At 64.1% G+C, this 57,671-nt stretch carries 48 protein-coding genes; 16 read left to right on the forward strand and 32 right to left on the reverse strand.

Annotated elements, in window-relative coordinates; all coding sequences use genetic code 11:
* Positions 1 to 313 precede the first annotated feature (313 nt).
* Positions 314 to 1,801 (forward strand): lipopolysaccharide biosynthesis protein, encoded by a 1,488-nt coding sequence (locus V2I08_RS11480; protein WP_349635226.1) that lies wholly within the window; start codon positions 314 to 316, stop codon positions 1,799 to 1,801.
* A 22-nt stretch (positions 1,802 to 1,823) separates the two neighbouring features.
* Here V2I08_RS11480 and V2I08_RS11485 read toward each other — a convergent pair whose 3' ends face one another.
* Positions 1,824 to 2,252, reverse strand: a complete 429-nt coding sequence (locus V2I08_RS11485; protein ID WP_037479586.1) for a CBS domain-containing protein — start codon at positions 2,250 to 2,252, stop codon at positions 1,824 to 1,826.
* Positions 2,253 to 2,325: 73 nt separating this feature from the next.
* Between V2I08_RS11485 and V2I08_RS11490 the strand changes: the two genes are divergently transcribed.
* Both V2I08_RS11490 and V2I08_RS11495 read left to right on the forward strand, forming a co-directional pair.
* Positions 2,326 to 2,625, forward strand: coding sequence for a hypothetical protein (locus V2I08_RS11490; RefSeq protein WP_037479592.1), 300 nt, complete (start codon positions 2,326 to 2,328; stop codon positions 2,623 to 2,625).
* On the forward strand, positions 2,618 to 2,995 hold the full coding sequence (locus tag V2I08_RS11495; protein WP_349635227.1) for an acyl-CoA thioesterase: 378 nt from the start codon (positions 2,618 to 2,620) through the stop codon (positions 2,993 to 2,995). Before V2I08_RS11490 ends, V2I08_RS11495 begins: the two co-directional genes overlap by 8 nt.
* Before the next feature lie 3 nt (positions 2,996 to 2,998).
* Here the strand turns inward: V2I08_RS11495 and V2I08_RS11500 are convergent, their stop codons facing one another.
* From V2I08_RS11500 to hisS, 6 genes are all read right to left on the reverse strand, one after another.
* A complete protein-coding gene (locus V2I08_RS11500) occupies positions 2,999 to 4,525 on the reverse strand; it encodes a hypothetical protein (protein WP_349635228.1) in 1,527 nt (508 codons plus the stop codon).
* A 10-nt stretch (positions 4,526 to 4,535) separates the two neighbouring features.
* Positions 4,536 to 5,939, reverse strand: a complete 1,404-nt coding sequence (locus tag V2I08_RS11505) for a DUF4139 domain-containing protein (protein ID WP_349635229.1) — start codon at positions 5,937 to 5,939, stop codon at positions 4,536 to 4,538.
* Between the two features lie 118 nt (positions 5,940 to 6,057).
* Positions 6,058 to 7,008: a DUF4167 domain-containing protein gene (locus tag V2I08_RS11510; RefSeq protein WP_349635230.1), complete on the reverse strand. Its 951-nt coding sequence runs from the start codon at positions 7,006 to 7,008 to the stop codon at positions 6,058 to 6,060.
* Between the two features lie 299 nt (positions 7,009 to 7,307).
* Positions 7,308 to 8,123, reverse strand: a complete 816-nt coding sequence (prmC, locus tag V2I08_RS11515) for a peptide chain release factor N(5)-glutamine methyltransferase (RefSeq protein WP_349635231.1) — start codon at positions 8,121 to 8,123, stop codon at positions 7,308 to 7,310.
* The gene (gene prfA / locus V2I08_RS11520; protein WP_349635232.1) at positions 8,120 to 9,211 is read right to left on the reverse strand and encodes a peptide chain release factor 1; all 1,092 of its coding nucleotides are present in this window, start codon (positions 9,209 to 9,211) and stop codon (positions 8,120 to 8,122) included. Before prfA ends, prmC begins: the two co-directional genes overlap by 4 nt.
* A gap of 133 nt (positions 9,212 to 9,344) precedes the next feature.
* Complete coding sequence (hisS, locus tag V2I08_RS11525; RefSeq protein ID WP_349635233.1) at positions 9,345 to 10,652, reverse strand: histidine--tRNA ligase; 1,308 nt, start codon at positions 10,650 to 10,652, stop codon at positions 9,345 to 9,347.
* A 143-nt stretch (positions 10,653 to 10,795) separates the two neighbouring features.
* Here hisS and V2I08_RS11530 point away from each other — a divergent pair, with 143 nt between their 5' ends.
* Both V2I08_RS11530 and ppa read left to right on the forward strand, forming a co-directional pair.
* Complete coding sequence (locus tag V2I08_RS11530) at positions 10,796 to 12,727, forward strand: peptidase M61 (RefSeq protein ID WP_349635234.1); 1,932 nt, start codon at positions 10,796 to 10,798, stop codon at positions 12,725 to 12,727.
* Between the two features lie 37 nt (positions 12,728 to 12,764).
* On the forward strand, positions 12,765 to 13,304 hold the full coding sequence (gene ppa, locus V2I08_RS11535) for an inorganic diphosphatase (protein ID WP_349635235.1): 540 nt from the start codon (positions 12,765 to 12,767) through the stop codon (positions 13,302 to 13,304).
* Positions 13,305 to 13,385: 81 nt separating this feature from the next.
* On the opposite strand, the gene V2I08_RS11540 is transcribed toward ppa, so the two are convergent.
* Positions 13,386 to 14,849: a PLP-dependent aminotransferase family protein gene (locus tag V2I08_RS11540; protein WP_349635236.1), complete on the reverse strand. Its 1,464-nt coding sequence runs from the start codon at positions 14,847 to 14,849 to the stop codon at positions 13,386 to 13,388.
* A gap of 155 nt (positions 14,850 to 15,004) precedes the next feature.
* Here V2I08_RS11540 and V2I08_RS11545 point away from each other — a divergent pair, with 155 nt between their 5' ends.
* On the forward strand, positions 15,005 to 16,189 hold the full coding sequence (locus V2I08_RS11545; protein ID WP_349635237.1) for a hypothetical protein: 1,185 nt from the start codon (positions 15,005 to 15,007) through the stop codon (positions 16,187 to 16,189).
* 155 nt (positions 16,190 to 16,344) lie between these two features.
* On the opposite strand, the gene V2I08_RS11550 is transcribed toward V2I08_RS11545, so the two are convergent.
* On the reverse strand, positions 16,345 to 16,824 hold the full coding sequence (locus tag V2I08_RS11550) for a hypothetical protein (RefSeq protein ID WP_349635238.1): 480 nt from the start codon (positions 16,822 to 16,824) through the stop codon (positions 16,345 to 16,347).
* A gap of 87 nt (positions 16,825 to 16,911) precedes the next feature.
* On the opposite strand from V2I08_RS11550, the gene gyrB reads away from it, so the two are divergent.
* On the forward strand, positions 16,912 to 19,398 hold the full coding sequence (gene gyrB / locus V2I08_RS11555) for a DNA topoisomerase (ATP-hydrolyzing) subunit B (RefSeq protein ID WP_349635239.1): 2,487 nt from the start codon (positions 16,912 to 16,914) through the stop codon (positions 19,396 to 19,398).
* Positions 19,399 to 19,696: 298 nt separating this feature from the next.
* Here gyrB and V2I08_RS11560 read toward each other — a convergent pair whose 3' ends face one another.
* From V2I08_RS11560 to V2I08_RS11570, 3 genes are all read right to left on the reverse strand, one after another.
* Positions 19,697 to 20,245, reverse strand: coding sequence for an ankyrin repeat domain-containing protein (locus V2I08_RS11560; RefSeq protein ID WP_349635240.1), 549 nt, complete (start codon positions 20,243 to 20,245; stop codon positions 19,697 to 19,699).
* Positions 20,246 to 20,362: 117 nt separating this feature from the next.
* Positions 20,363 to 22,030 carry a catalase gene (locus V2I08_RS11565; protein ID WP_349635241.1) on the reverse strand — a complete coding sequence of 556 codons (1,668 nt, stop codon included), beginning with the start codon at positions 22,028 to 22,030 and terminating at the stop codon, positions 20,363 to 20,365.
* 145 nt (positions 22,031 to 22,175) lie between these two features.
* Positions 22,176 to 24,584 carry a ligase-associated DNA damage response DEXH box helicase gene (locus tag V2I08_RS11570; RefSeq protein ID WP_349635242.1) on the reverse strand — a complete coding sequence of 803 codons (2,409 nt, stop codon included), beginning with the start codon at positions 24,582 to 24,584 and terminating at the stop codon, positions 22,176 to 22,178.
* 282 nt (positions 24,585 to 24,866) lie between these two features.
* On the opposite strand from V2I08_RS11570, the gene V2I08_RS11575 reads away from it, so the two are divergent.
* Entirely contained in the window at positions 24,867 to 26,186 is a 1,320-nt protein-coding gene (locus V2I08_RS11575) for a cystathionine gamma-synthase family protein (RefSeq protein ID WP_349635243.1), read from the forward strand.
* A gap of 159 nt (positions 26,187 to 26,345) precedes the next feature.
* Positions 26,346 to 28,199 carry an AsmA-like C-terminal region-containing protein gene (locus V2I08_RS11580; RefSeq protein WP_349635244.1) on the forward strand — a complete coding sequence of 618 codons (1,854 nt, stop codon included), beginning with the start codon at positions 26,346 to 26,348 and terminating at the stop codon, positions 28,197 to 28,199.
* Positions 28,200 to 28,263: 64 nt separating this feature from the next.
* Here V2I08_RS11580 and V2I08_RS11585 read toward each other — a convergent pair whose 3' ends face one another.
* On the reverse strand, positions 28,264 to 28,938 hold the full coding sequence (locus tag V2I08_RS11585; RefSeq protein ID WP_349635245.1) for an HAD-IB family hydrolase: 675 nt from the start codon (positions 28,936 to 28,938) through the stop codon (positions 28,264 to 28,266).
* A gap of 98 nt (positions 28,939 to 29,036) precedes the next feature.
* Here V2I08_RS11585 and V2I08_RS11590 point away from each other — a divergent pair, with 98 nt between their 5' ends.
* From V2I08_RS11590 to V2I08_RS11605, 4 genes are read left to right on the forward strand one after another with little or no spacing between them, the layout of a single operon-like run.
* Positions 29,037 to 30,146 (forward strand): MlaE family lipid ABC transporter permease subunit, encoded by a 1,110-nt coding sequence (locus V2I08_RS11590; RefSeq protein ID WP_349635246.1) that lies wholly within the window; start codon positions 29,037 to 29,039, stop codon positions 30,144 to 30,146.
* Positions 30,146 to 31,018, forward strand: coding sequence for an ABC transporter ATP-binding protein (locus V2I08_RS11595; protein WP_349635247.1), 873 nt, complete (start codon positions 30,146 to 30,148; stop codon positions 31,016 to 31,018). The genes V2I08_RS11590 and V2I08_RS11595 overlap by 1 nt, the downstream gene beginning before the upstream one ends.
* A 3-nt stretch (positions 31,019 to 31,021) precedes the next feature.
* On the forward strand, positions 31,022 to 31,984 hold the full coding sequence (locus V2I08_RS11600) for an MlaD family protein (protein ID WP_310225588.1): 963 nt from the start codon (positions 31,022 to 31,024) through the stop codon (positions 31,982 to 31,984).
* Entirely contained in the window at positions 31,981 to 32,613 is a 633-nt protein-coding gene (locus V2I08_RS11605; protein ID WP_405053644.1) for an ABC-type transport auxiliary lipoprotein family protein, read from the forward strand. Before V2I08_RS11600 ends, V2I08_RS11605 begins: the two co-directional genes overlap by 4 nt.
* 40 nt (positions 32,614 to 32,653) lie before the next feature.
* Here the strand turns inward: V2I08_RS11605 and pepN are convergent, their stop codons facing one another.
* The 7 genes from pepN to V2I08_RS11640 all read right to left on the reverse strand — a co-directional run bounded on the left by pepN (position 32,654) and on the right by V2I08_RS11640 (position 41,112).
* The gene (gene pepN, locus V2I08_RS11610; protein WP_349635248.1) at positions 32,654 to 35,251 is read right to left on the reverse strand and encodes an aminopeptidase N; all 2,598 of its coding nucleotides are present in this window, start codon (positions 35,249 to 35,251) and stop codon (positions 32,654 to 32,656) included.
* A gap of 67 nt (positions 35,252 to 35,318) precedes the next feature.
* The gene (locus V2I08_RS11615; protein ID WP_349635249.1) at positions 35,319 to 36,239 is read right to left on the reverse strand and encodes a ParB/RepB/Spo0J family partition protein; all 921 of its coding nucleotides are present in this window, start codon (positions 36,237 to 36,239) and stop codon (positions 35,319 to 35,321) included.
* Complete coding sequence (locus V2I08_RS11620; protein WP_349635250.1) at positions 36,236 to 37,018, reverse strand: ParA family protein; 783 nt, start codon at positions 37,016 to 37,018, stop codon at positions 36,236 to 36,238. Before V2I08_RS11620 ends, V2I08_RS11615 begins: the two co-directional genes overlap by 4 nt.
* Positions 37,015 to 37,659, reverse strand: coding sequence for a 16S rRNA (guanine(527)-N(7))-methyltransferase RsmG (rsmG, locus tag V2I08_RS11625; protein WP_349635251.1), 645 nt, complete (start codon positions 37,657 to 37,659; stop codon positions 37,015 to 37,017). Before rsmG ends, V2I08_RS11620 begins: the two co-directional genes overlap by 4 nt.
* Positions 37,656 to 39,506: a tRNA uridine-5-carboxymethylaminomethyl(34) synthesis enzyme MnmG gene (mnmG, locus tag V2I08_RS11630; protein ID WP_349635252.1), complete on the reverse strand. Its 1,851-nt coding sequence runs from the start codon at positions 39,504 to 39,506 to the stop codon at positions 37,656 to 37,658. Before mnmG ends, rsmG begins: the two co-directional genes overlap by 4 nt.
* Before the next feature lie 60 nt (positions 39,507 to 39,566).
* On the reverse strand, positions 39,567 to 40,844 hold the full coding sequence (mnmE, locus tag V2I08_RS11635; RefSeq protein ID WP_349635253.1) for a tRNA uridine-5-carboxymethylaminomethyl(34) synthesis GTPase MnmE: 1,278 nt from the start codon (positions 40,842 to 40,844) through the stop codon (positions 39,567 to 39,569).
* A 16-nt stretch (positions 40,845 to 40,860) separates the two neighbouring features.
* Complete coding sequence (locus tag V2I08_RS11640; protein WP_043151877.1) at positions 40,861 to 41,112, reverse strand: DUF6489 family protein; 252 nt, start codon at positions 41,110 to 41,112, stop codon at positions 40,861 to 40,863.
* A 162-nt stretch (positions 41,113 to 41,274) separates the two neighbouring features.
* Between V2I08_RS11640 and V2I08_RS11645 the strand changes: the two genes are divergently transcribed.
* Both V2I08_RS11645 and V2I08_RS11650 read left to right on the forward strand, forming a co-directional pair.
* The gene (locus V2I08_RS11645; RefSeq protein WP_349635254.1) at positions 41,275 to 41,976 is read left to right on the forward strand and encodes a dienelactone hydrolase family protein; all 702 of its coding nucleotides are present in this window, start codon (positions 41,275 to 41,277) and stop codon (positions 41,974 to 41,976) included.
* Complete coding sequence (locus tag V2I08_RS11650) at positions 41,976 to 42,944, forward strand: quinone oxidoreductase (RefSeq protein ID WP_349635255.1); 969 nt, start codon at positions 41,976 to 41,978, stop codon at positions 42,942 to 42,944. The genes V2I08_RS11645 and V2I08_RS11650 overlap by 1 nt, the downstream gene beginning before the upstream one ends.
* 71 nt (positions 42,945 to 43,015) lie before the next feature.
* On the opposite strand, the gene V2I08_RS11655 is transcribed toward V2I08_RS11650, so the two are convergent.
* The 3 genes from V2I08_RS11655 to rho form a co-directional block, all read right to left on the reverse strand.
* The gene (locus V2I08_RS11655; protein WP_349635256.1) at positions 43,016 to 43,852 is read right to left on the reverse strand and encodes a methyltransferase domain-containing protein; all 837 of its coding nucleotides are present in this window, start codon (positions 43,850 to 43,852) and stop codon (positions 43,016 to 43,018) included.
* Between the two features lie 117 nt (positions 43,853 to 43,969).
* Positions 43,970 to 44,692, reverse strand: coding sequence for a YjbE family putative metal transport protein (locus V2I08_RS11660; RefSeq protein WP_349635257.1), 723 nt, complete (start codon positions 44,690 to 44,692; stop codon positions 43,970 to 43,972).
* Between the two features lie 16 nt (positions 44,693 to 44,708).
* Positions 44,709 to 45,965, reverse strand: a complete 1,257-nt coding sequence (gene rho / locus V2I08_RS11665) for a transcription termination factor Rho (protein WP_037478949.1) — start codon at positions 45,963 to 45,965, stop codon at positions 44,709 to 44,711.
* Positions 45,966 to 46,233: 268 nt separating this feature from the next.
* Here rho and V2I08_RS11670 point away from each other — a divergent pair, with 268 nt between their 5' ends.
* Positions 46,234 to 47,223 (forward strand): retroviral-like aspartic protease family protein, encoded by a 990-nt coding sequence (locus tag V2I08_RS11670; RefSeq protein WP_349635258.1) that lies wholly within the window; start codon positions 46,234 to 46,236, stop codon positions 47,221 to 47,223.
* 3 nt (positions 47,224 to 47,226) lie between these two features.
* Here the strand turns inward: V2I08_RS11670 and V2I08_RS11675 are convergent, their stop codons facing one another.
* The 9 genes from V2I08_RS11675 to V2I08_RS11715 form a co-directional block, all read right to left on the reverse strand.
* Complete coding sequence (locus tag V2I08_RS11675; protein ID WP_349635259.1) at positions 47,227 to 49,314, reverse strand: PBP1A family penicillin-binding protein; 2,088 nt, start codon at positions 49,312 to 49,314, stop codon at positions 47,227 to 47,229.
* A gap of 117 nt (positions 49,315 to 49,431) precedes the next feature.
* Positions 49,432 to 49,833 (reverse strand): peptide-methionine (R)-S-oxide reductase MsrB, encoded by a 402-nt coding sequence (gene msrB, locus V2I08_RS11680; RefSeq protein WP_313924763.1) that lies wholly within the window; start codon positions 49,831 to 49,833, stop codon positions 49,432 to 49,434.
* Between the two features lie 31 nt (positions 49,834 to 49,864).
* Entirely contained in the window at positions 49,865 to 50,941 is a 1,077-nt protein-coding gene (locus tag V2I08_RS11685) for an FAD-dependent oxidoreductase (RefSeq protein WP_349635260.1), read from the reverse strand.
* Positions 50,938 to 51,612 (reverse strand): methyltransferase domain-containing protein, encoded by a 675-nt coding sequence (locus V2I08_RS11690; RefSeq protein ID WP_349635261.1) that lies wholly within the window; start codon positions 51,610 to 51,612, stop codon positions 50,938 to 50,940. The genes V2I08_RS11685 and V2I08_RS11690 overlap by 4 nt, the downstream gene beginning before the upstream one ends.
* Positions 51,609 to 52,661, reverse strand: a complete 1,053-nt coding sequence (locus tag V2I08_RS11695) for a type III polyketide synthase (RefSeq protein ID WP_349635271.1) — start codon at positions 52,659 to 52,661, stop codon at positions 51,609 to 51,611. Before V2I08_RS11695 ends, V2I08_RS11690 begins: the two co-directional genes overlap by 4 nt.
* Before the next feature lie 105 nt (positions 52,662 to 52,766).
* Positions 52,767 to 53,792 (reverse strand): DNA polymerase III subunit delta, encoded by a 1,026-nt coding sequence (holA, locus tag V2I08_RS11700; protein ID WP_349635262.1) that lies wholly within the window; start codon positions 53,790 to 53,792, stop codon positions 52,767 to 52,769.
* A complete protein-coding gene (lptE, locus tag V2I08_RS11705; RefSeq protein WP_349635263.1) occupies positions 53,789 to 54,289 on the reverse strand; it encodes an LPS assembly lipoprotein LptE in 501 nt (166 codons plus the stop codon). Before lptE ends, holA begins: the two co-directional genes overlap by 4 nt.
* Positions 54,290 to 54,386: 97 nt before the next feature.
* The gene (leuS, locus tag V2I08_RS11710; RefSeq protein WP_349635272.1) at positions 54,387 to 56,915 is read right to left on the reverse strand and encodes a leucine--tRNA ligase; all 2,529 of its coding nucleotides are present in this window, start codon (positions 56,913 to 56,915) and stop codon (positions 54,387 to 54,389) included.
* 104 nt (positions 56,916 to 57,019) lie between these two features.
* Complete coding sequence (locus V2I08_RS11715; protein ID WP_310225623.1) at positions 57,020 to 57,469, reverse strand: DUF3576 domain-containing protein; 450 nt, start codon at positions 57,467 to 57,469, stop codon at positions 57,020 to 57,022.
* Positions 57,470 to 57,671: the final 202 nt, after the last annotated feature.

The following is a 57,671-nucleotide window of genomic DNA, read 5'->3' on the forward strand; positions in this document are numbered from 1 at the left end:
TGAAAGCCGCCACAGACCGGAGCCGCCGCCCACATGTCCCTTCATCTAAACCAACAATGTCAAAGAACCTAAACCAAACTAAAAACCGGACAGCCAACCCCACCTGATCCTTACGGTCCAGGTGAACCAGCGTCCCGCCATAGTGGCAACCTTCCAGAGCGCTTCCATACAGCAGCGCCCCGTCCGGTGAACTCGCCTCTAAGGGGGGAGGCCTGACCCGTCAAATGCTTTTTGCATTTTTGTTTCAGAAATTTTTGCAGGTTACAGGCTAGACCCGGTTCGACGGCGGCCATGGTCAAGGGTGACAGAGAGAATGAGTTTGCAGGATGCCGACGCGAATGACGCGGGGTTCGGCGCGCGCATAAGAAGCGCGATCTTCTGGCGCTCCGGCAGCCAGATCGTCTCGCAGATGATGAGCTGGGTCGTGACCCTGGCAGTCATACGCCTGCTCGATCCGGCGGACTATGGCCTGTTCGCCATGACGCAGGTGATCCTGAACTTCGCGACCTTCTTGAATGGCTATGGGCTGGTGAGTGCGCTGGTCCAGTCCGATTCGGTGACGCCGCATCGGCTGCGGCAGGCATTTGGCATCATGCTGTTGCTCAATGGCGCACTGGCCGCGTTGCAACTGGCGATCGCGCCGATCGCGGCGGACTATTATGACCAGCCGATGGTCGCGGACCTGCTGCGGGTGCAGGCGCTGCTCTATCTCTCGACGCCCTTCATCTCGATTCCCGAAGCGATCATGGGACGGGCGCTGGATTTCAAGCGGCCTGCCTTGGTCAACCTGATCGCGGCCTTCGCCTCGGCGGCCGTTGCGCTCTATGGGGCGCTGTCCGATTGGGGCGTGTGGACGCTGGTGTTCGCGCCGATCGCGGGATTCTGGATCAAGGGGCTGGGCTATATAGTGGCGACGGGTTTCCGGCCGATTCCCAGTTTCGATTTTCGCGGGACCGGGGCGATGGTGACTTATGGCGCGTCATTGCTGGGTGGCCAGCTTTTCTGGATCGCGCAGAGTCAGGCGGATATCTTCATTGGCGGGCGGGTGCTGGAGCCGCATCAGCTTGGGCTCTATGCCGAAGCCCTGTTCCTGACGCAGATATTCGTCAGCAAATTCATCCCGCCACTCAACGATGTCGCCTTCCCTGCTTACGCGCGTATGCAGAAAGACCCGTCGCGCGTCGCCTGGTCCTTCTGCAAGGCAGTGCGGTTGCTGTTGCTGATTTCCTGCCCGGTCTATCTGGGGATGGCGGTGACGGCCGAGCCGTTGGTCGAGACACTGTTCGGCGCGAAATGGCTGGAGATGGCGCCCTTCGTGGCGATTCTCGCGCTCGCCATGCCGTTCATGACGGTGCAGGTGATGTTCGCGCCGGTGAGCAATGCGCTGGGCCGACCCGGCACCACGGCGCGAGTCGCGGCGGTCGGTGCGGTGCTGATGCCGGTGTCTTTTCTGATCGGCATCAAATTCGGCGCGATTGGCCTCGCCTGGGCGTGGCTGGGTGCCTTTCCGATTCTGACCGCGATCACCGCGCGGTTGGCGGGCGCGCCGATGGGGTTGCGCCTCACCGATCTGGTCCGCGCGGCGGCACCGGCGCTGGGCTGTTCGGTGTTGATGGCGGGTGTCGTGATGGCGGTTGATTTTCTGCTGCCGGCGCTGGCCGCACCGATCCGGCTCGCGATATTGGTGCCGACGGGCGGCGTCGCCTTCCTCGCGGCATTGATGCTGTGTTCGCGCGCCACGGTGATGGAACTGGTCGCGCTGGTGGTGCGGCGCGCACCCCCGGCCCAGGCACCGGCCTGAACCAAGGGCGCGAGCCGCCTGTTTACGCGGTCTGGATATAGTCGCGGAGCGCGCTGGCTTCCGATTCGATGCTGTCGATGCGGAATTTCACCAGATCGCCGATCGAAATCAGGCCGACCAACTGGCCATCGACCACGACCGGCAGATGGCGGATGCGCCGCTTGGTCATCAGCGAGAGGCCATGGATGACCGGCATCTTGTCATCCACGGTGATGGCGGGCGAGGTCATCAGGTCGCCCACCGGGTGGTCGAGCGCCGCCGCGCCATCGGTCGCCACGCGATAGACGAGGTCGCGTTCGGAAAAGATGCCGACCACTTCGCCATCATCGACCACGGGGACGCAGCCGATTCGCCGATCGGCGAGCAATTGGACAGCGGACAACACCGTATCGGTGGACCGCACCTGGACGACATCGCCCCCCTTGCCCCGCAAAATCGCTGCAATCGTCATGGCTGCTCTCCTTCTGCCCTATAATTTGGTTCAGGCGCTTGATGATCCCACTTTCGCGGGCCAAAGAAAAGGGATGACACGCAAGCAAGCGCTCGATGATCCGCAGATCGCCGCCGTGGCCTGGACACGGTTTCGCCGCATCATGGCGTGGATGGCGCTGGGGGGAGCCGCCTGCACCGCGCTGGCGCTGCTCTTTCTCTATTATCGGTCGGAAACTATGCCGATCCATATGATCATTGCGACCATATTAGGGGTGTGGCTGACCTTCATGCTGGGGACGGGGCTGATGGCGCTCGCCTTTCTTTCGCATGGCACCGGCCATGACGAGCAGGTGATGGACCGGCTGAAGGACGAGGTGCCGCTGGATGACTGAGAAGCGCGACGATGTGGTGTTGCGTGTGATGCCGCGCATCGCCGATATCAATGCCAATGGGCATATTTTCGGCGGCTGGGTGCTGAGCCAGATGGATATAGCAGGCGGCATCGTCGCGCATCGAATCGCGCAGGGGGCTGTGGCCACGGTCGCGATCGAGGGCATGAAGTTCATCACGCCGATTCTGCTGGGTGATGTCGTGTCGGTCTATGCCCATGAGGAGCGGCGCGGGCGGACGTCGCTCGCTATCCGCATTGATGTGGTGGCGACGCGCGGGGCGGAGCAGGAGCAGGTCGATCTGACCAACGGGCTGTTCACCTTCGTCGCGCTGGACGAGAATCACCGGCCGCGCCCTTTGCCCGCGATCTGATCGTCAGCGGGGCGTCCGCAGACGATAGTCGAGATGGGCCGTTCCCTGCGCGGGCACGGTAACCGTCCAGAGCCAAGCCCCGTCGCGACGGACGAGACGCGGGCGCGATCCGACGAGTCGGTTGGCTTCGTCATCCTGCATGATGATTTCCGCGAACAGTGGTTCGGTGCCGCTATTGATCAGCCGAAGACCATAGCGCTGCGTTTTGTCATCGAAGGACCGTTCGTAGCGCAAGTGCGGGTTTTGCCCGGCCGCGATCTCCACCTTGTCGCCGATCGCCTGATCGCGCATCCGCGCTTGCGCCAGCAACAGCGATTCATCCCCGCGCATCGCGAACAGCGAAAGTCCGCCGGACGGCAGCGGCACCCCTGCCCCGCTTTCGCGCCGATTGGTGAAGCGCAGCGTGCGGGTGAGCGGGCCGCCCTCACTGGCCTCGCCCTGCGCCGATAGCCGCGCGGTGTAGAGGGTGGTGAAGGCGATGGCGCGCTGATGCAGGAGGGCCACCTGCTTTTGGCCGTTGGGGTTGAGATCGACCGTCATGGGGACGCGATAGAGTTTGAGGTCGCCCAGTTCCTCCTGCGTCGCGACGCGGCGACCCGTCACCATGATTTCCTGGGCCGCCATCATCGGCGGGGGTGGCGGAGGGGGCGGCGGTGGCGGGGGAGCCAAGCCATATGCCATCTCGTCATCTTCGCCCTCATAACTCGGTTCGGGCCAGCAGCTCAGGTAAAGCGGGGGCGCGTCCGGCGCGCGTCCGAGCGCGTCATAATCCGACGTGCGGTTGAGTCGTCCCGCAATCGCCAGCAACCGCGCGTCGGGAAAGGCGACGCTGTTGCCGTTGGCGACCGTCAGCCAGGCGAACAGGTCGAGCGTTTGCCCGTCCGGCGCGATTCGGGCGACATAGTCGGCGGCCCAATCGAATCCGGTGGTGAGATAGGTGAGCGTCACATCGGCCCGCGTCGCCCGATCGCTCTGCGTGTCGATCGACAAGGTGGGGGTGACGGACAGGTCGGACGGCACGCTGTCATGGATCAGCGTTTCGGGCAGGCCCGAACAGCGCAACGCCTCCACCCCATCCGCGCTTTCGATGACGAGCGCCTGGTCGGGCGTGGAGCGGATGATGGCGTCCTGCTCCACCACCTTGCCGGTCGCGGGGTCGGTACGGCGCAGACGCACCGGCTTGCCCAGCGCGCCGAGCGTCAGGCTGGCGGGCGACAGCAGCCGGGCGTCGCGATTTTTCTGGATGACGCCGCCGGGCAGGCCGGTCACCGCCGCGCTGACGGCGATCATGCCATCGGCCACGCCCTCGAAGCGGATGGTCGCATCGCCGGGTGGAAGGGTGATGCGACGCTGTTCGGTGACGAGCGCGAAGCCGGTGGGGAAGCGGGCATTGATGCTCCCCTCGCCGCGTTGGGGATCACGATAGACAGTGACCGAGCGGGATTGCGCGCCGGGCGAGACGATCAGCGTCTGCGCAGACGCGGGCGCGCCCGTCATCGCGAGCAGCAGCAGGATCAGCCAACGGCGCATGCGCGGGCCGTCAGTAGCGGGTTTCGAAAATGGCGGTGAGGCTGGTGGTGCCATTGGCGGGCACGGTCACCTGCCAGCGCGCGCTATTGCTGTCGATCCGCTGGGACGGCAGGCTTTCGCTGACGATGCGGGTATCGTCAAAGGCGAAGTCGAGGCCCGATTGGGTCAGTTCGACGGTGACCGGCTGATCCTTCGCATTGCTGAGGTCGTAGCGCATATGGCTGCGCCATTTGCTGTTCGAAACACGCTCGCGCTGTTCCACGACAGGCTTGACCTTCACGTCGAAGGCATCGCCGGTGGCGAGCGCCAGGTCGCTGCCCATCGGCGTATGATCGACCTGGTTCTCGCCGATGAATTGCGGCGCGCCGCCTGCGTCCTTCATATAGAAGCGCACCGTGCCGGCGGGCAGCGCGTCGCCAAGGCCGCCTGACCGCGCGGTCGAGAAATGCACGACGCTGCGGACGCTTTGCGGCTCTTCGCTGCTGGCGAGCCAGCCGTTGCGATAGGCATAGCCCGCGCGGGCGGGCACGGCCTGCACGTCGAGAAAGCTCACTTGCTTGGTCTGGCGGTCGGCGATGCGGGTGCGGGCGGCGATGGGGTAGAGGTAGAAATCGCCCAGTTGCTCGCGCGGGGCGGTTTCCGTTCCGGCGCGGCGAATGGCGGTCGAGCGTTGCGGGCGATAGCCGCCTTGGCTTTGGCCGACACTGCCCGCGACCAGCAGGGTGCGGGCATTGTCATAGCTGGTGCCGCTATTGTTGGTGAGCGTGACCCAGCCCTGCACGTCGATCCGCCCGGCCTTGGCATCGAACAGCGCAACATAATCCGCCGCCCAGCCAAGACCCGGCGTCAGATAGCGCAGCGAGGCCGCGCGCGTGCCCGCGCGGGCGCTGTCCACTGTGACCGACAGGGTCGGACGGGCACGCAGATTGGCGGGCACCTTGTCGAAGATGACGCGCACCGGCAGGCCATCATCGCGCAAAATTTCGATCCGCTGGCCGATCTGCAGCACGACGCCGCCCTGGACGCTCAGCACCTTGGCCTGTTCGCGCTGTTCCGCGCCGGTGGCGGGATTGGTGCGGACGATGGTGACGGTGCGGCCGATCGCCTTTTCCATCAGCTTGGCGGGGGACAGAAGATCGAAGTCGAAATTCTGTTCGACGATCGACGCGCCGTCGGCGGCAAAGGACAGGGTTTCGGGACGGATCTGCGCCGAGACATCGGGAAATTCGATGCGGCTGACCCCGGCGGGGATGGCAAGCTGGCGCACATCCTGCACCAGTGCGAGATTATTATTGTAGATGGTGACGGCCACATCGCCTTGCGCCGAGGCAGCGGTCGGGTCTGTCGCGTCCTGCGCCAGTACGGCGGCGGGCAGGAGAGCGAGCAGGGGCGCAAGCAGGAACAAGCGGGGCATGGCGGCATCTCTCCGGTCGGAACGCCGGGCTCTTGTGCCGGATCGCAGCGGGCTTGGAAAGCGGGCATGAAAAAGGGGATGGCGCATGGGCTGCGCCATCCCCTTTTTCTGTGCGGCTTTATTCGGCCGCTTCCGTCGCGGGACGGGTGCGGCGCGTGCGCTTCTTGGGCGCTTCGGCTTCACCGTCATTGTCGGCGCGACCGATGGCGGGCGGCAGCACGGCCAGGTCGAGGCTTTCGTTTGCCTGTTCGGCTTCGGGCACGACCTTGCGCGGGCGACCACGGCGGGGACGCGGCGCTTCGGCTTCGGGCTGCGGCGCGGGGGCCTGTTCAACGACGGGCTGCGGCGCGGGGGCGGCCTGCTCTACCGGGGCCTGCGATTCGGCAGCGACGGGGCGATCGCGCCGTGGACGGTCGCGACGGGCATTGCGGTCCTCGCGCGGTTCGTCCTGGCGGCGATGCTGGTCGCGCGGGGCGCGGTCGCCAAACTCGCGGGGGGCGCGGTCGGCCTGATCGCGTTGCGGACGGTCGCCCTGGTCGCGTTGTCCCCGATCGGCATAATCGCGCTGGGGCCGATCGCCCTGCTCACGCGGGGCACGGTCATTGCGGTCATTGCGATCGTTACGGTCATTCTGTTCGCGCGGGGCGCGATCATAGCCGGGCTGTTCGCGCGGCGTGCGGTCGTAGGACGAATTGTCGGTGCGGAATTCGTCGACGCCGTCGGCGACGCCCTCGAAATCATCGCCATCCTCGTCGAAATTCTGGTCAGGGTGACGCTGGCGCTGGGGTTGGCCCTGCTGCTGCTCTTCCTGCCGGGCGCGGTTGTCGGCCAGGACACGGAAATAATGATCAGCGAACTGGAGATAATATTCGGCGTTGACCCGATCACCCGACATCTGGGCATCGCGCGCCATATTCTTGTATTTTTCAAGAAGCTGGGTCGCATTGCCACGGGCGCGATTGTCGATGCGGTTGCCGCTGTCACCACCCCCGCCCCGATTGTTGGTGTTGGGACGTCCGTTATTATTCCGGCCGCGATTGCGGCGACCGGCCTGCCGGTTGTTGATCAAGATATGATCCTTGTGTTCGCTGTCATAACCTTGGCTGAAAACACTGTTCCGTCGCCATCCCTTAGCGCGACCCGCTCATCGGGCCGGATATAGCTCCGCAGGACATAGGCCATTATCTGGCCTATGCCGTCCAATGCCAGAGGTGCCGCGCAGCAGCGCCATCATGACTTTAAGGAGCTAGAAAACAGCTTTTCCATCAATGACCTAATAAGATCATGTCGCCGGAGCCTGCTGTTCCTGACCCCGATGTAATGGCTTTCATAAGATAAACCAAGCAAATTCGGCTTTATCGTCATCAATCATCGCGTAGCGACCAGGCAGCGGTCCAGCCCGGCCAGATCGCGCAAGGGCCGTACGGCGAGGCCGACCCCCTCCAGCAACGCGGTGACGGCGACGCGCTGATCGTGGCCGATCTCGATCGCGGCCATGCCGCCCGGCGCGATCAGGCGCGGCAGGTCGGGGATGATGCGGCGATAATCGTCCAGGCCTTCGGTGCCCGCAAACAACGCGCTGCCCGGTTCGCGCAGCACATCGCCCGCCAGCGCCGCATCGCGGGCGATATAGGGCGGGTTGATGAGGAGGAGGTCGAACGGGCCGTCCACCCCCTGCCCCCAATCGCCCAGGCGAAATTGCGCGCGCGTCGCCAGGCCCAGCCGCGCGGCATTGCCCTGCGCGACGGCGAGCGCGCCGGGCGAGGCGTCGATCCCCACCCCTTGCGCGGTCGGCCATTCGCGCAGGGTTGCGAGGAGGAGGGCCCCGGAGCCAGTGCCAAGGTCGAGGACGGACGCAGGGGTATGTCGCGCGAAATGCGCGACTGCCGCTTCGATCAGCGTTTCGCTGTCCGGGCGCGGGATCAGCACGTCGGGCGTGACGGTCAGGCTGATCGTCCAGAAATCGCGCGTACCGCTGATATAGGCGATCGGTTCGCCGTTCAGGCGGCGGTCGAGCAATGCGGCGAAAGTGGCGGGGACCGCCAGGTCGCGCTGGCGCAGCAGCATGTCGGCGCGCGAGAGGCCGAGCGCATGGGCCATCAGCAATTCGGCGTCGAGCCGCGCTGTGTCGCTGGTCGCGCGCAAACGGGCCGTAGCCTCGCGCAGCGCAGGGGCGATGCTCACCCCACCCCGTCCAGTTGGGCGATGCGGGCGGCTTCGTCTTCGGCGATCAGCGCGTCGATGACTTCGGCGAGGCCCGGCCCTTCGAGGATTTCGGGCAGGCGGTGCAGCGTCAGGTTGATGCGGTGATCGGTGACGCGGCCTTGGGGGAAATTATAGGTGCGGATGCGTTCGGAACGGTCGCCCGACCCGACCATCGCCTTGCGCGCGCCGGCCTGTTCGCTCTGGGTGCGTTGGCGTTCGGCTTCGTAGAGGCGCGCGCGCAACACCTGCATCGCCTTGGCCTTATTCTTGTGCTGCGAGCGCTCATCCTGCTGGATCACCACAAGACCGCTGGGCAAATGGGTGATGCGGACGGCGGAGTCAGTGGTGTTGACGTGCTGGCCGCCTGCTCCGCTGGCGCGGTAAATGTCGATCTTGAGGTCGCCATCGGCGATCTGGACGTCGACTTCCTCCGGTTCGGGGAGGACGGCGACGGTCGCCGCGCTGGTGTGGATGCGCCCGCCGCTTTCGGTGACGGGGACGCGCTGGACGCGGTGGACGCCGCTTTCGAACTTGAGCTTGGCGAAGACGCCAGTGCCGGTGATGGAGGCGACGATTTCCTTGAAACCGCCCGCTTCCGACGCATTGGCCGTCATCTGCTCCATCTTCCAGCCCTGCGTATCGGCATAGCGCTGATACATGCGGAAGAGGTCGCCTGCGAACAGCGCGGCTTCGTCGCCGCCGGTTCCGGCGCGGATTTCCAGCATGGCGGGGCGCGCGTCGGCGGAGTCGCGCGGCAGGAGTTGCAGCGCCAGCGCGCGTTCGGCCTGCGGCAGCTGGCTTTTGAGGAGCTGCATTTCCTCCTGCGCCATTTCGCGCATCAACGGGTCGGCATCGGCATCGACCCCGCCCGCCATATAGTCGAGCGCGGCCAGTTCCTGCCGCAGGCGGCGCACTTCATGCGCGGCGCGAGCGACCGGCTCGATCTCGGCATATTCCTTCGACAGGCGCACGAACGCATCGGGCGCGAGGTCGGCGCGCGTCATCGACGCCTGCACCTCATCCCGGCGCGCCTCGATCTGCGCGATGCGTTCAGGCGAGATGTGCATTAGGCCCCCACCTCAAACCCGTTCGGGCTGAGCTTGTCGAAGCCCCGTCCTTTCTTGCAGGCAGAAGAAGAATGGCCCTTCGACAAGCTCAGAGCGAACGGGGGTGGGGGTGCGCGTTCAGGCGAGATGTGCATTAGCGGGACCAGCCCTGCGTACCCACCTGCCAACCAAACTCTGGGCCGAGAACCTCCAGCGCATCTCTAACGAAAGAGTCTTGCTCCTGATTATTCAGAGTCGTGTTATAAAAGCTGAATTCGAGCGGTGAACCAACACCGTCCGGCTCGCCAATGAACAGCTTGGCTACAGCGCCTGCCTTGTTCGCTAGTTCTCCCCTTCGCTTCAGGTTACCTTTGAAGGCTAAGGAGCAAGCGTAACCTGCTGAACGCAGTAGTGCTGTTGCTCGGATGGCCCGGCCTTCCAAGCTTTCTGATCTTGGAATAATCGCGATCGACGGCCGTTCAACCTCCGGCGCATCTACCAGCATCGCCAGCCGCTCGATCCCCGCTGCCCAGCCGACCGCAGGCGTCGCGGGACCACCCAGATTTTCGATCAGCCCATCATAGCGCCCGCCGCCCAGCACCGTGCCTTGCGCACCTAGCCGATCGGTGACGAATTCGAACGCGGTGTGGCGGTAATAATCCAGGCCGCGCACGAGGCGCGCGTTGCGTTCCCAGGCCACGCCAGCGGCATCCAGGCCGCTGGTCACCTTGTCGAAGAAGCTGCGGGCTTCGTCGGTCAGATAGGCGTCGATGTCGGGCGCGCTGTCGGCGACCGGGCGGTCGCGCGGGTCTTTGCTGTCGAGGATGCGGAGCGGGTTGCGCTGCAGGCGATCGACGCTGTCTTCCGACAACTCCCCGCGATGCGCCTCGAAATGCGCGATCAGCGCGGCGCGCCAGGCGTCGCGGCTGGCGGCATCGCCCAGCGTGTTGAGCGTCAGCGTCACGCCGTCATCAATGCCCAATTCCTTGAGCAACTGGTCGGCCATGACCAGCAATTCCACGTCCGCGCCCGGCTCGGCCGCGCTAATGATTTCGGCGTCGAGCTGGTGAAACTGGCGGAAGCGACCCTTTTGCGGGCGCTCGTAGCGGAACAGGGGGCCGTGGGTCGCCACTTTCAGCGGCGCATATTGCTGCCAGCCCTCGGTGATATAGGCGCGGCTGATCCCGGCGGTAAATTCGGGGCGCAGGGTGATGCTGTCCCCGCCGCGATCCTCGAACGTGTACATTTCCTTGGACACGACGTCGGTGCTTTCGCCGAGCGACCGGGCGAAGACGGCAGTGGATTCGAACACCGGCACTTCGACACGTTGAAAGCCGTAGAGTTTGCGCACCCGGTCGAAGGTCGCGACCACATGCGCGAAGCGTTCCTGGAACGCTTCCGTGGTGCCGCCCAGCATGTCCTGCGTGCCGCGTACCGGACGCGGCGTTTCGATTTTAGCCATGGGGATGGGCCTTTAACCGCAATTGGCCCCCAAGGAAACGCGCTTTTTATGCGTCTGCATCAAGGGGTGGACGCGCCCGCGTAGCGACGCCATTGTGCGGGCATGAGGGCCGTCCGGCCCAAACTGCATTTTCGGAGATGTTCATGATCCGCAGCCTTGCTGCCGCCCTTTTCCTGACAACGGGCCTTTCGACCGCGATTGCCAGCCCCCTTTTCGCGCAGGAGGCGATCCGGTCCAAGCCGACCGCCTTGCCCGTCAATGACGCGACCCCTGCCCCCAAGGACGTGCCCTATCCCGGTGGCACCATCAAGTTGGAGGTCGATGCCAGCGACACGACCCAGCGTATATTCCGCGTGAAGGAAACGATTCCCGTGGCGACCAGTGGGCCGATGACGCTGCTGATGCCTGCCTGGCTGCCGGGTAATCACGCGCCGCGCGGGCAGATCGAGAAGCTGACGGGGCTGACCATCACCGCCAATGGCCAGCCGGTGGCGTGGACGCGCGATCCGCTCAACGTCTTCGGCTTCGTCATCGACGTGCCGCAGGGCGCGCGCGAAGTCGTGGCACAATTCCAGTTCCTGTCGGCGACCCAGCCCAATCAGGGCCGCGTCGTCATCACGCCCAAGATGCTGAACATCCAATGGGAAAGCGTCTCGCTCTATCCGGCGGGCTATTATACGCGGCAGATTCCGGTGCAGGCGACCGTCACCTATCCGGCGGGCTGGCAGGCGGCGACCGCGTTGCGTGGCACCAAGAGCGGCGACAGCATCGCCTATGAGACGATCGATTATGAAGCGTTGCAGGATTCGCCAGTCTTTGCGGGCCGCTATTTCAAGGCGGTGGACCTGGGCAAGAATGTGACGCTCAACATCGTCGCCGACGATGCCGACGAGCTGGAATACAAACCCGAACAGATGGCCAAGCATAAGAAGCTGGTCGATGAGGCGGGCGCGCTGTTCGGCAGCTATCATTTCGACCATTATGATTTCCTGCTGGCGCTGACCGACGAGATGGGCGGCATTGGCCTAGAGCATCATCGCTCCTCGGAAAATCAGGTCGAGCCGGGCTATTTCAAGAAATGGGAGTCGGGCGAGGCGCTGCTGGACCGCAACCTGTTGCCGCATGAATTCACCCATAGCTGGGACGGCAAGTTCCGCCGCCCGGACCTATTGTGGACCCCCGATTTCCGCACGCCGATGCAGGATAATCTGCTGTGGGTCTATGAAGGGCAGACGCAGTTCTGGGGCTATGTGCTGGGTGCCCGGTCGGGGATGTTCACCAAGCAGGAAACGCTCGACGCCTATGCGCAGATCGCGGCCAAGCTGGACACTGCCGTCGGTCGGCAATGGCGGCCGATGGAAGACACCACCCATGACCCGATCATCTCCGCGCGGCGGCCCAAGGGCTGGGCCAGCTGGCAGCGGTCGGAGGATTATTACAACGAAGGCCTGATGATCTGGCTGGAGGCCGATGCGATCATTTCGAAGGCGACGCGCGGCACCAAGGGGCTGGACGATTTCGCCAAGGCTTTCTTCGGCGTGAAGCCGGGCGACTGGGGCCAGCTCGTCTATAATCGCCAGGAGGTGATCGACACGCTCAACGGCATCGCGCCCTATGACTGGGCGGGTTTCTTCCGCACCTATGTCGACAGCCCGACCAAGGAAACGCCCAAGGGCGGCTTCATCCTGGGCGGTTATAATCTGGTCTATGGGGATGAGCCGAACGCCATCACCAAGGCGGCCGAGGGCGCGAACAAGATGGTCGACCAGAGCTTTGGCCTGGGCGCGATCGTCAAGAATGACGGCGAGATCAGCGCCGTCATCTGGGACAGCGCGGCGTTCAAGGCGGGGCTGGTGATCGGTGCCAAGATCCTGGCGGTCAATGGCGACGAATTTTCCGGCGACGTGTGGAAGGCGGCAATCAAGGCCAAGCAGCCGATCCAGATCATCCTACGCCAAGATAAATATTACCGCACATTGTCACTCGATTATTCGGGCGGGCTGCGCTATCCGCGCCTCGAAAAGACAGGAGAGGGTGAAGGCAGTCTCGACCGACTGCTCAAGCCGAGAACATAATCACCCGTAGCGCATCATCGTAGCAAAAGGCGTTTCCATGAATATCGAACTGATCCCGGTGGGCGACGATCCGCCAAACAGCCTGAACGTCATCATCGAAGTGCCGGTCGGCGGCGAGCCGGTGAAATATGAATTCGACAAGGCGTCGGGCGCGCTGTTCGTGGACCGCATTTTGCATACGCCGATGCGCTACCCCGCCAATTATGGCTTCGTGCCGCACACGCTCTCGCCCGATGGCGATCCGCTCGACGCGCTCGTCATCGCACGCTCGCCCTTCGTCCCCGGTGCGGTCGTGCGTGCGCGCCCGATTGCGGTGTTGAACCTGGAAGACGAAGCTGGCGGCGACGAAAAGCTGGTGTGCGTCCCCGACAACAAGACCTTCCCTTATTATGCCGACATCAGCGAGAAGGACGACCTGCCCGGCATCGTGATGGAGCAGATCGAGCATTTCTTTACCCACTATAAGGACTTGGAAAAGACCAAGTGGGTCCGCATCGGCACCTGGGGCGGGGCGGAAGACGCCAAGCAGATCACCCTGGAAGCGATCGCCCGCTATCAGGCGGCGAAGACAGCGTAAGGCTGTAAGGTTTGAGCGAATTAGGAGGCCGCGCGGGGTGACCTGCGCGGCCTTTTTTGTGGGTGAGCGCGGCTGGCCCCCTCAGATCAATCGGTCCGCTTCCAAGGCGAGGGCCAGCGAATCGCGGCTTCTGGGCAGGCGGGCGTGGAGGCGGGCGTCGGCTTCGGCGAGGCGTTCGACGCCGGTCGCGAGTTGCTCTTCGGACAGAGTGAAGGGCAGCCGCAGGAAGCGTTCGAACGCGCCGCTGACGCCGAAGCGCGGTCCCGGCGCGACGCGCACGCCCAGATTTTCGGCCAGCGCCGCGAGCGCAGTGGCTTCGGCGCGGGGGAGTTGCGCCCAGAGCGACAGGCCGCCAGCGGGGGCTTCGACCCGCCAATGGGGCAGATGCCGGTCGATAAGGCCGAGCAGATGGTCACGCCGGTCGCGCAGCATGGCGGCGCGGGTGCCAAGCCCCTCGCCCGCTTCGAGCAGATGCGCGACAGCGAGCTGTTCCAGCACCGGGCTGGCCATATCGGTCGTCGTGCGCAGGCGGGCGAGCGCGGCGATCGTCTGCGGGTCGGCGCGAATCCAGCCGGTGCGCAGGCCGCCCCAATAGATTTTGCTGGCCGAACCCATGGTGATGACCTGCCGCCCCAACGGGTCGTGCAGCGCGACCGGCGGCGGGGCGGTGAAATCGAGGCCCATCGCCGCCATCGTCTCGTCGATCACCAGCGGCGTGTGACTGCGCGCGGCGACGGCGACCAGCGCGCGGCGGGTGGCCGGGTCCATGCTGCGTCCGGTGGGGTTGTGGAAATCGGCGATGATATAGGCAAAGCGCGGGGCGGTCTGACGGAAGGCCGCATCCATCGCGTCGATATCCCAGCCCTGGGTGGGGAGGCCCACGGGCACCGGCACGACATGGGCGCGCTGCAACGCCTGGATCGCATTATGATAGGTCGGATGATCGATGACGACGCGGTCGCCCGGCCCGGCGAGCCAGTGGAGCAGCAAGGAAAAACCCTGCTGCGCGCCGTTGGTGACGATGATCTGGTCCGGGCTGGTCGGGCAACCGCGCCGTTCATAATCGGCGGCGATCGCGCGGCGCAGCACGGGAAGGCCGAGCGGATCATAGCCAAGGTCGCCCAGATGCGCAGGCAGCGCGTCGAGCGCGGCGGCATAGGCGCGCGCCACGCCGGGCGCAGCGGGGAGCGCGGCATGGGTCCAGTTCAGGAGGTTGCCGCCGCTGGCGATGTCATCGTGGCCTGGCTGTGCGGGCGCGTCGCCGGGCGGCAGGCGGGTGACGCTGCCTGACCCCTGGCGGCTTTCGAGATAGCCTTCGTCACGCAGCCGATCGAAAGCGGCGGCGATGGTCGTGCGGCTGAGGCCCAGCGCGGCGGCCAGTTCGCGCTCGCCGGGCAGGCGGACGTTGAGGCCGATCCGGCCGTCCAGCACCAGCATCCGCAAAGCCTGCGCGAGCTGGCGATAGGCGGGCTGGGCGCTATCGAGCGCGCGCCATGCGCCGAGCAGGCGCAGCAGCGAGGGCGGGCGAAGATGCGAAGTGGACATGGCGTAGCGTTCCATTTGGGGGGCAATGCGATGCCATTTACCGCGCAATGGCCCTGATGGGAAAGGCCAGTTGCAGCGAACCTGCCTGCGCCGTTGACCTGCCGGATCAGATGGGCATGATCCCGCCAACCCGTTGATCCCAGGAGCCTGCCCCCATGCGCCCCGTCCTTGCCTGCGCCCTTCTTTTGATGCTGGGTGCCGCCGCCCCCTCGCCGCCCGCGCTGTCGCCGCTGGCGTTCGAGCAGATTGCGCCGACTGGCACGAAAATGCCGCGTTTCAAGGTGGATGCCGCCTGGCCGACGATGCCGGACGACCTGTTGCTGGGGCAGGTGAGCGGCGTCGCGGTGGGGCCGGACGATTCGGTTTGGGTGGTGCATCGACCCCATTCGCTGACCGGCACCGACACGGGCCTCGCGCAGACGCCGCCGATCGCGGTCTGCTGCAAGCCTGCGCCGCCGGTGGTGCGGTTCGGCAAGGATGGCACGTATATGGGCGGCTGGGGCGGCGCGGCGAGCGCGCCAACGGTCGATGGCGTCAACCAATGGCCCGCCAGCCTGCATGGCATATTCGTCGATCAGGCCAATACGGTCTGGTTCGGCGGCAATGGCAAGGACGATCATGTCGTGCTGAACTACAGCGCGGACGGCAATTTCCTGCGCGCCTTTGGCAAGCGGGGCGAGACCAAGGGTAATGATGCGACCGACCGGCTGGGCAATCCGTCCGACGTGCATCAGGTCGATGGCATGGTGCTGGTGTCGGACGGCTATGTGAACCGCCGGGTGATTGGCTTCGACGCGCGGACCAATGGCTATAAGGGGCGCTGGGGCGCCTATGGCAAGCCGCCGATCGCGCCGACCCGTCAAGGCACGTTCGACCAGAGCCATGCGGTCGACCCCAGCAAGGCGGCCAATCCCAAGGCCGATATCTTTGGCGACATCGTGCATTGCGTGGTGCCGACGAAGGATGGGCATGTCTATGTGTGCGACCGCAACAACAACCGGGCGCAATTGTTCAAGCGCGGCCAGGACGGGGCGCTGACCTTCATGCGCGATCTGGTGATTGCCCCGGAAACCGGGGGCACGCATACGGTGACCGACATCGCCTTCTCGCCCGACCCGGAGCAGACCTATCTCTATGTCGCCGACATGATGAACGGGCGGGTGTGGATTTTGCTGCGCAAGACGCATGCGGTGCTGGGCGCGATTGGGCGTGTGGGGCGGCAGGCGGGGCAGTTCACCTGGCTGCACAGCATCGACACGGATAGCGAAGGCAATATCTATACGACCGAGGTCAATACCGGGCGGCGGGTGCAGAAGCTGGTGTTTACAGGGATCGAGTGAATGGGTTCACGCGGAGGCGCGGGGACGCGGAGGGATATTGGGACGAGCCAGACCTGTCGTCTGCTGCCTTTTGCAGCTTGGCCCGGTAGAAAGATGGATGTGCGGCTTTACGGCCCATCCTCTCCGCGTCTCCGCGCCTCCGCGTGAACCCAATCCTACCCGCCGATCAGCCGCATATAAGGGCTGGCGAGCCAGCCGCTGACGCAGGGGCCGTCATAGGGTTGTTTGCGGTCCACGGGCGACGACACGCCGCAATCGCCCGCCGGTTCGCCCTCTTGCGCAGGTGTCGGCTGCACGACGACGCCCAGCCATTTCTGGTCGAGGCTGCGGGTGCAGATATAGGCGCGCTGGCCTTCTGGCAGTTGTGCGATCACCTTGGCATCGGCGAACGGTGCGGCGAGCAAAGGCAGCCCCCCTGCCCCGCTGCGGCTCACTTGCCCAAGTCCCCCGCAGGCATCCAGTCTAGGACCGTCTTCGCCGATCGTCACCGGCCGCGCGGCGGGCGTGTCCATGCGGCTTTCGGAGACTTCAGCGCGTGGCGCATCGGCCAGCGTGCTGTTGGGCAATTCGTTCAGCACTTCGCGCCGGTCGGAACAGGCGGCGAGCATCAGGAGGAGAGCAAGTGTACGGACCATGGATAGCGGGATAGACCGGCAGACAGGCGGGGGGAAGGGGCCATGTTTCGCTTTAGTTTCAGCCCGCCTTTCCCTATAGGCTGGGCTATGAGCGAAGAACCCGTAAACTCCCCGAACAGCAACGAATATGGCGCCGACAGCATCAAGGTGCTGAAAGGTCTGGACGCGGTCCGCAAGCGGCCGGGCATGTATATCGGCGATACCGACGATGGCAGCGGCCTGCACCATATGGTGTTCGAGGTTAGCGACAATGCGATCGACGAGGCGCTGGCCGGGCATTGCGACCGGATCGACATCACCTTGAATCCCGATGGATCGGTCAGCGTGATGGACAATGGCCGCGGCATCCCGACGGGCATCCATACAGAGGAAGGCGTGTCGGCAGCCGAGGTCATCATGACCCAGCTCCACGCCGGCGGTAAGTTCGAGAATACGTCGGACGACAATGCTTATAAGGTGTCGGGCGGCCTGCATGGCGTGGGCGTTTCCGTGGTGAACGCGCTGTCCGATTGGCTGGAGCTGAACATCTGGCGCGACGGGCAGGAGCATTGGATGCGGTTCCGCCATGGCGATGCCGAAGCGCCGCTCAAGGTGCTGGGTCCGGCCGCGCCGGGACAGAAGGGCACGAAGGTCACCTTCATGTTCTCGACCGACACGTTCAAGAATGTCACCGACTATGATTTCGACAAGCTGGAGCATCGCTATCGCGAGCTGGCTTTCCTCAACAGCGGTGTGCGCCTGTTCCTGACGGATGCGCGACATGAGGAAAGCAAGACAGTCGAACTCTATTATGAGGGCGGCATCGCGGCCTTCGTCAGCTATCTCGATCGCAATAAATCGGCGATGATGCCGGAGCCGATCGCCATTTCGGGCACGCGCGACAATGTGACCATCGAAGTCGCGCTGGAGTGGAACGACAGCTATTATGAAAATGTGCTGTGCTTCACCAATAATATCCCGCAGCGCGACGGCGGCACCCATCTGGCGGCGTTCCGCGCCGCGCTGACCCGCACCCTCAACAATTATGCCGAAAAGTCGGGCATGTTGAAGAAGGAGAAGGTCAGCCTGACCGGCGAAGATATGCGCGAAGGTCTGACCGCGATCGTCTCGGTCAAGCTGCCCGATCCCAAATTCTCGTCGCAGACCAAGGACAAGCTGGTCTCCTCAGAAGTGCGCCAGCCATTGGAAAGCCTGATGGCCGACAAGATGGCCGAGTGGCTGGAGGAGAATCCGGCGCATGGCAAGATGATCATCCAGAAGGTGATCGACGCCGCCGCCGCGCGCGAAGCCGCCAAGAAGGCGCGCGAACTGACCCGGCGCAAAGGCGTGCTGGATATTGCCAGCCTGCCCGGCAAGCTGGCCGACTGCCAGGAGCGCGACCCGGCCAAGTCCGAACTGTTCCTAGTCGAGGGTGATTCGGCCGGTGGTTCGGCGAAGCAAGGCCGCAACCGGCATAATCAGGCGATCCTGCCGCTGAAGGGCAAGATTTTGAACGTCGAGCGCGCGCGCTTCGACAAGATGATTTCGTCCAAGGAAGTCGGCACGCTGATCCAGGCGATGGGCACCGGCATTCGCGACGACTTCAACCTGGAAAAGCTACGCTACCACAAGATCGTCATCATGACCGACGCCGATGTCGACGGCGCGCATATTCGCACGCTGCTTTTGACCTTCTTCTATCGGCAGATGCCCCAGATCATCGAAGGCGGGCATCTCTTCATCGCCCAGCCGCCGCTCTACAAGGCAACGCGCGGCCGCAGCGAAGTCTATCTTAAGAACGAGGCGGCGCTCGAACGCTATCTGGTCGATAATGGCGTAGACACGATGGCGCTGGAAAATGGCGGCACATTGCGCTCCGGTCCCGACCTGCGCAGCCTGATCGAACATGCCATCCGCATGCGATCGGTCATGACCTATGTGCCGCGCCGCTACAACCCGGCGATCATCGAGGCGCTCAGCCTGAATGGTGCCCTCGACCCGGAACTGAGCCACGCAGCCCAGGCCGAACGGCTGAATGCGACCGTGGCGTGGATGGGTGCACAGGATGCCGAAGGCCGCTGGACCGGCAGCGTCGCGGAAGAAGGCGGCTTCCATTTCCAGCGGTTGTGGCGCGGTGTAACCGATCATCATATGATCGAGGCTGGCTTCATCGGCTCTGCCGAGGCGCGCAAGCTGCACAGCATCGCCGCCGAGGATGCGGGCAGCTATCTGACGCCGGCTCGCCTCATTACGATCAAGGCCGCGCAGGCCGCCGAAGCGACGGGCGACGACGACCTGCCTGCGGTGCCCACCAAAGGCACGCTGGTCACGCGCCCCAGTGAACTGCTGGAAGCGATTCTGGCATCCGGGCGCAAGGGCTTGGCCATCCAGCGCTATAAGGGGCTGGGCGAGATGAATGCGGAACAGCTATGGGAAACTACGCTGGACCCCGACAACCGCTCTATGCTGCGCGTCACGGTGGACGATATCAGTGATGCTAACGACATCTTCGATAGGCTGATGGGTGAAGTCGTCGAACCGCGGCGCGAGTTCATTCAGGATAATGCGCTGAACGTCGCCAATCTGGACGTGTAGAGCCGGACGACTTGAGGCTCACCCCTTTTCGTCATTGCGAGCGCAGCGCAGCAATCCATTATGGTGCCGATGGATTGCTTCGCTGCGCTCGCAATGACGATTCGATTTCACGTCATCCGGCTGTAAAGCGGACAGCGAAGCGGACATTGGTTTGCGAAAATGACGCTGGATGGGGGTGGTTCGTCGCCCCGTTCAACGTCGCCCTATGTCCGCTTTGACTGGTCGGAAGATGCTGAAATAGCGCCATCTTCTGTTTCACGTGGAACAGGTTTTGTACGCTATGTCCGCCCCGGAGCGGTTATGGCGTGGCGTCGAGCTGTTTGACCATCGCGTCATTGCCCTGACCCTGGGCGACGGCTTTGGCGGTGCGGCCGGAGGCGTCGGCCAGCGCGGGGTCGGCACCGGCCTTGACCAGCATCGCGACCTGGGCGCTGCGGCCGAAGAGCGCGGCCATCATCAGCGCGGTTTGCCCGGCCTTGTTGCGGGCGTTGACGTCGCAGCCTGCGGTCAGAAGCCGCGCGGCGATCGCGTCATGGCCCTTGAAGGCGACGCCCATTTGCGCGGTGTTGCCCTGCGATTCGTCGGGCTTGCAGGGGTCGGCACCGGCAGAGATCAGCGCGTCGAGCGTGTCCGCCTGACCATTATAGGCCGCGAGGATGAGCGGGGTGAAGCCGCGTGCATCGGTGGCGTTGAGGTCGACGCCTGCCTTGACGAGGGGTTCGATCATGTCGGTGCGGCCGAGCCGGGCGGCGTCGAACAGGAGTTGCTGGCGGCGTTCGGGGGTGGGGAGCGCGTCGGGCGCGGGCGAGGCAGTGGCCAGCGCTGTGGCGAGGAGGAGGGAGAGCATCGCTAGTCAGCCTTATTGTGTAAAAGATCCGTTCGGGCTGAGCCTGTCGAAGCCCTTCCCTTCTTCGCATAGGGAAAGAAGGAAAGGCCCTTCGACAGGCTCAGGGCGAACGGTGTTTTAACGCACGGTCAGGCGTTGTTGCGGATAGGCGGCTTCATATTCGGAGACCGCCTTGGTCACTTCCGCCATGGGCACGTTGACTGCCTTGGCGATGCGCGTGCCGTAATCCTTGTCGGCCTGGTAGAAATAGCTGACCATCATGGTGCGGGTGCGGTCGGAGGTGACCTGGCCGAGATCGCCCGCGAGGTTGGCGATCAGGTCGGCCTTGTCCTTGGCCGAGAGCGCGCGGTAGAAAATGCCTGCCTGTGCGAAATTATTGGTCTTCTCGATCGGCTTGGTGTCGACCGTCGCGTTGATGGTGTAGGTCGACTGGCCAAATTCGGCAGCCGCCTGCTTCTGTACCATCGCCGGGAAATAATTGACGTTCGAGGTCGAGCCGGTCGCGTCCATCACGCCGTCCTGCGAATTATTGACCACCGGGGCCAACGGCTTGTTGACCGGCAGTTGCAGGACATTCGCGCCGACGCGATAGCGCTGCGTATCGGCATAGCTGAACAGGCGACCCTGGAGCATACGGTCGGGCGAGGCTTCGATGCCGGGCACCATGTTGGATGGCGCGAAGGCCGACTGTTCGGTGAACTCGAAATAATTGGCGGGCATCTTGTTGAGCGTCATCTCGCCGATCTTGCGGAAGGGGACGTCGAGCCATTCCTTGGTATCGTCGAACGGATTATAGTCGAGACCCGCAAACTGATCGGGCGACATGGTCTGGACCATCAGATCCCAGGTCGGGAAATTGCCCTTGCCGACTTCGCGATAGAGGTCATCGGTCAGGAAGTTGAACTGGGCCGCGCCTGCATCCTTGCCGGTCAGATTCTTGACGCCCTGGCGGCTGATCCAGCGGAACTTGGCGAAGGTCACCTTGCCCTGCGCATTCACCAGCTTGAAGGCGTGGACGCCATTGCCGTCCATGGTGCGGTAGGAGGAGGGCGTGCCCAGGTTCGAATAAAGCTGGGTCAGCATGTTGGTGGATTCAGGCGTGTTCGAGAAGAAGTCGAAATAGCGGTTGGGGTCTTGCTTGTTGGTGACCGGCGAGGGCTTGAGGCTATGCACCATGTCCGGGAACTGCATGGCGTCGCGGATGAAGAAGATCGGCAGGTTGTTGCCGACCAGATCCCAATTGCCCTGATCAGTGTAGAATTTGGTGGCAAATCCGCGCGGATCGCGCAGGCCTTCGGGGCTGCCCGATGGGTGGATGACGCTGGAGAAGCGCACGAAGACCGGGGTTTCCTTGCCCGATGTGAAGAGCGAGGCGCGGGTCAGGTCGCTGATGTCGGCGGTAGCGCGGAATACGCCATGCGCGCCGGTGCCGCGGGCGTGGACGACGCGCTCCGGAATGCGTTCGCGGTCGAAGCGGGCGAGCTTTTCAATCAGCGTGGTGTCTTCGAGCAATACCGGGCCAAGGTCGCCTGCAGTCTTGCTGTTGCGGTTGGCCCCGATCGGGGCACCATTGTCGCGTGTCAGGTTGGGGACGGTCGCGGGCGCGGCTTCGGCCGGGACGGTCATGGTCTGCCCGGCGTCGGCGGGCAAGGTGACGGTGGCCATGCGCGGGGCGACCTGCGTGCTGGTCTGGGCTGAGGCCTGTGCGCCGACAAGCGCGGACAGGCTGACGGCAGCCAGGGTCAGGCCGCGCAAGGGCGCGGCCGAAATCGGTGAATTCGACATGATCAGGTTCCTCTGTTGTTTTGTCGATCGTGGCGATCGACACCCCTCGGACTGGGAAACGATGGATGGACCCGTAAGGTCCGCAAGAGAAACGGCTTATCTAGCTTTCAGATAGTGGGATTTTCGATCATTGCCGCAGCAATAGTCAGTCCGGGCGCATGGCTTGCGCCACCAGGGCTTCGGCTTCGATCAGCAAGGCATCCTCGGCCGCGCTTTGCGCGACCTGCTCGCGGCCGATCAGGATGAGGACGGGCACGGCGAGCGGGCTGACCCGGTCGAGCGTGATATGCAGCATGGTCGTGGCGGCCCGGTCGATCAGGTCGCCCAGCCGCCCGACATCGGTCATGCGCGCGCGGGCATCGGCCCAGGCGGCCTTGATCAGCAGATGGTCGGGCTGATATTTGCGCAGCACGTCGTAGATGAGGTCGGTGGAGAAAGCGACCTGCCGCCCGGTCTTGCGCTTGCCGGGATGCTGGCGCTCGATGAGGCCGGAGATGACCGCGACGTCGCGGAAGGCACGCTTGAGCAGGCTCGATTGTTCGACCCAATCGACAAATTCATGGTCGAGTATGTCGGCGGAGAAAAGGCTGTGCGGGTCAGTGACGGGCTTGAGGCCGTAGACGGCCAGCGCATAGTCGTTGGCAACGAAACCCAAGGGCATGAGACCCTGGCTCTCCATCCGGCGGGTGAGCAGCATGCCGAGCGACTGGTGCGCGTTCGAGCCTTCGAAACTGTAGCAGACGAGATAATGGCGACCTTCGTGCGGGAAGGTTTCGATCAACAGTTGGCCCGGTTGCGGCAGGACCGAGCGGAGTTTCTGCATGTCCAGCCATTCGCGCACGTCGGACGGGAAGCGATGCCATTGGTCGGGGCTGGCGAGGAAGGCGCGGACCCGGTCGGCAAGGCGCGTCGACATGGCCATGCGGCTGCCGCCCCAACTGGGGATGCGCGCCTGTTTGGCGGTGGCGCGGACGACCAGATCGGTCGTGTCCATCTTGACCACTTCCAGCGCCATGCCGGAGAAGAAGAAGCTGTCGCCGGGTGTAAGCTGCGCGGCAAAGCCCTCCTCCACCGTGCCGAGCTTGCGGCCATTGGCGAATCGGACGGCGAGCGCGGGTTGATCGACGATGATCCCGGCGTTGAGGCGATGCTGCTGAATGAAGCGGGGATGGGCAACGCGCCAGGTGCCGTCCGCATCCTGCGCCAGCCGTTTGAACCGATCATAGGCGCGCAGGGCGTAGCCGCCGCCTTCGATGAAATGCAGAACACTGGCGAAAGCGTCGGGCGTCAGCGCGCTATAGGGAGTGGCGGACTGGATTTCGGCGAGCATCGCGGCTTCGTGGAAGGGACCGGCGCAGGCGAGGCCCATAATATGTTGGGCCAGCACATCGAGGCTGCCGACGCGAAAGTCATCGGCATCGCGCTCGCCTGCCTCGACGGCATCAAGGGCGGCGCGGGCTTCGAGATATTCGAAGCGGTTGCCGGGGATGAGGATCGCCTCACTCGCCTGATCGAGCCGGTGGTTGGCGCGGCCGATCCGCTGGAGCAGGCGCGAGGCGCCTTTGGGTGCCCCCATCTGGATGACGCAATCGACATTGCCCCAATCGACGCCGAGGTCGAGCGAGGCCGTGGCGACCAAAGCGCGCAGCCTGCCGTCGGCCATGGCGCTTTCCACCTTGCGTCGGGCTTCGATCGACAGGCTGCCATGGTGGATGGCAATGGGCAGGTTGGCGTCGTTCGCGGACCAAAGTTCCTGAAAGATGAGTTCGGCAAGGCCGCGCGTGTTGCAAAAGACGAGCGTGGTTTGATGGGCGGCGATTTCGGCCATCACCTGATTGGCGGCATATTTGCCCGAATGGCCCGACCAGGGGACGCGGCCTTCGGGGATGAGGATGGTGACGTTGGGCTCCGCCCCCGCCTCCCCCAACACCGCCGCGACCGTGTCAATATCGCCATCGGGCGCGAGCCAGGCGCGATAGGCATCGACGTCCGCCACTGTGGCGGAGAGAGCGACGCGGCGCAGGGCGGGGTTGATCGTCTGCAGCCGCGCCATCGACAGGCTGAGCAGATCGCCGCGTTTCTGCGTGGCGAAGGCGTGGACTTCATCGATAATGACGGTTTGCAGATCGGCGAACATCAGGGCCGCGTCGGGATAGCTGAGCAGCAGCGAGAGCGATTCGGGCGTGGTGAGGAGGATGTGGGGCGGCTTGACGCGCTGGCGCGCCTTGCGGTCCGACGGCGTGTCGCCGGTGCGGGTTTCGACGCGGATCGGGAGCGCCATGTCCTCGATCGGGGTCAGCAGATTGCGGCGGACGTCGACGGCCAGCGCCTTGAGCGGCGAGACATAGAGGGTGTGGAGCCGGTCGGTCGGGTGGTCGATGAGGTCGGCCAGGGTCGGCAGGAAGCCCGCCAGCGTCTTGCCTGCGCCGGTCGGCGCGACGAGCAGCGCATGATCGCCCCGGCGCACGGCGGCGAGCATCGCGCGCTGGTGCGAACGTGGCGCCCAGCCGCGGGCGGCGAACCAGTCTTCCAGCACGGTGGGGAGAGCATCCATAGGAGGGATGTAGGGAGCTAAGCCAGGCCTGTCACGACATGGGCAGGAAGAAGGGTTCGCGCGGAGACGCAGAGACGCGGAGGGAATAGCCGACCCTTCGCGCGCTCCGCGACTCAGCGCGTGGATATTCGGCCATGATCTGCACGGCGCGGTCGCGTAATTTAAGTCCACGTCGGTAAAATTTTATGTCGCTCCCCTCTGGCTCTTCCGCCTGCCCCTGCGTTACCATCCCGCCATCAAGAGCGGCGCAGCAGATGCCGCATCATGCAGGAGATCAACGATATGTCTGGCGAAACCGAAGCCGATCTGACGGGCGTCGAATCCAACCGCCGTCGTCCCAAGCCGCCGATCATGGAGATTGACGGGCGCAAGCTGAAGCCCGCGACGCTAATGATGGGGCATGGCTATGATCCGACCCTGTCCGAAGGGTCGTTGAAGCCGCCGATCTTCCTGACCTCCACCTTCGCGTTCGAAAGCGCGGCGGCGGGCAAGCGGCATTTCGAGGGGGTGACGGGCATCCGTCCGGGCGGATCGGAGGGGCTCGTCTATTCACGCTTCAATGGTCCCAACCAGGAAATTGCCGAGGATCGGCTGTCGGTGTGGGAAGAGGCCGAGGACGCGCTGCTCTTTTCGAGCGGCATGTCGGCGATCGCCACCACCTTGCTGGCGATGGTGCAGCCGGGCGATGTGATCGTCCATAGCGCGCCGCTCTATGCCGCGACGGAGTCGTTGATCGGGCGGATATTGGGCAAATTCGGGGTGCAGTGGCTCGATTTCCCCGCCGGTACGACCGAGGACGAGATTGGCGCGGTGATCGAGAAGGCCAAGGGTCTGGGCCGCGTCGCGATGATCTATCTGGAAAGCCCGGCCAATCCGACCAACGTGCTGGTCGATATCGAAGCGGTGGTTGCGCGGCGCGACTTGGCCTTTGCGGGCGAAGACCATGTGCCGCCGATCGCGATCGACAATACATTTTTGGGGCCATTGTGGCTCAAGCCGCTGGCCCATGGCGCGGATCTGGTCATCTATAGCCTGACCAAATATGCCGGGGGGCATAGCGACCTGGTTGCGGGCGGGGTGCTGGGGTCCAGCGCGCTGATCACCACGATTCGGTTGATGCGCAATACGATCGGCACGATCCTCGACCCGCATTCGGCGTGGATGCTGATGCGCAGTCTGGAGACGCTGGAATTGCGGATGAGCCGGGCGGGCGAGAATGCGGCGAAGGTCTGCGCCTGGCTGCGCGACCAGCCGCAGGTGGAGAAGATCGTGTATCTGGGCTTCCCCGAAACCGAACGGCAGCGCGACATATACGAGCGGCATTGCACCGGCGCGGGATCGACCTTCTCGCTCTATCTGAATGGTGGCGAGGCGGAGGCCTTCGCCTTTCTCGATGCGCTCAAGATCGCCAAGCTGGCGGTCAGCTTGGGCGGGACCGAGACGCTGGCGAGCCATCCCGCCGCGATGACGCATCTGTCAGTCCCGGCCGCGCGCAAGGCGGCGCTGGGGATTGGCGATAATATGGTGCGTATCTCGATCGGCTGCGAGGACGCCGACGATCTGATCGCCGACTTCGCGCAAGCGCTGCGGGCGATCGGATAAGGCGATGATAGGGATGCCGTCAGCGATCGATTGTGACGTCGTGGCGGCATCGGTCGGCAATGCTCCAAGCGGTAGTGCGCCGATGCGAAGCTGAACCCTGCTGCCAGTCGTGCGTTAGGCGCGATACGGCGCTGTGGCCGGTGATGGGAGGGACGCCGGATGAACGCCAGAAACGGATCGCGATGGGCCATCGGCATTGCGACTGGCCTCGTCCTATTGCTCGCGCTCGCTGTCCTGCTGCTCGCGGCCTTCCCCTGGGGGATGTTCAAGGATCGGATCGAGGCACGATTGTCGGCGCGGATCGGCAAGCCCGTCACCATCGGCACGATGACACGTGAGGATCGCCTGTCCTTTCATCCCGTCGTCCGCCTGACCGATATGCGCGTGCCCCAACCCGACTGGGCCAAGGGTGATGGCGATCTTGCCCGGATCGGCGAAGCGCGGGTGGGCTTTTCGGCTTTCGCGCTGCTGACCGGCGGGCCGGTGGTGGAAACGCTGGACCTACGCCGCGCGCGCCTGAACTTCTATCGCGCGGCCGATGGGCGCGAAAGCTGGAGCGGCGAGCGCAGCGGTGGCGACGAACGCAAGGGCCGACGCCCGGCGTTGCGCAACCTGACCGTCAGCGACAGCCGCATCGCCTATCGCGACGACAAGCGCGGGCGGTCGGTGGACGCGGCGCTGGCCGTGGATGGCAAAGGGCTGCGCCTGTCGGGCAAGGGCGATGTGCGCGGCTATCCCGTCACGGTCACCGCCAGCGGCGCGCCGATCTTGGGGCATAAGGCGGGGACGCGCTGGCCATTCCGCGCAGAGATTGCGGGCGATGCCGTGGGCATGACGTTCGATGGCACGATGGACGGGCCGCTCGACATCGGGCATTTGCGCGGCAAGGTGACGGGCCATGCGATCGACCTGCGTGTGCTGGACGCGATCATCGAGGCGGGGTTGCCCGGCACCCAGCCTGTGCGGCTGACGGCGCAGGTGGTGCGCGAGCGGCCGGACTGGATCATCGAATCACTTGAAGGCACGATCGGGCGGTCCGCGATTGCGGGCCATGCCACCGTGCGCAAGCGTGAGGGCCGCACCCGGATCGACGGCGCGATCCGCGCCGCGCAACTGGATTTCAACGACCTGTCTTCGGACGAAGGCCGCCGCAAGGCAATGGCCAAGCGCGCGCGGCTGGGCGACCGGCTGATCCCCGATACCGCCATCGACCTGCGCAAGATGGCGCGCACCGATGGGCGGCTGGAGATACAGGCCGACCGGCTGTTATGGCCGGGGTCCAGCCCGTTTCGTTCGCTCAAGGGGGTTTTGTCGCTGGAGCGCAGTCGGCTGGTGGTCGAGCCGTTGCGGATGGACCTGACGCGCGGCGTGCTAGGCGGGCGGCTGACGGTGGATCAGCGTGACGGCGGGCCGCGACTCGATCTGGCGCTTGATCTGCGATCGGCGCGGCTGCTCGATTTCTTTCCCGAAACGCGGATCGATGGCGGGCTGGTCGGGCGCATCGCGCTCAATGGGCCGGGGCGCACCATCCGCCAGGCGGTGGGGCAATCATCGGGCACGATCGCGCTCGTGGCCAAGGACGGGTCGATCCCCGCGCGCACCGCCGCGTTGATGGGGCAGGATGTCGGCAAGGGGCTGACGCTCGACAAGGACAAGATGGCGGTGCTGCGCTGCATGGTGGCGCGGTTTGATGTGAAGGGCGGCGTCGCGCGGACCAACCCGGTGCTGATCGACACGTCCCGCGCGCAGACCCGCGCCACCGGCACGATCCGCCTGTCGGACGAGACGCTGGACCTGACGCTGAGCGGTCAGCCCAAACAGGGGAGTCTGTTGCGGCTGAAAGGCACGGTGCCGATCCGCGGCACGATCAAGGCACCCGATATTCAGGTGCCCAAGGAAGCGCGATCGGCCAAGGGCATCATCAAGATGATCGGCGATGCGATCGGCGGCGACAAGGTGCCACGCGCCAGCGATGCGGATTGCGACGCGCTCGCGCGGTCGGCGATGCGCTAGACCGACATATCGGTTCGGTTCGAGCGTTTCTCGACTTCGCTCGAAACGAACGGATGTCTATGTCTTAATTCCAGTCGACCCGTGTCCAGCCGCGCACCGCCGCCAGTTTGGCGAGCGGCTTGTGCGGGTTGGAGGCAATGGGGACGTCGGCAAATTCCAGCATCGGCGCGTCTGACACATGGTCGGAATAAGCGCGGATATGGGTCTGGGTGCGGTCGATCGCCTGCGCCGCCATCCAGGCCTTGATCATCCGCAGCTTGCCCGTGTCGTAGCAATTTTCGCCAGCGATCTTGGCGCGGACATAGCGCAGATCCTGCGTGAGATGGTCGGTCGCAATGACGGCGTCGAAACCCAGCCGCCGGGCGATCGGCTCAACATAAAGACGGTAGGAGGCGGTGGCGAGGACAAGGCGATAGCCATCGGCGCGGTCGCGTGCGATCTGCGCCACGGCATCGGCGCGCAGGTTGGTCGCCAGCACCTTGTCGGCATAGCTTTCGACATGCGGCATCAGCCGGGCGCGTTCCACATGAAAGCCGATCATCAGCGCCTGATTGAGTTCCTTGAGCCGCTGACGCGACAGCAGCTTGAGCACATAGGCGAGCATCAGCAGGACGACACAGGGCAGCAGGATCAGCCGCCACGGCGCCATCGCCCGCGCCACATGAATGAGAAAGCCGGTATAGGTGCCGTTGAACGTCACCGTACGGTCCATGTCGTAAATTGCCAGCCGGTGCGTCATGCCGTATCCGAAACTTTTCCCGCCGCCCTTCGTTCTGACTTGCGGATGGGCCGTTTCGGCTTGCCGTGCAACCGATATTGGACCACTAATCCCATCGCATGAATAAAGCTGCTTCACTGGCCGAAGAACGAAGCGACGGCAGCAGCGTGCTGCGGCTTTCCGGTTCGCTGGCGATCGCATCGCTGCATGACCTGCCCGACCGGCTGGATGCCGTACAGGGTCCGGTCGGCACGATCGACCTGTCCGACGTCGATCATATGGACACGATCGGCGCGTGGACGGTGCATCGCACCGCCAAGCGGCTGGGCAGCGAGATCAGCGGGGCGCGGCCGGATGCGCAGAAGCTGATCGACACGGTCAGCGCGCTCGATGATCCGGTCTCCATCTATCCCGATGATGTTCCGGCGCTGCGCCGCGTCGTCGGCCAGATCGGGGAAGCCGTGAGCGCCGCTGGATCGACCATGTTCGGCCTGCTTGGCTTTTTCGGCGCGACGCTGGTCGCGGCCTGGAGCCTGATAAGGCATCCCAGCCGTTTGCGCGTGAACGCGGTCGTGCAACGGTTCGAAGTTGTGGGCGTGTCCGCGCTCGGCATTATCGGCCTGATGAGTTTCCTGATCGGCATCGTCATCGCCCAGCAGGGATCGGTGCAATTGCGCCAGTTCGGCATGGAGATGCTGACCATCAATCTGGTCGGTCGCCTGACCTTCCGGGAGCTTGGCGTATTGATGACCGCGATCATGGTCGCTGGCCGCTCCGGCTCCGCCTTTGCCGCGCAATTGGGCACGATGAAGCTGACCGAGGAAATCGACGCAATGCGGACTATCGGCGTGTCGCCGATGGAGGCACTGGTCTTGCCGCGTACGCTCGCCGTCATCATCATGATGCCGCTGCTGGGCTTTTATGCGTCGATCCTGTCGGTCCTGGGCGGTGCCTTTCTCTGCGCGGTCGCGCTCGACATTCCGCCCATCACTTTCTTCCAGCGGCTGCGCGAAGTCGTGCCGATAACCGATCTGTGGGTGGGCCTTATCAAGGCCCCTGTGTTCGGCCTGATCATCGCCATTTCCGGCTGCTTCCAGGGAATGCAGGTGAAGGGCAATGCGGAGGAAGTCGGGCTGCGCACCACCGCCGCTGTGGTTCAGGCGATCTTCCTCGTCATCGTCATCGACGCTTTCTTCGCGGTGTTCTTCACCTGGGTAGGGTGGAACTGATGAGCGAAGAGCAACAGCGACAGGCCGAGGAACAGCGGCTCGCCCAGGCGGTCGAACAGTCCGATATTGCCATTTGCGTGCGCGGCATCCGCAACGCCTTTGGCGACCAGGTCATCCATGATGCGCTCGACCTCGACGTGCGCAAGGGCGAGATATTAGGCGTGGTCGGCGGATCGGGCACTGGCAAGTCCGTGCTGATGCGCGCCATCATCGGGCTGCAGACGCCCAGTGAAGGCGAGATCGAGGTCTTTGGCGAACAGATGGTCGGTCGGCTGGACGATGATGCGCTGGCGATCCGCAAGCGCTGGGGCGTGCTGTTTCAAGGCGGCGCACTGTTTTCCACGCTGACAGTCGCGGAAAATATCGAAGTGCCGATCCGCGAATATTATCCCAATATCGGCGCGCAGTTGCGTGACGAAATTGCCGCCTACAAGATCCGCATGACCGGCCTGCCCGCCGAGGCGGGGCCGAAATATCCGTCGGAACTGTCGGGCGGCATGAAGAAGCGCGCAGGGTTGGCCCGTGCGCTGGCGCTGGACCCGGACCTGCTGTTCCTCGACGAACCGACGGCGGGCCTCGATCCGATCGGCGCGGCAGCGTTCGACGAACAGACGCGCAAATTGCAGCAGACATTGGGCCTCACTGTCTTTCTCATCACCCATGATCTCGATACGCTCTATTCCATCTGTGACCGGGTGGCGGTGCTGGCCGACAAGAAGGTGATCGCCGTGGGTACGATCGATGAACTGCTGGCGCTCGACCATCCCTGGATTCAGGAATATTTCAATGGGCCGCGTGGCCGTGCGGCGACGGCGGCGGTATCGCGGGAAAAGAACAAGGCGGCACAAACCCCGCCGGACGGAAGGCTATAGGATATGGAAACCCGCTCCAACCATGTGCTGGTGGGCACGGTCACGCTGCTGCTGCTGGCGGCGATCATCATCGCGGCCTTCTGGTTCTCCCGCATATCCGACGGACAGAACAAGCAATATGATATTTTCTTCAAACAGTCAGTCAGCGGCCTCGCGAAGGGGTCGAGCGTAAACTATGCCGGTGTGCCTTCGGGCCAGGTCGAAGCGATCGAATTGTGGAAGCGCGATCCCGGCTTCGTCAAGGTACGCATCACCGTGAAGGACGGCACGCCGGTCCTGCAAGGCACGACCGCCAGCATCGCGGGCGTCGGCTTTACCGGCGTCAGCGAAGTCGTGCTGGACGGCGCGGTCAAGGGCGCGCCGCCGATCATCTGTCCGGCGGAAAATCCCCAAGCCGTATGCCCCGATGGCATACCCGTGATCCCGACCAAGCCGGGCGCGCTGGGCGAATTGCTTAACAGCGCGCCGCAATTGCTGGAGCGCTTGTCGACGCTGACCGAGCGGCTGACCGAAGTGTTGAGCGACAAGAACCAGCAGTCGATTGCGGGCATCTTGGCCAATGTCGAGCGCGTGTCGGGTGCCCTGGCAGATCGCAGTCCTGAGATCGCCGCGACCCTGGCCGAAGCGCGCATCGCGGTGCAGCGCACGGGTGTTGCGGTCGAGCAGATCGGCAAGCTGGCCGCGACCACCGACGCGATGCTGAACGAGGAAGGCAAGCCGCTGATGGCCGACCTGCGCAAGAGCGTGCAGTCGGCGACCCGCAGCATTGATACGCTGGACAAGACCATCGGCGCGGCGCGGCCAGGCGTCGAGGCGTTCAGCACCCAGACCATGCCGGAAGTGAACCAACTGGTGCGCGACCTGCGCGAGATGTCGCGCGCCTTCCGCGGCGTTGCCGAGAAGCTGGACCAGCAGGGCGCGGGTTCGCTGGTCGGATCGCCCAAGCTGCCGGACTATAAGCCATGATGAAAGAGATGCGGACCATGTTCCATGCGAAACCCACTGCTTCCCTCGCGGCGCTGACCGCTGCCGTCCTGCTGTCGGGCTGTGTATCCATCGGCGGCAAGGTACCCGAACGGCTGCTGACGCTGGATGCGACGCAGAAGGTTCCGGCGGGCGCGGCGCAGCGCGCGGGTGCCGGGCGCACCTTGATCGTATCCGATCCCGATGCGCCCAAGATGCTGGATACGGTGCGGGTGCCGGTGCAGACCAGCCCCACCTCGATCGCCTATGTGACCGATGTGCAATGGGCGGATACGCCGCGTCATCTGTTCCGCCGCTTGTTGGCCGAGACGATTGCCGCAACCACCGACCGGGTGGTGCTCGATTCGGGCCAGTTTTCGGGCGATGGCGGCCAGCGGTTGACGGGCGAATTGATCGCCTTTGGCCTTGATGCGCCGGGGAATAATGCGGTGGTCACCTATGACGCCGTGCTGACCACGCCCAATGGCGTTGCGCTGGCGCGGCAGCGTTTCACCGCCAGCCAGCCAGTAGGTGGCAAGATCACGTCAATGACGGTTGGAACGCCGCTCAATCTGGCTGCCAACAAGGTGGCTGGCGATGTCGCGGCCTGGGTCGCGGCGATGAAGAACTGATTGAGGGTCCGCCCGCTGTACGCGGGCGGACCCTATCCTGCTATTCCAGGCTCTTGCTGGCCTGCTCCGTCACATCTTTCGATAGACCGGGTTGCGCCAATATGCGTTCGAGTTCGCTCCGCATCAGCGCACCGCGGGTTTCATCGAAGCGCTTCCAGCGGCCGAGCGGCGGGACCAGGCGCGCCGCCGTTTGCGGATTGAGCCGGTCCAGCGAAATGATGCAGTCCGCCACCAACCTGTAGCCCTTGCCCGATTTGTGGTGGAACGCCCACTGGTTGCCCGTAAACGCGCCATAGAGGGCGCGGACGCGGTTGGGATTGGCCAGCGTGAAGTCCTTGTGCCGTCCCAGTTCCTCGACCAGATCGACCGTGTCGGGATGAACCGCGAAGGCCTGGGTCTGAAACCATTTGTCGAGCGTCAGCGCGTCGGCCCCATAGCGGTTGTAGAAGATGTCGAGCGCCGCCACCCGCTCGGCGCTGTCGCCATTGGCGAGGATCGCCAGCGCCGCTTGCCGCTCGGTCATATTATGGGCGTAGTCGAACTGGATGAAGGCGGTTGCGGGGCCGTCCATCGCCCCCGATGCGACGAGATAGCCAAGCGCGCTGTTGCGCAGTTTGCGCGCCCCCTTGGCGGCGGCGGAAATAGAAAATTCGGCGGCCTTGGTCCGGGCATGAATTGCGCGCCAGTCCGCCTCCAGTTTCGCGCCGATCCTTTGTTGCAAGACTTCGCGCGCGGCGTGGATCGCGTCGGGATCGACTTGCGCCATCTGATCGCCAAGATAGGCTTCGCTGGGCAGGCGGATAGCTTCGGCGACGAAGGCGGGATCGAGCAGTGGGTCGGTAATGACCTGACGGATCGCCGCGATCACAGGGGCATCATCCATCGTCTGACCCGCGATGCGGCCGACCAATATGTTGACCATCAATTGCTGCATCGCCTCATAGCGGGCGAATGGATCATCATCATGCGCCGACAGGAAGGCTAGATCGTCCTGGCTGCGGTTGGTGTCGACGATCACGGGGGCGGAGAAGCCGCGATTGATTGACAGGATCGGCGCGGTAGCGAAATCGGGGAAAGTGAAGCTCTGCTGCGACTCGGTGAGCATCAACAGTTCGTCGCCATGATGGGTGCTGGTTGCGGGATCGAACAGAGCGACGCGCAGCGGGATCGCCATCGGGGCCTTGTCGGGCTGACCCGGCGTAGGGGCGAGCGACTGGTGGAGATGCAGGTTCACTGTCTGGGTCACCGGATCATGGTCGAGCATGGCGCGGACATGCGGGGTTCCGGCCTGCTCATACCAGCGGCGGAATTGGCTGAGGTCGATCTCCCCGCCCTCCTCCATCGCCAGAACGAAATCCTCGCAGGTGGCGGCTTGGCCGTCATGGCGATCGAAATAGAGATCGGTGCCCGCGCGGAAGCGTTCCGGCCCCAGCATCAGGGCGATCATGCGGATCAGTTCCGCGCCCTTATTATAGATGGTCGCGGTATAGAAGTTACTGATTTCCATATAGGATTCGGGCCGCACGGGATGGGCGAGCGGTCCAGAATCCTCCTGAAACTGCGCCGCGCGAAGGATGCGCACATCTTCGATCCGCTTGACCGCATGGCTGCCCATGTCGGCCGAGAAATTCTGGTCGCGAAAGACGGTGAAGCCTTCCTTGAGGCTCAGTTGGAACCAGTCGCGGCAGGTGACGCGATTGCCTGACCAGTTGTGGAAATATTCATGCGCCACCACGCCTTCGACGCCGTCATAGTCGATGTCGGTCGCGGTTTCCGGGTCTGCCAAAATATAGCGCGAATTGAAGATGTTGAGGCCCTTATTCTCCATCGCCCCGAAGTTGAAGTCCGCCACCGCGACGATGTTGAATACGTCGAGATCATATTCGCGGCCATAGACGCGCTCATCCCAGGCCATGGAATTTTTGAGCGCCTGCATGGCGTGTCCGGTGCGCGGCAGGTCGGCCTCGCGCACCCAGATGCCGAGTTGCACTTCGCGGCCGCTCATCGTCACGAAGCTGTCAGCGTTGCAGGCAAGGTCGGCGGCGACGAGCGCGAACAGGTAACAGGGCTTAGGGAAGGGATCGACCCAGCGTGCCCAATGCTTCCCGGCGTCACCCTCACCCTGCTCCACCGGATCGCCATTGGAGAGTAATATCGGAAAGCGCGCCTTGTCCGCACGCAGCGTCACATCATAGCGCGACAATATGTCGGGGCGATCCGGGAAGAAAGTGATGCGGCGGAACCCCTCTGCCTCGCACTGGGTGCAAAGCAGGCCGCCGCTGGCATAGAGGCCCATCAATTTGCTGTTCGATTCCGGTGCCAGTTCGACAAGCGTTTCGACTTTATGCGCCGAACCGGACAGCGACACGGACAAGGCGCCGACTTCCATATGCCATTGGTCGGGCGTGGCGGCTTCGCCATCGATGCGGACTTCCAGCGGGATCAGGCCATCGCCGTCGAGCCGCAAGGGCCTGTCATGATCGCCGTTGCGCGTGACGATGAGCGTTGCGCGAACGCGGGTGCGCGCGGGATCGAGGTCGAAATCGAGCGCAATGTCAGGCACCAGCCAGTCGGGCGGGCGATAGTCCGACCGGCGAATGACGGAGGGCGAAGCGGGGGATGCGTGCATGTCGGCCATTCCCCCACGCTAAGGAGAGGGCCAAGAAAAGGCCAGCGATGTTGCTCGTTTTTCGCGCCTGGCCCGCTTAAATCCGCTCACCCGACAGGCGCTGGCACAGCATGTCCAACTGATCGAGAGTGGAATATCGCAGCGTGAGCGTCCCACCGGCATGGCCTTCGTGCCGGACATCGACTTTCATCCCCAATATGTCGGCCAAATGCTGCTCCAGAGCGGCGATATCGGCATCGGGTTCGGATGCAGCGCCATTGCGGCGGGGTGCCGCAGCATTGTCGCTTCCCTTCATGCGACGAACCAATTGCTCCGTGTCGCGGACCGACAGTCCCTTCTCTTCGACCTGTCGCGCCAGGGCTTCGCAATCAGGAACGCCGATCAGCGCACGGGCATGGCCCATGCTGATCTTCTGTTCCATCACCTGCTGCTGCACCGAGGCGGGCAGGTCAAGCAGGCGCATGAGGTTGGCGATATGGCTGCGCGATTTACCCACAATGCGGCCAAGCGCATCCTGCGTATGTTGAAAGTCGCCGATCAGCTTGCGATAGGCCTCCGCCTCTTCAATCGGGTTCAGGTCTTCTCGCTGGATATTTTCGATCAGCGCGATTTCCAGCGTTTCCTGCTCATCGAAATCGCGGACGATCGCCGGGATTCGGTGCAATTGCGCTTTCTGCGCGGCGCGCCAGCGGCGTTCGCCCGCGACGATCTGAAAGCCGCCGCCATGCGGGCGCACGATGATCGGCTGGATAACACCGCGCTTGGCAATGCTTTCGGCCAGTTCCTGCAACGCGCCTTCGTCGAAATGGCGACGCGGCTGTTCCGGGTGGGGCTGAATCAGCGACACTTCGATATTCTGTACCGCCTTGCTGGACGGCGAGGCGGCGGGGGCGACGGGTTCTTCGCGCGCGACATCGCCGAGCAGGGCAGACAAGCCCCTGCCCAAGCCGTGCGGCCGCTTCACGATTTTGGGCTTGTCGGTCGTTTCGTCGCTCAAGCGGCAACCTCCTGTCGGGGCAGGCGCGCGATCAATTCGCGCGCGAGCTGCATATAGGCTTCCGACCCGGAACAGCGGAAGTCGTAGATCAATGCGGGGACGCCATGGCTCGGTGCTTCGGAAAGGCGCACGTTGCGCGGGATGACGGTGGTGAAGACGAGATCGCCCAGGCAGGCGCGCACATCGTCGGCTACTTGATCGGTCAGCCGGTTGCGCCGGTCATACATGGTGAGCGCGACGCCCATGATCGACAGGCCGGGATTGAAGCGGCCGCGAATCCGCTCGACCGTCTGGAGCAATTGCGACAAGCCTTCGAGCGCAAAAAATTCGCATTGCAGCGGGACGAGCAAGGATTGGGCCGCGACCATCGCATTGATCGTGAGCAGGCCAAGCGACGGTGGGCAATCGATCAGGCAAATGTCCCAACGGCCCGGAGGCGCTTCGGCCAATACCCGTTCGAGCCTATGGGTGCGCTGCTCATATTCGATCAGTTCGATTTCGCAGCCCGACAGATCCTGCGTCGCGGGGACGAGGTCCAGCTTGGGCACGCGAGTCGTGACGATCGTGTCTTCCAGCGCGCAATTGCCGACGAGCAGGTCATAGCTCGACCGCACCCGTTCGGCCTGGCCGATGCCGAGGCCGGTCGAGGCATTGCCCTGCGGATCGAGGTCCAGCAGCAGCACACGCAGGCCGGTAGCCGCAAGGCCGGTAGCGAGGTTGATCGCCGTGGTGGTCTTACCCACGCCGCCCTTCTGATTGGCGATGGCGATACAGATCATGCGCGACCTTTCTTTCTGACGACGGGTTTGACGGCGTGCGCGACGATGATGGCGCTATCGGCATCCGTTACGCTCGGTTCCACGTGAAACACACCCTGCCATGATGGGCGCGTCGCCTCCAGTTCATTTTGTGCATTTCGTCCTTTTGGCAGCACCCAGAGGGTATTTTTATCGGACAGGTGCGCGGCGGATTCCAGCAGCCGCGGCAGCGGCGCATAAGCGCGGGCGCTGATGACGGCGGCCGCGCGCGGCAGCACCATCTCTACCCGCCCACCAAAAACGGAGGCATGAGGCAGGTTCAACAGGGCGATGGCCTCGTTCAGAAAGTCGATCCGTTTGCGTCGCGATTCTACCATCAGCACCGGGCGTTCAGACAGGCATGCAACCACGATACCGGGCAGACCTGCCCCGGAGCCAAGATCGACCCACGCCCCCTCTCCGGCCGCACTGCCATGGGTGAGCAGTTGCGCGGAATCGACAATATGGCGTGCCCAGATGTGGGGACGGGTGGATTCAGCGATCAGATTTTGTTCGTCCATCGCCGCGAGAAGGATTGCGACGAACCGCTCCAGCCGCGCCATTGTTTCACGTGAAACATCGAAATGCGCGGACAACCAGACACGCGCCTCTTCCTCGGTCACGCGGCCACCTTGCGCACATGGACGAGGATGGCAGCAAGCGCCGCAGGGGTGATCCCCCGCACGCGCCCAGCGGCGGCCAACGTATCCGGTCGCGCGGCATCGAGTCGTTCGATCATTTCAGTCGACAGTCCGCCGATGCTGGCAAAGTCGAAATCGGGAGGAATGAAGACGCGCTCGTTGCGGCGCAGATCGGCAATCTCCGCATCCTGGCGGTGGAGATAGGGGGCGTAATGGGCGTCCTCCAATATCTCCGCGCGCAAGTCGGCGGGCGCTGCGGCAAGGCGGGGGGCGAGCGACAAGATCAACGCCCGATCAACTTCGGGGAAGCGCGCCCATTCAAACAGGCTGCGGCGTACGCCATCCTGCCGCACCGACGCGCCGGCGCGTGCCATGGTGGTGGCTCCGATGGGCCGCGCGAGTTCGGCCTCAATATCGGTGCGCAGAGCATCGCGCTCGGCCAACCGCGCGCGGCGGACGAGGCCGATTATGCCATGCGCGATGCCGATCGCGCCAAGCCGCGTTTCCGCATTGTCGGCGCGCAAGCGCAGGCGATATTCGGCGCGGGCGGTCAACATGCGATAGGGTTCGGTCACGCCCTGCAGGGTGAGGTCATCGATCATCACGCCGATATAGCTGCTGGCGCGGTCGAGGATCATCGCCGCTTCGCCGCGCGCGCGGGCTGCCGCATTGACGCCGGCGATCAGGCCCTGGGCAGCCGCTTCCTCGTAGCCAGTGGTGCCGTTAATCTGCCCGGCACAGAAGAGGCCGGGGATAGCGCGCACTTCCAACGTGGCGTCGAGTGCGCGCGGATCGATATGGTCATATTCGACCGCATAGCCGGGCACGACGATGTCGGCCCGCTCCAACCCCGCCATCGACCGCAGCATGGCCTCCTGCACATCGGTCGGCAGCGATGTGCTGATGCCATTGGGATAGACAAGCGGATCGTCCAGCCCTTCGGGTTCCAGAAAAATCTGATGGCCATCGCGGTCGCCGAAGCGCTGAATCTTGTCTTCGATGGAGGGGCAATAACGTGGCCCGCGACCTTCGATCGCGCCGCTGAACAACGGCGATCGGCCGAGGCCATCGCGGATGATCTGATGGGTGCGCGCATTGGTGCGGGTGATGGCGCAGGCGAGTTGGGGCAGCGGGCGACCGTTGGACAAGGGTGACATGGTCCAGCCGTCGCCGTCCGAAGGCTGTGCTTCCAGCCGCGCCCAATCGATCGTGCGACCGTCGATGCGGGGTGGCGTGCCCGTCTTGAGGCGACCGATAGGGAGAGCGAGATCGCGTAGCTGGACACCCAACGTAGTTGCAGCCCGTTCGCCGACCCGGCCGCCGATTTCGCGTTCGTCACCCCGGAACAGCTTGCCGCCGAGGAAGGTGCCGGTCGCCAGAACGACCGACGCAGCCGCCAATGTGCGGCCATCCGCCAAGGCCAGTCCGGCAACGGTACCTTGATCGAGCAGCAGCCCGGCCGCCTCGCCCTCGACGATGGTCAGGCCCTCCTGCGCATCAAGCATCTGATGGATGGCCGCGCGATAGCGTTTGCGGTCGGCCTGGATGCGCGGCCCCTGCACCGCCGCGCCCTTGCTGCTGTTGAGCATGCGATAATGAATCGCTGCCTGATCAGCCGCGCGGCCGATCAGGCCATCGAGCGCATCCACCTCGCGCACCAGATGGCCCTTGCCTAACCCGCCGATGGCCGGGTTGCAGGACATGGCCCCCACAGTAGCACGGTCGAACGTCAACAGCGCGACGCGCGCGCCTTTGCGTGCAGCAACGGCCGCCGCTTCGCATCCGGCATGGCCACCACCGACCACAATCACATCATAGCGAGTTTGCATGGGCAGCATGTAGCAGATGGAGGCCATTGCGGTCAAAAGCGTTCCACGTGGAACATTGCCCTATTTACCGATGCAGAAGCCCGAAAAGAGGCGGTCGAGCATATCTTCGGTCCCGGCCCGTCCGGTGAGCGCATCGATCGCGCGGCGGGCCTGGCGCAATTCTTCGGCTATGACGAGTAGGTCATCGCTTTCCCGTGCGGCGTCGACATGGGTGATCAATTCTTCGATCCGCGCACGCTGGCGGGCATGGAGGGCATAGTCGCCCTCGCCCGGCAGGAGTTGCGCGGCGCGATCGAGCAAGGTGGTGACAAGGGTCTCCATCCCCTCCCCTGTTCGCGCGGACAGTTGAAGGCCGGGCCGGGTCGCGTCGCGATCGCACTGGGCGGCGATCAACAGGGCATCGGCGCGCGGCAGATCGGCCGCCTCGCCCAGCCACAGGATGATGTCCGCCGCATCGAGCGCCGCCCGCGCGCGGTCCATGCCGATCGCCTCGATCGCATCGCCCGTCCCCTCATGCAGGCCAGCCGTGTCGGTGAACAGAAAGGCGGTGCCGCCGATAGCGGCAGGCACTTCGATCCGGTCGCGCGTGGTCCCGGCGATGTCAGACACGATCGCGGCGTCGCGCCCAACCAGCACATTGAGCAGCGTCGATTTGCCCGCATTGGGAGGTCCCGCCAACACGACGCGAATGCCGTCGCGCAACCGCTCGGCCGATGGTGCGGAAAGGGCCGCGCCGATGTCTTCCCCAAGCGCCGCGATGCCCGCGCCGATCCGCTGCTCGATCGCGGCGTCGGGCACATCATCCTCGTCGGAGAAATCGAGCGCGGCTTCGGCCATCGCCGACAGGTCGAGCAGAACGCGCCGCCAGCCTTCGACCCGACGCGAAAAATGCCCTTCCGCCATCATCAGGGCGGCGCGGCGCTGCTGCTGGGTTTCGGCGGCGAGCAGGTCCGACAGGCCTTCCACAGCGTTCAGGTCCATCCTTCCGTTGGTGAAGGCGCGGCGCGTAAATTCGCCCGCTTCCGCCCGGCGCAGGCCCGGCATCACGGCCAAAGCCATCTCGACCGCCGTGACGACGGCACGGCCGCCATGACAGTGGAGTTCGACCAGATCTTCGCCGGTAACGGTGGTCGGTCCGGGCAGCCAAAGGATGAGCGCCCGATCCAGAGGCGCGCCATCCTGCGGATCGGTGAGCAGCGCCAAGCTGGCCTGGCGTGGCGAGGGTAGGCGCTTGGCGAGGCGTTCCAGCGCCGTGCGGGCGCGTGGTCCGCTGATACGCACGACCGCTATTCCCGCAGGCGGGGCACCGCTGGATAGTGCGAAAATCGTATCGGTCATCAGCGGATGAACGATGCTATTTTTTGTCACCTGCCCCGCCCATGCCGGACAGGCCGATATTCATCATCTGCTGGAACAGGCGCACACCCGCATCTCCCATGGGCGAGAAGCTCTTGAACAGTGTCTCCATCTGCTCGACGCTGCCCACGCCCTCGAAACTGTCGAGCACGGTGCGGATATATTTATCGTGAATCGGCGTCACATCGGGCAGGCCGAGAAAGGCGCGCGCCTCGGCCGGGCTGCAATCCACATCGACCGTTACCTTCATAATTTCGGGCCTTCCCATTGCGTTCTACTATCTCTTGCCCGTCATGCCGCAAACAAGCGCATGGTGGCAAATTTTTTGCGCGAGCCAATGGTTGCACGCCCTATCCCTTGCGCCAATATGCAGGCGCAGCTCCACACGGCCAATAGCGAGAAGGAATGCGAGATGACAGGCTTTACTCCGATCGAGACGCTGGAGGGCGATGCCCTGTTCGATGCTTATGTGGCGCGGCCAGAGGGCGATGAAGCCAAGGCGGCGATTATCGTCATTCAGGAAATTTTCGGCGTCAATGAAGGCATCCGCCGCAAATGCGATAATTGGGCCAAGGCGGGTTATATCGCCTATGCGCCCGATCTGTTCTGGCGCGAGAAGCCGCATGTAGAACTGGACGCAGACGTGCCGGAGGAATTTCAGGCCGCACTTGGCCATATGCAGAAGCTGAACCAGGATCAGGCGATCCGCGACATTGAGGCGACGATCAAGGCGGCACGCGCAGCAGTCGATGGTGGCAAGGTCGGTCTGGTCGGCTACTGCCTGGGCGGTCGGCTGGCGTTCATGGCGGCGTGCCGCACCGATGGCGATGCGTTTGTGGGCTATTATGGCGTCGGGATAGACGGCTTACTGGGCGAAGCCCATGCGATCGGCAGACCTACCCTGTTGCATGTTCCGACTGCAGACCATTTCGTCCTGCCCGATGCGCAAAAGGCGATGCATGACGGACTTGAACCGAACCGCCATGTCACGCTGCATGATTATGACGGGTTGGACCATGGCTTTGCCGCCGAGATGGACAGTCGGCGCGATGAAGAAGCTGCGCAACTGGCGGACCAGCGCACCGTCGATTTCTTTACCGAGCATCTCGCCTGATGGTTGACGCATGGCGGATGGTGGCCCGCAGCCATGGCGGGCCGGAAGTCATCGCACGCGAGGATTTCGATCCTGGCATGCCCGGCGAGGGACAATTGTTGATCGCGCAGGAAGCGATTGGGCTGAACTTCATCGACACCTATTATCGGACCGGGCTCTATCCCGCCCCCCTCCCCACCCCTTTGGGGTCGGAGGGCGCAGGCCATGTCATTGCCGTTGGGCCGGGCATTTCGGGCTTTGCCGTGGGGGACAAGGTGGGATGCGCGCATGGCTTGGGTGCCTATGCCACGCATCGCCTCATTGCCGCCGACCATGCCGTGAAGGTTCCAGATGGCGTGTCGAGCGAGGATGCGGCGGCGATGATGCTCAAGGGCATGACCGCCTGCTACCTCGCCGAGGACACGATCGACTTGGCGGCCGGGCAAGTCGCTCTCGTCCATGCGGCGGCGGGCGGGGTCGGATCGGTTCTGGTGCCCTGGCTGCGCGACAAGGGCGTGGTGGTCATCGCTCATTGCGGATCGGCGCAGAAGGCCGCGCTGGTCGATGCTGACCATAGTCTCCACGGTCCGTTTGCCGATCTGGCCTCCACGGTTCGCGACTTGACCGACGGCAAAGGCGTCGATGTCGTCTATGACGGTATCGGCAAGGATAGTTGGGCGACTTCGCTCGCCTGCCTGAAGCGGCGGGGACTGATGGTAAGCTATGGTAATGCGTCAGGCGCGGTCCCGCCGATCAGCTTGCTCGACCTCAGCAAAGGCGGATCACTCTATGTCACGCGCCCGACGCTATCAGACTATGTCTCAACGACGCAGGCTCTCACCCACACCGCCGAACGCCTTTTCAACCGGATGCAGCGCGGGGTAGTATGCGCCATGATCGGTCAGCGCTTCGCTCTGGCTGACGTGGCCGAGGCGCATAAGGCGCTGGAGGCGCGGCAGACAACCGGAAGCACCGTGTTGATGCCTTGAGCTAAACAAAAAAGGGCGTGGCCATATTCACGGCACGCCCTTTTTTTAAAATATGTCCGTGAATGTAGATCTCAGCTCATCTTGCTGCGATCGACCAATGCCGTCATCTCGATATTCTCGCGAGAGATAAGGTCCGGCAATTTGGTGCAGACAAAGACGTCCTGCAGAGACGAGCCGATGCCACCGCCCATCCAGCATCCATATTCGACTTTGGTGATGGCCATGCCGGCATCCGAAACCATCTGCGCAACCAAATCCCGGTCAAAAGCGATGAAGGCCAGAGGATCATAGTCATTGGCGATCATGATCTTTCCGCCCTCCTGCATTACCCGGTTTTCCAGCGGGAAAATGGATTGGCCGTGCTCGATCATGTAGCGGGAAAATTCATTCAATTCGAAACAGGTCATCACAAATCGACCACCCGGCACCATCATGGCCGAAATAAATTTCAATAACCCCCCAAAATCCTTCTTCGTCACATGCGTGAATACCGAAAAAGCATATCCGACATCAAAGCTCCCGCTATATTCCTGCGCTAACTGATCGCGGGACTTACCGTTGTTTGACGATATAAATTGATCATAATGATCATTTCTATCGTTGATCAATTCGAATTTGACGCCATCCACATTGGGCTGGATATTCTGATTACAAAAATCGATGACCGGCGGCATGATATCCATGCCGACAATCTCCTTGGGCGTTACACCCATTTTACGCAGGGCAACGAGACCGCGCCCAATGCCGCAGCCAAAATCCAGCACCCGGCTTGCGCCATTGTGAATTGCTGTAAGCCTCTGAACAATCTGCATCGAAGCTAGGCCGACGGCCTCTGGATCCGATCCCCCCACCCAATCATTCATGGGACTCTTACGCATCAATTCGAATATTTCAGTAACGGTCGCCATTATGGATCCCTAATCCCAGATGTAATCACTCACTAGCTATAAGGCCGTCACGACTCCAGCAAGGCCAAACATCCACCCTTTTCAGCGAGATGCAAATTTAGCCGCCGGTCAGAACGATCAAACGAACAGCGTCAAAATCCCGACATTATTATCGACAAAACCTTCATAGATCATCTTCCCCGCGACATAGACGATCACGGCAAGCCCGACATACGCGATCCAGCGGAACCGTTCGATATATTTGGCAATGATGTTCGCCGCGAGACCCATCAGGGCGACCGACAGAATCAAGCCAATGATCAGAATACCAGGATGATCCTTGGCTGCCCCAGCAACCGCCAGTACATTGTCCAGGCTCATGGACACGTCGGCAACGGCGACCGCCCATGCAGCGGCAGCGAAGCTTTTGGCTGGGCGCAGGCCCGATATATCGTCGTCGCTGCTATCGTCCGGCGTATCCAGACCCCGCTTGGGGTGTAGCTCCCGCCACATTTTGAAACTGACCCATAGCAGCAGCAAACCACCGGCGAGGATCAGCCCAACGATCTGCATCAACTGGCTAACCACGAGGGCGAAGGCGATGCGAAGAACGAGCGCGGCGATGATCCCGATCAGGATCACCTTCCTGCGTTGCTCGGCAGGCAAGCCTGCGGCCAGTGCGCCGACCACGATCGCATTGTCACCTGCCAGCAAGATGTCGATCATCAATACCTGCCCGAAGGCGGCCAAGGCGCTGGGCGAGGTTATATTACTGAAATCAGCGACAATATGCCCCCAAATATCAGCGGGCGAGCCCAACCCCTGGGCGGCCGCGGCGGCAGTGGTGAGAAGGTCGAACATATCGGCGCGATCCCGCTTACTGGTTCATCGAATCGAAGAAATTCTCGTTGGTCTTCGAATCCTTCATCTTGTCGAGCAGGAACTCCATCGCGTCGATCGTGCCCATCTGCATCAGGATGCGGCGCAGCACCCACATCTTGCTGAGCGTGCCCTTGTCGACCAGCAGCTCTTCCTTGCGGGTGCCGGACTTGCCGACATCGAGCGCCGGGAAGATGCGCTTGTCCGCGACCTTGCGATCCAGCACGATTTCCGAGTTGCCGGTGCCCTTGAACTCTTCGAAGATGACTTCGTCCATGCGGCTGCCGGTGTCGATCAGCGCGGTCGCAATGATGGAGAGCGAACCGCCTTCCTCGATATTGCGCGCGGCGCCGAAGAAGCGCTTGGGGCGCTGGAGCGCATTGGCATCGACGCCGCCGGTCAGCACCTTGCCCGACGACGGGACAACAGTGTTGTAGGCGCGGCCGAGGCGGGTGATCGAATCGAGCAGGATGACGACATCCTTCTTATGCTCGACCAGGCGCTTGGCCTTTTCGATCACCATTTCGGCGACCTGGACGTGGCGGGTGGCAGGCTCGTCGAAGGTGGAGGACACAACCTCGCCCTTCACGCTGCGCTGCATGTCGGTGACTTCTTCCGGGCGCTCGTCGATCAGCAGGACGATCAGGAAGACTTCGGGATGATTGTCGGTAATGGCCTTGGCGATGTTCTGCAGCATCACCGTCTTGCCGACGCGCGGTGGCGCGACGATCAGTGTGCGCTGACCCTTGCCCTGCGGCGAGACGATGTCGATGACACGGGCCGACTTGTCCTTCTGGGTCGGGTCGCCCGGATCGAGCGTCAGCTTGGATTCGGGATAGAGCGGCGTCAGATTGTCGAAATTGACGCGATGACGGACCACGTCGGGATCATCGAAATTGACGGTGTTGAGCTTCACCAAAGCGAAATAGCGCTCGCCATCCTTGGGCGCGCGGATCTCGCCGTCCACCGTGTCGCCGGTGCGCAGGCCGAAGCGGCGGACCTGGTTGGGGGAGACATAGATATCGTCGGGACCGGCCAGGAAGTTGGCTTCCGGGCTGCGCAGGAAGCCGAAGCCGTCAGGCAGCACCTCGATCGTGCCTTCGCCCATGATCTGCTCGCCATTTTCCGCCTCGGCCTTGAGGATCGCGAACATCAGATCCTGTTTGCGCAGGGTCGACGCGCCCTCGACGCCCAGTTCCTCGGCAAGCTGCACGAGGTCGGCGGGCGCTGTTTTCTTAAGGTCCTTGAGATGCATTGCGAGTCGGTCCGATGACGAGAGGGAGACAGGCGCCGGAAACGGCGAGAAACAGGCGAGCAGGACGCTGCCAGACGCTTGCCGCGAACAGGCAAGGTCGATCATGCGCGCATTTAGCGAGGCGCGGCCCGCCAAGTCAAGGCAGGACTGCGCCGAAAGATAGCGGACAGCGCGGTGTAGCGGCGATTCGGGGTCAAGGGTGGCGCTGGCGCGATGACCGGGATTCATGCTATGGGAGGATCATAAGATAAGCGGAAAGGATGCGGACATGGGACGGCACCGCGCAGGGCTGCGCGCCGTGCGCCTCGCGGGACTGGCGATCGGGCTGGCGACGGCCTGGATGCCATTGGCCGCGCAGGATGTGCCCGCGCTCGACCCCGACATTCCGCCCGCCATCGTCCGCACCGGCCCTTCGCTCGATGCGCGGGTGACGATCCCCATCCATATCGATGGCAAGGGGCCGTGGAACTTCATCATCGATACCGGGTCGCAGCGCACCGTGATCGCACGCGACCTGGCGGAGCGGCTGGCCCTGCCCGCGCGCACCAATGTCACGATCATCAGCATGACCGGCCGGTCGGAAGCGACGACGGTGGCGGTGCCGCGGCTGGGCTTTGCGGGCGGCACGATCGACGATATCGAAGCCCCGGTGCTGGAGGGCGAGCATCTGGGTGCACCGGGCCTGCTGGGGCTGGACAGCCTGCACGCCAAGCGGGTGACGCTGGATTTCCGCAGCGGGCAGATGGCCATCGCCAGCAGCAACGCCCGCCGCCCCATCAGCGTCGATCCCGATACGATCGTGGTGGAGGCGCGGCGCAAACGCGGTCAGTTGATCCTGCTCGATTCCGACGTGAACGGGATGCGCGTCGCCATCATGCTCGACACCGGCACGGACTTCAGCATCGGCAATATGGCGTTGCGCAATAAGCTGATCGCCAAGAAGCGCGCGCCCGAATTGCTCACCGCGTCGCTGACCAGCGTGACCGGCGGGACGCTGAGCGGAGAGGTGGGTCGGATCAAGTCCGTGAAGATGGGCCGGGTCAACCTGATCGACGTGCCAGTGCTGTTCGTCGATGCCAGCCCCTTTGCGGAGCTGGGCATGGCTGACAAGCCCGCGCTGCTGCTGGGCATCAGCGCGCTGCGCCTGTTCGACCGGGTGGCGATCGACTTCGGCCGGGGCAAGGTCGACTTTTTGCTGCCCGATGCGAGCGAGTTGGAGAGGACGCAGTTGGCGGCGATCATACCACCCAAAGGATAGCGATCAGGGGGTCGGGACCGGGCGGGGCGGCGGCTGTCGCTGCCGGTCGCGGCCCAGCACATTGTCGATCCATTGCTGGTCGAGCTGCTGGGGCTGTGGCCGGTCTTCGGGGTCGATTTCCATTTGCTGGTCATCGGCTTCCTCGCCTCGTGCGGATCGGCGCGGGCGTTCGATGGGAAGGCCGTTTTCATCCACCATCATGCCGCCCTCGGCCTCGCCATCGGGGGTGCCATAATAGGCTTCCTCGTCCGGCTCCAATTGCCATTCGGGCAGGGTCACCTGGGTTTCAAACTGTTCCACGGGGCGTTTAGCCACGGCGACCTTCATATAGTCGGCAAAGGCGCGGGCCGGGGCACGGCCGCCCTGCAACACGCCCACCGCGCGCGCATCGTCGCGGCCCATCCATACGCCGGTCGTGATGCCGCTGGAAAAGCCCAAGAACCAGCCATCCTTGTTGCTGCTGGTCGTGCCGGTCTTGCCCGCGACCGGGCGACCGATCTGCGCCGCCTTGCCGGTGCCGGTGGACACGGCGGTCTGCATCAGGTCGGTCATACCCGCCGCGACCCATGGCGCGACCAGCACGCGGCTGGTGTCGTCCTGATGCTCGTAGAGAAGGCGACCGTCCGCCGTCGTCACCTTGGTAATGCCGTAGGGGGTGACGGCGATGCCCTTGCGCGCGATCGAGGCGAAGGCGCGGGTCATGTCGATCAGGCGGACGTCGGACGTGCCCAGCACCATCGAGGGGTGGGTGTTGATCGGCGTCGTCACGCCAAAGCGGCGGGCCATGTCGGCGACGGTCGGAAAGCCGACCTCGACGCCCAGCTTCGCCGCGACGGTGTTGATCGAATAGGCAAAAGCGGTGCGGATATCGATATCGCCCGAAAAACGCCCGGAACTGTTGCGTGGCTTCCAGCCGTTGATGTCCACCGGCTCGTCGGTGACGCCGGTATCCGGCGTATAGCCCGCCTCCAGCGCGGCCATATAGACAAAGATCTTCCACGCCGACCCTGGCTGCCGGGTCGCTGTGGTCGCGCGATTATAATTGGACGTCACATAATCGAGGCCGCCGACCAGCGCCCGCACCGCGCCATCGCGGTCCAGGCTGACCAGCGCACCCTGCGTGCCAGACGGCACATTGGCCTTGATCGCCGCTGTCGCCGCTTTCTGCATGGTGAGGTCGATGGTGGTGTAGACTTCCAGTGGTTCGCTGGACTCGTCGATCAGCACATCAAGTTGCGGCAGCGCCCAGTCCGTGAAATAGCGTACGCTGTTCTGCGGCGGTTCGGGCGCGAGCGCGACATTGGCAATGTCCGCCGCGGCCTTGTCCGCCGCGCTGATGACGCCATTTTGCACCATCAGATCAAGCACCACGCCCGCGCGACCAAGGGCGGCTTCCGCGTCGGCGGTAGGCGAATAGCTGGACGGGGCCTTCACCAGCCCTGCAATGATCGCCGCTTCGGGCAGGTCGAGCGTCGTGGCGGGATGACCGAAAAATTTGCGGCTGGCCGCGTCGATGCCATAGGCGCCGCCGCCGAAATAGACTTTGTTGAGGTACAGTTCGAGGATCTGCCGTTTGGAAAATTTACGCTCCAGCGCCAGGGCCAGCACCATCTCGCGGATCTTGCGACCGAAACTATAGCTGTTGTTGAGGAAGATGTTGCGCGTCACCTGCTGGGTGATGGTCGATGCGCCCTGCAGACGACGGCCGGTGCCGCGATTTTCGACCGCGACCCACGCCGCGCGCGCCATACCGACGGGATCGACGCCGGGATGATGATAGAAACGCTTGTCTTCGGTCGATACCATCGCGTCGATCATCACTTGCGGGATCTGATCATAGTCGAGCCAGCGGCCAAAACTCGGCCCCAGCGACACAATCACGCTGCCGTCGGCGGCATGAACGCGGATCATCTGGCCATTGGGGGAGGATTTGAGGCTGCCATAATCAGGGAGCGACTGGAGCGCGAAGACGACCGCGATCACGATCGCCAAAAGGCCCGCCACCGCTGCCGCCACGCCGATCTTCACCGTGCGCAGCGCCCATGTCTTCGCGCGGCTGGGCGCGCCCTTGCTCTTGCCTGATCCTGCCATCTGTGCCGCCCCGGATACGCGCTAATCCCGGCCCCGGCCAGCGTGATTTAGACGCTTTGCCGGGAAAAATGCCGTGGCCGTCTCCATGACGATGGCCGCTTTACGGACGATGAACGATCAGTCGTCCTGGCGCGGTTTGAAGTCGAGCGAGGCGCTGTTCATGCAATAGCGCAGCCCGTTGACGCCCGGACCATCGGGAAAGACATGGCCCAGATGCCCGTCACATTTGGCGCAGCGGACCTCGGTGCGGACCATGCCGTGGCTGACGTCGCGGATTTCCTCGACCGCGTCGATGTCCACTGGCGCGGTGAAACTGGGCCAGCCGGAGCCGCTGTCATATTTTTCCTCGGCATCGAACAATTCGGTGCCGCAGCCCGCGCAATAATAGCGGCCATCGACCTTGTTGGCGTTCAGATTGCCGGTAAAGGCCCGCTCGGTGCCGCCTTCGCGCAGTACATGATAGCGTTCGGGCGAAAGGCGCGCGCGCCATTCCGCATCGGTCAGGGTCAGCTTTTCCATGGCGGCAATATGGGTGCGCAGAGCGCGTCGATCAAGCATCCGCGATGCGGGTGAGGCGCATGGCGAGCCTTGCAGCCCCCGGTGTTGCGCTCAGGACACGGAGCAGGCCGGGATAGCGCCCCAGCGCGCGAAACCCCGCCGCCGCGCGCAAGGGCAGCAGCGCTCGCCGCGCGAAATGGCGCTGGTAACGCTCTGCACCATTGCGTCCCTGCGCCTGCCATTGCGTCACGGCCTCTGCCGCGCTGGCGAGCGCAATGCCGATCCCCTCCCCCGCCAGCGACGGGATCACCGCCGCCTGATCGCCAAGCCGGTAAAGGCCCGGCCAGGTCGTGGTCGCGCGCCAGCCATAGGGGACATCGCCGATCGCATCGACGCTGCCAGCGGCGGACACATCCCCCAGCCGATCGGCCAGCGCGGGCGAACGATCCGCCAGCGCCGTGATCAGGCCAAGCGGACGGCCACCCGCTGCGATCAAGCGGCTCTTGCGCACGGCCATGCACAGATTGGCGCTGCCATCCTCCTGCAACAACAGGCCGACATAGCCGCCCTCGACCCAGTGCAGCTCGATCCGGCCACCGATCAGGCGTTGGCGCGCGGGACTGGCGGGCAGGCGCAGCCGCAGGCCGAGTTCGGGGTCTGCGCCGTCACGGGGTCGCACCGCGCCACGCACATCATGCTTGCCCGTGGCGAGGAACAGGCTGTCCCAGTCGAGCGCCTGCCCATCATCGAGGGTGATCGCGGTCGGCGTCAGCGTCCGCACCGCATGACCGAGCCGGAAGGTCACGCCTGCGTCGATCGCGGCGGCGCGCAGCAGCGTGTCGAGCCGGTGCCGCGACAGCCCCATGCCGGGCGCGGGGAGCGGCAACGCAATCTCCCGCCCGCCTGCGAACAGTGCCAGCCGGTCGATCCGGTGGCCGCCGAGCATAGCTGCGTCGATGCCCAGCGCCTCAATCTGCGCGATCGTCGCCCAGCTAAGAAACCCGCCGCACAGCGCATCCCCCGGCACCTGCTGCCGATCAATCAGCAGCGGCTCCGCCCCCAACCGCGCCAGCCGCAGCGCTGCTGCCGCGCCTGCCGGACCTGCGCCGAGGATCAGCGGCGGCGTCATTTTTGCCGGGCGACGCAGAGCCGGAAGGGGAAGACACGCTTGATGCGCGCGTCCCCAATGTTAGCCGCCGCCAGCATCGCTCGCCATTCGCCGGGCACGAAGCTGCGCGCGATCGACAATTGCCCGTCGGCGCGGACGATCGGATGAACGCCCAGCAGGCGGGCGAGCAGCGGATAGCCATGATAGGCAAAGCCGTGGCGATGCAGGTCGTTGACGAACCATCCCATGCGCGCCTGATCCTCCATGAAATGCAGAAACACCAGCCGCTCCGCCTCGTCCATATGGTGGGTGACCAGGCTGGAGATAATGATGTCCCATGGTTCATCCACCAGCGCAGCATAGTCGCCGGTGCGATAGTCGATGGCCAGCGCCGGATCGGTGCGCGCCTGCGCCACGGCCTGGCTGCGCGGGTTGAGATCGATGCCGACAAGCGTGCAGGCGATGCCGCGCCGCTTCGCCCAGGCCGCGATCCGCCGCAGCATCCCGCCATCGCCATAGCCAACGTCAAGCAGCCGGAACGGGCCGGTCACCGCGCGATCGAGAAAGCGGAGCGTCGGCCGCGCCGCCAGCGTGACGCGATTGACCCGGTCGAGATCGGCCAGCACCCGCGCATAGACGGCTTCGGGCAGGTCGGCTGCATCCATCTGCTCCTGCGCCAGCGAGCGCTTCATGCGTCCGCCCGGTGGAAGGTCAGGCCTTCGGCCGCAAGCCCCGGCCCAAAGGCCAGCGCCATCCCCTGCCCGCGCGCATCGCCCGCCAATATCCGCGCCAGCACGAACATCAGCGTCGCCGAGGACATATTGCCGAACGCGCGCAGCACCGCCCGGCTATGGTCGAGCGCGTCGGGGGCGAGATTAAGCGCGCGCGCCACCGCGTCGAGGATCGAACGGCCCCCTGCATGAACCGCCCAAAGATCGACGCTGCTCGCAGGAATCGGCAAGGTGATCGTGCCCGCCAACGCCTGCGCGATCGCGCCGGGCACTTCGCCCGACAAATGCATGGCGAAACCATGATCACCCAGATCCCAGCGGATCAGCGCCTCCGTATCGGGCACGGTCATGGCGAAAGGCTGGCCGAGCGCAATGCCGCCCGGCCCCGCGCTGACCAGCGCCGCCGCCGCGCCATCACCAAATTGCAGCATCGCCAGCAACGGTTCGACCCGCGCATCGTCTTGCAAATGCAGGCTGCTCAGTTCCACACACACGACCAGTACCCGCGCATCCGGTTCCGATCGCACGATATGGCGCGCGGACCGCAGCGCGACGATCGCGGCATAGCAGCCCATATAGCCGACCATCAGTCGCTCGACCGTCGGGTCCAGCCCCAGCATCGTCACCAGCTTCTGGTCGATTCCCGGCGCGATAAAGCCGGTGCAACTGGCCACCACCAGATGGGTGATGCCGTCGATCGCCACCTGATCCGCCAGCGCGGCCACCGCGCGCGTGGCCAGCATCGGCGCGGCGTCGGCATAGATGGCCATGCGCTGCGCCGTGGTCGGCCATGGCCCGCCGTAAAAGCCGCCCTGCGCGGTCGGCGATCCGGTGCAGCCGTCCAGCACCGACCAGCGATGGTCGATCCCGCTGCGCTGCGCCATGCGCGTGAACAAAGCCCGTTCGCGCGGGTCGGCGATCCGTTCGCCCGCCCAATCGATGAAGGCCGGGTGGATGTCGGTGTCCGGGACGGCCGTGCCGATGGCGTGGATCGTGGCGGGAAGGGAAATGATGCGCTGCCTTTGTTGCGCGCGGACGCGGTGGGCCGGTCATACCACCAAGTCGCGACCTGTTCAGCCCTTCAAAGCGCCCAGACCCGCCCTATCGTTCCCGCCCTATCGTTCCCGCGCCGCCTGACGCGCGATGGTCAGCAATTCGTGGCGCACCAGCAGATCGCCGGTGCCCCGGCCCGACCGGGTTGCGCGCTCTGCCTCCAGCAAGCGCTGGATCACGCGCGCGATGCCATGGCTGTCCCACAGCCGCACCTGGCGGGACACCAGCCCTTTTTCCTTCCAGAACACGGCCTTGCCCGCCGCCTCCATCGCCGTTTCCAACCGTCCGCTGGCGTCGAAACTGGTGCGGATATTGGCGATCAGCATCGCGCGGGTCATCAGCGGACGGATGACCGAGGCCATCGCCGTGCTGGTTTCCTGAAGCCGCGTCAGTTCATGGTGCATGGCCTTTAGGTCACCACCCAGCACCGCGTTGACCAGCGGCGCGACCTCCGTATCGGGATTGTCCGCTGACAGCGCGTCCAGCGCCTCCGCCGTCGCTTCGCACGGCCGGTCGGGCGCGGCGTCGAGATAGAGGATCAGCTTCTCGACCTCGCCCTGCATCAGCGCGCGATCCCCATTGGCGAGCGCCACGATCCGCCGGGCTAGGTCCGACGAGAGGCGCAGGCCGCCTTCGCGGGCGATGGCGATGGCGATCTGCTCGGCCTCGCGCGCGTCCGGCTGGTAGGAGATGAATGCCAATGTCGCCTTATGGTCCAGCGCCAGCTTGAGCAGCTTGGACGTGGCCTTGAGCGCGCCCGCGACCGCCACGACCGGATTGCCCGCCGCGGGGCTTTCGAGCAGCGCGGTCAAGGCGGGCAGCGATTCCTCGCCCATGCCGCTAACGCGAATCCAGCGCCGATCGCCGAACATGGAAAAGGACGCCGCCTCATCCGCCAGCCGGGCGGGGTCGTCGCGCAGCGTCGACCCATCGAGGTCGATGCGTTCGGCCTGCGGCCCCATCGCCCGCTCCAGCCGCTTGAGCAGCGCCTGGCTGCCCGCATCGTCGGGCCCGTAGAGCAGGAAGAAGCGGACGTCAGCAGGCGGGGCGTCGAGCGCCTTTTCGATCTGGCCGCGATTGGCCTTCAAGGATTGGCCGCCTTGCGCGAAAACAGCGCGAGCCGGGTGACGATCTGGTCCGCCACCGTCTGCGACAGCCGCTCCAGCGCGGTATCTTCCGCCGCGATCGTCGCATATTCGCTCGACGTGACGTCGATGCCGGCGTCCGACCCGGCGGTGTCGTCGAGGATTTGCGCGCCAGTCGCTTCGTCGATCAACTGATAGCGCGCGCGCAGGGTGCGCCGTTCGCGGGTGACGGCGGCGTCGGCGCGCAAGCCGAAGCCAGTGATCTCGTCGTCCAGCTTCACCACAAGTTTGTAGCGCGGGCCGCTACCGCCACTCATAGCCCCCAGCCGATCGTTGAGCGCATTGCGGACCAACCAGCCGCCGCGCCCTTCGATCGGCGCGACATCGACATTGCCCAACGCCTGCGCGACTACGCCCTGCGATCCACCGCCATAGACCGGGCGGAGGCCGCAGCCGGTCAGCAGGAGCGGGATGGCGAGAAGGGGGAGGAGACGCTTCATGACCAGAACCCTTATCCGTTCGGGCTGAGCTTGTCGAAGCCCTTTGCTGAGCGGAGCGAAGCTGCTTCGACTTCGCTCAGGGCGAACGGGTTTGCACCTAAATAACCAGATTCACCAGACGATCCGGCACGACGATGATCTTCTTCGGCGTCGCGCCATCCAATATCCGCATGACATTGGGGGCCGCGAGCGCGAGTCGCTCCAGTTCGTCTTTCGCCGTCCCCTTGGGCACGGTGATGGTGTCGCGCAGCTTGCCCATCACCTGGCAGGCAATCGTCACTTCATCATCGACCAGCAAAGCCGGATCGACCGTGGGCCAGGCGGCATCGGCGATCAGGCCGGTTTCGCCCATATCGGCCCAGGCTTCTTCGGCGAGATGCGGCGTCATCGGCGCGACCAGCAGGGCCAGCGCGCGGATAGCGGCGTTGCGCGATGCGGACGGCGCGGCTTTCTCAACCGCGTTGGCCAGTTCATAGATTTTGGCGACCGCCTTGTTGAAGGACAGCGCCTCGATATCCCTGGCGATACCGTCGATCGTCTGGTGCAGCTTGCGGTCGAGCGCCTTGTCCGTGCCTTCCGCCCCGGCCTCGATCTGGCCAAACAGACGCCACAAGCGGTTGACGAAGCGCCACGATCCCTCGATCCCGCTTTCGGTCCAGGGCAGGTCGCGTTCGGGCGGGCTGTCCGACAGCATGAACCAGCGCACCGCGTCCGCGCCATATTGGGCGATGATGTCATCGGGATCGACGACATTCTTCTTGGACTTGGACATTTTGACGACGCGGCCAACCTCGACCGGTGCCTTGTCCGCGATCAGGGTCGCGCCATCGGCAGCCCGTTCGATCTCGCCCGGCGCGAAATAAACCGGCGGCAAGCCCTCGCCCTGCTCCCGGCTATAGGTCTCATGCGTCACCATACCCTGCGTGAACAGGCCAGTGAACGGCTCGGCAAAGCCCAACTGCCCCATATGCTGCAAGGCGCGCGTCCAGAAGCGCGCGTAGAGCAGGTGCAGGATCGCATGTTCGACCCCGCCAATATATTGGCCCACCGGCAGCCATTTTTCGACCGTCGCGCGGTCGAACGGCTTGTCTTTGGGCTGGCTGGCGAAGCGGATGAAATACCAGCTCGAATCCGCGAACGTATCGAGCGTGTCGGTCTCGCGCACCGCCGCCTTGCCGCAATTGGGGCAGTCGACATGCTTCCAGGTCGGGTGCCGGTCGAGCGGGTTGCCCGGAATGTCGAAGGTCACATCGTCGGGCAGCACGACCGGCAACTGATCCTTGGGCACCGGCACCGCGCCGCAGGTCTCGCAATGGATCACCGGGATCGGTGTGCCCCAATAACGCTGGCGCGACACGCCCCAGTCGCGCAGGCGGAATACGGTCTTGCCCGCGCCCCAGCCTTCGCCTTGCGCCCGCGCGATGACGGCAGCCTTCGCGTCCTCCACGCTCATGCCGTCCAGGAAGCGGCTGTTCACCAGCCTGCCCGGCCCGACATAGGCTTCGTTATGGATCGGCTTGGCTTCGTCGGCCTCCGCAGCCACGACACGTTCGACGGGCAGCATATATTTGCGCGCGAAGTCGAGGTCGCGCTGGTCATGCGCGGGCACGCCCATCACTGCGCCGGTGCCATAATCCATCAGCACGAAGTTCGCGATGAACACGGGCAACTGCCAGTCGGGATCGAACGGATGCGTAACGGTCAGGCCGGTGTCGAAGCCCAGCTTCTCCGCCGTTTCCAGCTCGGCCGCGGTCGTTCCGCCCGCCTTGCACAGATCGATGAAGGCCTGCGCGTCCGGGCTTCCGGCCGCAACCTGCTGCGCAACAGGATGATCGGCGGCGATCGCGACGAAGCTGGCGCCGAAGATCGTGTCGGGCCGGGTCGAATAGACCTCGATCGCTTGGTCGAACGGCGCAACCGGCTTGAAATGGAATTGCAGGCCGACCGACTTGCCGATCCAGTTTTCCTGCATCGTCCGCACCTTTTCGGGCCATTGGTCGAGGCCTTTCAGCCCTTCCAGCAGATCATCGGCGAACTGGGTGATTTTCAGGAACCATTGGGACAGCTTGCGCTTCTCGACCGTCGCACCCGACCGCCAGCCCTTGCCGTCGATCACCTGCTCATTGGCCAGCACGGTCATGTCGACCGGGTCCCAATTGACCGCGCTTTCCTTGCGGTAGACGAGGCCCGCCTCCAGCATGTCCAGGAACAGCGCCTGTTCATGGCCATAATAATCAGGGTGGCAGGTCGCGAGTTCGCGGCTCCAATCCAGCGCAAAGCCCAGTTTCTTGAGCTGCGCCTTCATGTTGGCGATATTCTCATAGGTCCATTTGCCGGGATGAACCTTTTTCTCCATCGCGGCATTTTCGGCCGGCATGCCAAAGGCGTCCCAGCCCATCGGGTGCAGCACTTCATGCCCCGTCATCCGGCGGAATCGCGCCAGCACGTCGCCCATCGAATAGTTGCGGACATGGCCGATATGGATGCGGCCCGACGGATAGGGGAACATCTCCAGCACATAGCTGCGCGGCTTGTCCGACATATCGTCGGCCTTGAAGCTCTGCTTCTCGTCCCAGATCGCCTGCCAGCGGGCGTCGGCCTCCAGCGGATTGAAGCGCCTTTGCATGTTCACGTCCTACCCAAATGCGAGGGGGCTGGGCCTTTGCAAGCCCAGCCCCGAACCGTCAAAAAACAAGGGCGGTGCCTGCGCGCCGCCCAAGCGAAGAAGAATCAGCCGCCAATCGACGTGCGGCGCAGGTCGCGGGCCTTGGTCAGGATCACCTCTTCCAACTTCTGCACGGTCGCCGCCTTGACCGGCGCGTCGAGCCATTGGCCATTCTGGCTCACCTGGCGGCTGGCCGCGACGCGCAGCGCGTCGGCGCGCAGATCCTGGTCCAGGATCGACACGGTCAGCTTCATCCGCTCATTGGGGCTGTTGGGGTTGGCATACCAATCGGTCACGATGACGCCACCGTTCGAATCGGTCTGCACCAGCGGCATGAAGGAAATCGTGTCGAGCGCCGCGCGCCACAGATAGGCGTTGACGCCGATCGTCGTCACCTTCGACGCGGCGAGGTCCGCCTTGGGCCGACCCTTTGACCCGCCACCGCAGGCGGCCAACGGCAGAAGCGCGACCAGCAACAGGCCGGCGGAAACAGGAGCGGGTAGACGGCGGACCATCAGGCATGTCCTAGCTTGAAAATGACGAAAAACAGGCTGCTTCTATAGTGGCCGTGCAGCGTTGGGCAAGGGGCGCTGCGTCGGGACGCGGCGATCCTCGTTTCGGCGCACTACCGCTGCCGTTCGAAACTCTGTGTGTTCCTTGCAACAGCTCCGACAAAAAGCCCTGCTCCCCCTAGCCAATGGAGGCTTTCCGCGTGTA

It is taken from the genome of Sphingobium sp. MK2 (assembly GCF_040170545.1).
GTDB lineage: Bacteria > Pseudomonadota > Alphaproteobacteria > Sphingomonadales > Sphingomonadaceae > Sphingobium.

Bases quoted from the DNA above. Each gene is read 5' to 3' on its own strand.
- V2I08_RS11480 (WP_349635226.1), top strand. From the start codon at position 314: ATGAGTTTGCAGGATGCCGACGCGAATGACGCGGGGTTCGGCGCGCGC.
- V2I08_RS11485 (WP_037479586.1), bottom strand. From the start codon at position 2,252: ATGACGATTGCAGCGATTTTGCGGGGCAAGGGGGGCGATGTCGTCCAG.
- V2I08_RS11490 (WP_037479592.1), top strand. From the start codon at position 2,326: ATGACACGCAAGCAAGCGCTCGATGATCCGCAGATCGCCGCCGTGGCC.
- V2I08_RS11495 (WP_349635227.1), top strand. From the start codon at position 2,618: ATGACTGAGAAGCGCGACGATGTGGTGTTGCGTGTGATGCCGCGCATC.
- V2I08_RS11500 (WP_349635228.1), bottom strand. From the start codon at position 4,525: ATGCGCCGTTGGCTGATCCTGCTGCTGCTCGCGATGACGGGCGCGCCC.
- V2I08_RS11505 (WP_349635229.1), bottom strand. From the start codon at position 5,939: ATGCCCCGCTTGTTCCTGCTTGCGCCCCTGCTCGCTCTCCTGCCCGCC.
- prfA (WP_349635232.1), bottom strand. From the start codon at position 9,211: ATGCACATCTCGCCTGAACGCATCGCGCAGATCGAGGCGCGCCGGGAT.
- hisS (WP_349635233.1), bottom strand. From the start codon at position 10,652: ATGGCTAAAATCGAAACGCCGCGTCCGGTACGCGGCACGCAGGACATG.
- V2I08_RS11530 (WP_349635234.1), top strand. From the start codon at position 10,796: ATGATCCGCAGCCTTGCTGCCGCCCTTTTCCTGACAACGGGCCTTTCG.
- ppa (WP_349635235.1), top strand. From the start codon at position 12,765: ATGAATATCGAACTGATCCCGGTGGGCGACGATCCGCCAAACAGCCTG.
- V2I08_RS11540 (WP_349635236.1), bottom strand. From the start codon at position 14,849: ATGTCCACTTCGCATCTTCGCCCGCCCTCGCTGCTGCGCCTGCTCGGC.
- V2I08_RS11545 (WP_349635237.1), top strand. From the start codon at position 15,005: ATGCGCCCCGTCCTTGCCTGCGCCCTTCTTTTGATGCTGGGTGCCGCC.
- V2I08_RS11550 (WP_349635238.1), bottom strand. From the start codon at position 16,824: ATGGTCCGTACACTTGCTCTCCTCCTGATGCTCGCCGCCTGTTCCGAC.
- gyrB (WP_349635239.1), top strand. From the start codon at position 16,912: ATGAGCGAAGAACCCGTAAACTCCCCGAACAGCAACGAATATGGCGCC.
- V2I08_RS11560 (WP_349635240.1), bottom strand. From the start codon at position 20,245: ATGCTCTCCCTCCTCCTCGCCACAGCGCTGGCCACTGCCTCGCCCGCG.
- V2I08_RS11565 (WP_349635241.1), bottom strand. From the start codon at position 22,030: ATGTCGAATTCACCGATTTCGGCCGCGCCCTTGCGCGGCCTGACCCTG.
- V2I08_RS11570 (WP_349635242.1), bottom strand. From the start codon at position 24,584: ATGGATGCTCTCCCCACCGTGCTGGAAGACTGGTTCGCCGCCCGCGGC.
- V2I08_RS11575 (WP_349635243.1), top strand. From the start codon at position 24,867: ATGTCTGGCGAAACCGAAGCCGATCTGACGGGCGTCGAATCCAACCGC.
- V2I08_RS11580 (WP_349635244.1), top strand. From the start codon at position 26,346: ATGAACGCCAGAAACGGATCGCGATGGGCCATCGGCATTGCGACTGGC.
- V2I08_RS11585 (WP_349635245.1), bottom strand. From the start codon at position 28,938: ATGACGCACCGGCTGGCAATTTACGACATGGACCGTACGGTGACGTTC.
- V2I08_RS11590 (WP_349635246.1), top strand. From the start codon at position 29,037: ATGAATAAAGCTGCTTCACTGGCCGAAGAACGAAGCGACGGCAGCAGC.
- V2I08_RS11595 (WP_349635247.1), top strand. From the start codon at position 30,146: ATGAGCGAAGAGCAACAGCGACAGGCCGAGGAACAGCGGCTCGCCCAG.
- V2I08_RS11600 (WP_310225588.1), top strand. From the start codon at position 31,022: ATGGAAACCCGCTCCAACCATGTGCTGGTGGGCACGGTCACGCTGCTG.
- V2I08_RS11605 (WP_405053644.1), top strand. From the start codon at position 31,981: ATGATGAAAGAGATGCGGACCATGTTCCATGCGAAACCCACTGCTTCC.
- pepN (WP_349635248.1), bottom strand. From the start codon at position 35,251: ATGGCCGACATGCACGCATCCCCCGCTTCGCCCTCCGTCATTCGCCGG.
- V2I08_RS11620 (WP_349635250.1), bottom strand. From the start codon at position 37,018: ATGATCTGTATCGCCATCGCCAATCAGAAGGGCGGCGTGGGTAAGACC.
- mnmG (WP_349635252.1), bottom strand. From the start codon at position 39,506: ATGCAAACTCGCTATGATGTGATTGTGGTCGGTGGTGGCCATGCCGGA.
- mnmE (WP_349635253.1), bottom strand. From the start codon at position 40,844: ATGACCGATACGATTTTCGCACTATCCAGCGGTGCCCCGCCTGCGGGA.
- V2I08_RS11640 (WP_043151877.1), bottom strand. From the start codon at position 41,112: ATGAAGGTAACGGTCGATGTGGATTGCAGCCCGGCCGAGGCGCGCGCC.
- V2I08_RS11645 (WP_349635254.1), top strand. From the start codon at position 41,275: ATGACAGGCTTTACTCCGATCGAGACGCTGGAGGGCGATGCCCTGTTC.
- V2I08_RS11650 (WP_349635255.1), top strand. From the start codon at position 41,976: ATGGTTGACGCATGGCGGATGGTGGCCCGCAGCCATGGCGGGCCGGAA.
- V2I08_RS11655 (WP_349635256.1), bottom strand. From the start codon at position 43,852: ATGGCGACCGTTACTGAAATATTCGAATTGATGCGTAAGAGTCCCATG.
- V2I08_RS11660 (WP_349635257.1), bottom strand. From the start codon at position 44,692: ATGTTCGACCTTCTCACCACTGCCGCCGCGGCCGCCCAGGGGTTGGGC.
- rho (WP_037478949.1), bottom strand. From the start codon at position 45,965: ATGCATCTCAAGGACCTTAAGAAAACAGCGCCCGCCGACCTCGTGCAG.
- V2I08_RS11670 (WP_349635258.1), top strand. From the start codon at position 46,234: ATGGGACGGCACCGCGCAGGGCTGCGCGCCGTGCGCCTCGCGGGACTG.
- V2I08_RS11675 (WP_349635259.1), bottom strand. From the start codon at position 49,314: ATGGCAGGATCAGGCAAGAGCAAGGGCGCGCCCAGCCGCGCGAAGACA.
- msrB (WP_313924763.1), bottom strand. From the start codon at position 49,833: ATGGAAAAGCTGACCCTGACCGATGCGGAATGGCGCGCGCGCCTTTCG.
- V2I08_RS11685 (WP_349635260.1), bottom strand. From the start codon at position 50,941: ATGACGCCGCCGCTGATCCTCGGCGCAGGTCCGGCAGGCGCGGCAGCA.
- V2I08_RS11690 (WP_349635261.1), bottom strand. From the start codon at position 51,612: ATGAAGCGCTCGCTGGCGCAGGAGCAGATGGATGCAGCCGACCTGCCC.
- lptE (WP_349635263.1), bottom strand. From the start codon at position 54,289: ATGAAGCGTCTCCTCCCCCTTCTCGCCATCCCGCTCCTGCTGACCGGC.
- leuS (WP_349635272.1), bottom strand. From the start codon at position 56,915: ATGCAAAGGCGCTTCAATCCGCTGGAGGCCGACGCCCGCTGGCAGGCG.
- V2I08_RS11715 (WP_310225623.1), bottom strand. From the start codon at position 57,469: ATGGTCCGCCGTCTACCCGCTCCTGTTTCCGCCGGCCTGTTGCTGGTC.